Raw genomic sequence first — 56,557 nt, 5'->3', positions numbered from 1 at the left:
TCCGACCGACATGCCGCCGGCGCTGTGCTCCAGCTTCTTGTCCTCCGTCAACGCCGGCTCGGACTGCCGCGTTCCCGCTCCGCCCGCCTGCACCCAGGCGCTCTGCCATTGCTGGTCGCCGCCGCGCGGCTTGAAATCCGCGATAAGCTTATATCTCCCCGGCGACGGAAAAGCCACCGGCACTTCGAACACGCCCGGTTGATCTGTCTCCGCGGGATGCAGATGCATGAACGTCGAGAGTCCTTGGCTGACGAGAATGAGATGCAGCAGCTTCTCGTGATTGACCTGCAGCGCCGCTTCGGGTTCTCCGGCGGCATTCGTCACCGCGATGCGCAGCTTGCCGGTCTTGCCGGCTTCCGGCACGCCAGCCGGCCATGTCCATTCCACGCTGTCCTTATCCTTACTGCTGTCCATGCTCGCATTGCTGTCCATATCCATAGCACTGTCCATGTCCATATTACTGTCCATGTCCATATTACTTTCCATGTCCATATCATCGTCCACTGCACCGGGATCCATGGAACCATGTCCCTTGGACGCCGACCGATCGTTCGACTCGCCATTCGAGCCGGCAGCCGATTCCGCATGCTCATGCTCCACGGGCTTATCCGAAGCCACGGTACTTGCCGGCAAATCGATGTCCGCGTAGCCGCTCATCCAGTACCCCGTCGCGGCGCCTAAAGCCACCAGCACCGCTGCCGTGATCAAGATCCGGCGGTATTGCTGCTTTCGTTTCTTCATCAACCGAATATCCTCGCCTTCTGCCGACGAGGACGCGGTGATTTCATGCCGCCCTCATCGGCTTAATCCTGTTTTAAGCGCTCGATCATATATTGTCGTACGTCATCCGCCAGATCGCCGCGGCGAAGCGCAAGATCGATCGTCGCTTGAACGAATCCCAGCTTGTCCCCGACGTCGTAACGCTGGCCTTCGAACCGAAACGCGGTCATCGGGTTCGTCTGATGAAGCCGCTGCAGGCTGTCCGTCAGCTGGATCTCTCCGCCTTTGCCGGGCTTGGCATGCTCGAGCAGATCGAAAATGCCCGGCTCCAATACATAACGGCCGACAATGGCCATATTGGAAGGCGCTTCGCCGGGGGACGGCTTCTCCACGAATCCGCGCACGCTGCCGTCGCCGCTGTCGCGCAGGTCGACGATGCCGTACTTATGCGTCTGATCCCACGGCACCTCCATCACGGCCACGACCGACGACTGCCGCTCCTGGTACAGTTCGATCATCTGCGCGGTCGCAGGCCTCCCGCCTTGCAAAATATCGTCGCCGAGCAGCACCGCGAACGGCTCGTCGCCCACGAAACGGCGAGCGCACAGCACCGCATGGCCAAGCCCAAGCGGCGCGCCCTGCCGGGTATAGACGATCTCCGCCAAATGCGAGATGCTTCTCACCAGCTCCAGCATCTCCGCTTTGCCATGCGCCTCCAGCTCCGCTTCCAGTTCGTACGACTTGTCGAAATGGTCCTCGATCGCCCGCTTGTTGCGTCCCGTCACGATCATAATGCTCTCGATCCCGGAAGCGACCGCTTCCTCGACGATATATTGAATCGCCGGCTTGTCGATGATCGGCAGCATTTCCTTCGGCTGTGCTTTCGTAGCCGGCAGAAAACGCGTGCCGAGCCCGCCTGCCGGTATGATGGCCTTACGAACCCGCTTCTGTGTCCTATCCATAATAGATGTGCCCTCTCTTCTGTTTCGGCCAGTTTGCCTCGATTTATACGGCGGCGCTTGTTTATGCGCCAGCCTTGCTTCCGTCATGCGCGTTAATAGCTCAGTCCGATCGACTGATGGCTGTAGAGCGGATCCTTCAATGCCCGCAGCAGAAAATGCGCCGTATCCGCCCGCGAGATCCGGGACTTCCCGCTCGGAATGCCCTGCCGCGCCTCCAAATAATCGCCTCTTAGCCGCCACCCCGAGAATCGGATCGGCCGGGCGATCGTCCAATCAAGGCCGCTCGCCGCCAGCGCGTCCGCCGCGCGGCGATGGTCCGCAAGCACGCGGCGCTGCAGCAGCCGGGCCGCGATCCCGGAGAGACCGGGGATTTCGCCGTAGATACCGGCGCAAGCCAAGTAGCTGATTCGGGCCACGCCATGACGCTGCATGCCCGCGATGATATGCTCCGCCGACCGGGAGAGCTGCGCGACTCGTTCCCAGCGCCGCGCGCCAAGGCAGGAAATAACGGCATCCTGCCCGGCAATGGCGGCGGCGGCCGCTTCTCCGTCGCTTGCGTCTCCCCGGACGAGACGCAGGCCGGCATGAGCGAAATCCCAACGATGCGAAGCACGCAGGAACGCCGTTACGACATGTCCCTGCTCCAAAGCCTGCTGCACGACCAGACGTCCTGTTCTGCCTCCCGCACCGAACACAACCATCTTCATTCCCGCGCGCCTCCATCCTAATGATGCTACCGTAACATGACAAAAGAATACAAGCAATGCCGCTTGACATTGGAGCTTATTTATAATAATTTTAATTTAGTAGTTGTTATTAATTAGTTTCAAGTCCAATCAGCTTGTTTAATGAAAGGAAGGGAAACCGCCTATGGAAATGATACTCGTAGGTTGGGGTTCTTCGGGCTAACGGCCGTCTTTGCTTGTGCCGGGTACGGTCCGCCTGCTTGCCGGACGTCCGATTAGGCTGCCGGGAGCGCCAGCTTCAAATGCCGTGGTTATTTCGGCGCTCGCTTCGGCAAAATAGATGGGTATCCCTGGCGAACAAGCCAATATCGGCCGAGACGAAAGCAGACGCCGAAAGCGTAAGTAATCTATCTTATTAAAAGGGAGTTGTCGATCATGCCGACCAAAAAACTACAAACCGTTCTGAACAAACAAATCTCAACGTGGAGCGTACTTTACGTGAAGCTTCACAACTATCACTGGTATGTGAAAGGCAGCCAATTCTTCACGCTCCACGTGAAATTCCAAGAGCTCTACGAAGAAGCGACGCTGCATGTCGACGACATCGCCGAGCGTTTGCTGACGATCGGCGGCGCTCCTTATGCCACGATGGCCGAGCATTTGGAATATTCCAGCGTCAAAGAAGCAACGGGCAAGGAAACCGCTCCGCAAATGGTGGAAACCTTGATCGAGGACTTCACGAATGTCGCTGCCGAGCTAAAGGAAGGCATGGAAGCCGCGGAAGAAGCCGGAGACGAAACGACGGGCGACCTGCTGCTGGCCATTCATAAATCGATCGAGAAGCATACGTGGATGCTCAAAGCGTTCAACGGGAAATAAGGATCGCTTCTTGAGCGCTTGCGACGAACGGAATAAACTTATCGAAGACCTTGAGGAATCATCCTCAAGGTCTTCTGTTTGTCCCGGCTTTGCCATGACTTTCGCTCACGATCGGTATGTTCGCAGTGGATACCCTATCCCGCCGTCCCCGCGTTCTTCAGAACATTCGGAAGATAGAGCCAGGTGTACTCCAGCCATGGCGGCGCGACATCGGTAAAATGACCCCAGCTGCCCGGTAACGCCTCGGGATCATTGCCTTTGATTTCATCGATATAGGTTAGAATAAATCCTTCCCGTATCAATCCATTCATGATCCGGCTCAAGGTCTGCCTGTACTCGACCGGCTCTTGAATCTTGGCCCGGGACTGGTCATATACCCACTCTTGATCGGGATAGGACGTTATCGTTCCGTCTTCATAAGGGAGATTCAGCAGGTACCCTTCTCCATTCCAAGCCTGGTGCGTTAATCCGGCGAAGAACGGGTTCGCGCACATGAGGTGGTAGATCCCGCCCGTTTTGACGATCCGGGATACTTCCCGAAATACGTCGCGCGCATCCGGTACGAAAGTAAGGGAATAGGGATGCCAGACGATATCGAACGAATCGTTGTCGAAGCAGGATAAATCGCGCATGTCGCCTTGAACTAAGCTCGCTTCATATCCATAATGCTCCGCGGCAGCCCGATCTCGTTCCAATTGGGAAGCAGAAATATCGAACACGGTTACGACGGCCCCCAACAACCCGAATGCAGCGGACTGCTGCCCGCCGCCGCTTGCCAAACAAAGAACCTTTTTCCCCGTTAACTCTCCAGCTATTCCTAGCCGATCCAACGCCAAATAATCCCGAGCCGACTCGCGGTCCAGATCCAATCTCGGTCGCGTGAACAAGGCATTCGCCTGCGCCAGCGCTTCCCAACGCGCGTGATTATACAAATAGACGTCATCTTTCATATTCATCACCTGCCGAATTGATATGGTATGGACTGGCGCTCAACCGTACGAGAACCGCTGCCGGTATTTACGCGGGGAGATTCCTTCCGCCTTGGTGAAGCAGGAAGTGAAATAAGCCGCCTGATTGAAGCCCACCTCTTCCGCGATTCGGGCGATCGTATGATCCGTCTGAAGCAGCAGCAGCTTCGCCTGCTCGATCCGATGGTGCATCAGATACTCCATCGGCGCGCAGCCGTAATAGCGCTGCATGCAGCGGGCGATATAGACAGGATGAAAATTCAATCGCTCGCCCAGCTCCTGCGCGGTGATCGACTCCCGGTAATGCTTCCGCATATACGCGGCCGCCTGATCCGCGCAAGCCGCCGCCGGCGCAGATTCTGCCGGCGCCATCGAAGCCGACAGCTGGCGCAGCACCTCCTGGAAGAGCGCCTGCTGATTCCACTTGGCGCTGCCGGAATAGAAGCTGTGGTTCAGCTGTATGAGCTGGTCGATCAGCTCGTCGACCTTGCCCGGATGAAGCAGCCGGACGAATTGGGGAACCTGAATCTGAAACGTATGGGTCGCATAGGACCACAACGCTTGCATGCGCTTCTCGTCGTACGGCTCCGGCCCGGAGCGAGGCAGCTCGTCATCCGTCAGAGTCCAGCTTCCCGTCGTCTGAAAGTGCAGCCAGTAATAGGACGTATGGACGTCGCAGCCTTTGGTACCGTAGTGATGGCTGTCCGGCCGGAGAATAAGCGCGCAGCCCTCCCCGATCTCGTAGGTCTGCTCCTCCTCCCCCACATAGAGACAACCCTCCCGAACGACCAGCAGGTCGAACACCCCGACGTTCCGGCGGCTGACATGCCGCCCTCCGGGTCCGTACGACGACAGCCCGCAAAGCATGTAATGCGGCAGCGGGGGGACCGTGAATTGAAGTCTGTTCATCGAAAGACCTTCCTTTGCCGCGACTCCCGTTCCACCGAGGCACGGAGGTTTCAAATTTGAAAGTTTCGGTTGATACCCTCATACATTGCGTTCAGTATACCATCTATAATTTGAAAGTGAAACGAGGGCGCATGCCGCGTCCCGCGCGAACGCATGAAGCGTGCCGCGCGATTAGGCAGCTAGGAGGCAGACAGTCGAGATGGGCGCATCCGCGAACGATAAAACCGCATTTCAATCGTACTCACTATGGTCATTGTCATGGCCGATCTTCATCGAACTCTTTCTCGCCACGCTGCTCGGCACCGTGGATACGCTCATGGTGAGCCGCGTATCCGATGACGCCGTCGCGGTCGTGGGACTGTCCAATCAGCTCTTCAACGGGGTGAACACGCTGTTCGTGACGATCACGGGCGGCGCCGGCATCCTCGTCGCGCAGAAGCTGGGCTCGCGCAAGCCCGAGGAGGCCCGCACGATCAGCATCATCGCGGCGAAATTCGCCATCTGCATCGGGCTTGTTATCAGCGCCGTTCTCTTCCTGTTCCCGGACCAAATCGCACGAATCATCCAGATGCCGGAAGAACTTCTTCCTCTCGGACGGACGTATATGTCCATTGCGGGCTGCGGGATCGCGCCGTTTGCCTTGGCAGCCGCGTTCAGTACGGTCATCCGCAATACGGGCAACACGCGCGGACCGATGCTGACGGCGGTGGGCATCAATATGCTGCATGTGCTGCTGAACTACGGTTTCATATTCGGAGCCTTCGGCTTCCCGCAGTTGGGCTTGAAGGGCGTCGCGATCTCGACGTTCTCCTGCCGCGTAATCACGATGCTCGTTCTCGCCTACATGTTCATCCATGCTTTCGAGCGCAGAATCGGCTTCGCGGATCTCAAGCTGCGCAGCCGCAGGCTCTTCAAGGAGGTGCTTCGCATCGGCTGGCCGCTCGGCGTCAGCTCGTCCTGCTGGATGCTTTCGCAGATGGTCATCTTCATGTTCCTGGCTATTCTTGGCGCCAAAGAGCTTGCTGCCCGGACGTACATGAACACGCTGGAATCGTTCTGCTTCATGCTCGGCTATGCCATCGCCATGGGCGTTCAGATTCAGATTGCCCATCTCTTCGGCGCGAAGAAGTGGAAGGAAGCCTACGCCAGCGCATACAAGGCGCTGTTCATCGGGCTGGCCATCGTAACCGTCAATGCGGGACTGCTCGTCCTGCTGGGAAGAACCTTCCTCGGCTTCTTCACCGAGGATCCCGAGATCATCCGCATGGGCATCGCGCTGCTCGCCCTGAACATGCTCCTGCAGCCGGGAAAAATGCTGAACATGGCGTTCAACGCCGGCCTCAATGCAGTCGGCGACACGCGCTATCCGATGATCATCGCCCTGTTCTCCATGTGGGGCGTGGCGGCAGGCATGTCATATTGGTTCGGCCTCCATCTGGGCTGGGGACTCGTGGCGATCTACTGCTGCATGATAACCGACGAATACGTGCGCGGCATCCTCGTCTTCTTCCGCTGGCGGAAGCGCAAACTGCTGGATCGGGCCATCGCGCGGGATACGCAACCGGCGCATCTCGAGGATGTACAGCCGGCAGAGCTGCCCGGAGAGAGCACGACCGCGATACCCGTCGAGCCAGCGCGCCGGACACCGGCCGAATCGGCATGACCGATCCGGTAGGCGCCCCGGCCCCGCGACGCCCTGCATGACCCGACCTGCGGATTCTCTCCCGCGCCGACATGCGCTCTTGCTCGCCCGATTTTCGAGCTTGCGGAACGTCGGCGCGTACTGTTAAAATCAGTTATGTAAACGCTTACTTTGTAAAACGAAGGCGGTGACGCGACAACCCCGATTAACGAATTCTTTCTTGCCTTGCATTTCCTTGATTACAACCTATCTTAAAAGGAGGAAAACGTAATGAACATCTTCCGATTCATCGTTTGGCGGCGGCCGCTGATTCCGTCCTCGCTCATGCTCATGCTTGCGCTGTCCTTGATCGTCGGCCTGCTGCCGCAGGGCTTTCCGGGCGGGCCCACGCTTGCGGGAGCCACGCCTGTCGCGAACGGCAACCTGGCCGGCGCCGACGCGCTCGGCCGCGAACTGCCGCGCGACGGTCAAGTGCGCGCGGAGACGAGCGGCAAATACGTCGGCATCTTTTATTTCTTATGGATGGGCACGCACGGCACGAGCGGTCCCTTCGATATCACGAGCATTCTCGCGAATAATCCGAACGCCGCCGCCAGCGCCAGCATGCCGCCGTGGGGTCCGGAGCAGGGCTGGCATTTCTGGGGCAAACCGCTCTACGACTACTATTTGTCCGACGACGCCTGGGTGCTGCGCAAGCACGTGCAGCTGTTGACGGATGCCGGGATCGACTTCCTCGTATTCGATGCGACCAACGCGTTCACGTACAAGACGGTATACGATAAGCTGTTCCAGATTCTCGACGAGCAGCAGGCCAAAGGCTTCAAGGTACCGAAGATTGCTTTCTACACCAACTCCAGCTCCGGAACAACCATCACCTCGATCTACAACGACGTTTACGCGCCGAACCGTTACCCCAACCTGTGGTTCAATTGGAAAGGCAAGCCGCTCATCATCGGCGATCCGACGCAGGTTTCCTCCACGATCCAGAACTTTTTCACGTTCCGGTTGAACCAATGGCCCAACGAAGGCCAGAAGACCAACGGATTTCCTTGGATCGAATTCCAGCGGCCGCAGCGCGTCTTCTATAACAATCTCGGCGAGAAGGAAGTCATCAACGTCTCCGTCGCCCAGCATGCCTCGACGATCAGCATGAGCGACACGCCGATGTACGGCTACGGCAACAACTGGGGCCGCAGCTTCCATAACGGAGCGAACGACTTTACGCCGGGCGCGACCAATTACGGGTACAACATCGCGGAACAGTGGGACTTCGCGCTCGCACAGGATCCGCAGATCGTGTTCATCACCGGCTGGAACGAATGGGTCGCGCAGCGGCAGCCCGGCAACGCGAGCCGGCCGATCCAGTTCGTCGATCTGGCGACGCAGGAATTCAGCCGTGATATCGAGCCCATGAGCGGCGGGTACGGCGACGATTATTATTTGCAGATGATCGGCTATATCCGCAAATTCAAGGGCATGTCGGCCCAGCCGGCGCCAAGCGCGGGCAAGACGATTACGATCAACACGGACTTCAGCCAGTGGACGAACGTCACGCCGGAATACCGGGATTATACGGGCGATACCGTCGCGCGCAGCAACCCCGGCTGGGGCACGCTTACGCTGACGAACAACACCGGGCGCAACGACCTGGATACGATGAAGGTGGCGCGCGACAACAGCAACGTATACTTCTACGCCAAAACCAAGGATCCGCTCACCGCGTATACCGGCGCCAAATGGATGCGGCTGCTGATCGACGCGGACGGCAATCCCAAGAACGGCTGGAACGGTTTCGACTACATCGTAAACCGCACCGGCACGACGGCGACGACGGCGGCGCTGGAGCAGAGCACCGGCGGCTGGAGCTGGACGCCCGCTGGCACCGTCAGCTACAAGGCGAGCGGCAGCGAGCTGCACCTCGCGATTCCGCGCAGCGCGCTCGGCCTCTCGAGCCTGACGACGCCGATTACGCTTCGCTTCAAATGGTCGGACAACATGCAGACGGACGGCGACGCCATGGACTTCTACGTCAACGGCGACGCCGCGCCGGACGGACGCCTCGCCTACGTGTACACCGAAGCGCCCGGCCTGCCGGCCGCGCCGATGAACCTCGCGGCCTCGGGCGGCAGCGGGCAAGCAAGCTTGAGCTGGTCTCCGATCGGCGGCGCCGCGAGCTACAACGTCAAACGGGCGACCGCGCCGGGCGGCCCGTACGCGACCGTATCGACGGCGGGCAGCGTGACCTCCGCGTCGTATACCGACACCGCCGTTACGAACGGCACGGCATACTACTACGTCGTCACCGCCGTTAATGCGAGCGGGGAGAGCCAGCCTTCCGCGGAAGCGTCGGCGACGCCGATCGCCTACGTCAGCGTCAAGAATTGGAATTTCAATACCGGCGGGAACCTGGAAGGCTGGTCCATGGTCAACCAGGCCACGGGCAGCGTCGCCGGCGGCGACCTCACGGTCACCTCGAGCGGCGGGGATCCGTTCCTTCACTCGCCCGATAATTTAGCCATAACGAATCCGTCCGTCAATCGCTACGTTCGCGTTCGGATGAAGAACAACACGGGCGGCACGACGGCCCAGGTGTATTTCACGACGACGTCGGACACCAGTTGGAGCGAGCCCAAGTCCAAGGCGTTCACGATCACCCCGAACAGCGGGTACGTCGACTACGTCGTGGACATGAGCACGGTCGCGGGCTGGAGCGGCACGATCAAGCAGATCCGGCTCGACCCGCTCACGGTAAGCGGCACGGCGAACATCGACTATATACGAATAACGAACGGCGGCGGGGCTTCGTACGATTCCGTTGCGGGATTCGGCAGCACGCAGGGCGCGAACCAGTGGTCGTACAAATACACGGCCAACGGAACGACGTATTCCAACATGACATGGAGCGCCGCCAACAATTGGTGGAGCGGCAGCGACGCGATCGTCGCCGCGGGCTGGATGCATCCCAATAACGCAGCGATGGCCGCCCGCGCCTGGACGGCGCCTGCGAGCGGCACCGTCAACGTCAGCGGGTCGGCGGCCAAAGCGTCTACCGCCGCGAACGGCAACGGCGTCAACGTCAAAATCATGAAGAACGGCACGCAGGTCTGGCCGGCGTCGGGCTGGCAGTTCATCGCGGGCACGAACACGACGGGCTATGCGTTTAATTTCAATACGGCCGTGAATGCGGGCGACGTGCTTTACTTCCTCCTCGACGGCAACGGCGAGCACAGCTACGACACCACGAACTACAGCGCGACGATCGTCTATCCATAATCGCCTGCCGCGCGCGTATATGCCGCATCGACAAACGGAAAGGGCTGCCCGATGGCAGCCCTTTCCGTTTGTCATTCCGCTTGTATTTTCTTTTGTATTTCCGTTCAGTCGCGGCTTCTATTTCAGCTAATTTCAGCTATTAGGACTGCTATTACGACTGTCTTTACTTCTTCTTGTTGGCCGCGATCTGTTCCGCCAGCTCGTTCAGATACGCCCAGCGGTCCATCAGCTCCTCCAGCTTCGTCTCCAGCTGGGCCTGCTCCGCGAGCAGCTCCTGCAGCAGGCCGGAATCGCTGGCCGATGCCTCCATTCGCTCCTGCACCTTCTGCAGCGCCGTTTCCGCCCGCTCGATGTCGGCATCGATCGTATCGAATTCCTTCTGCTCGTTGTACGTCATCTTCGTCGGCTTGGCCGGCTCCTGCGAAGCCTCGGCCTTCGCCGTCGATGCCGGAGCCGCGGCTTTGCGATCAGCCGAGACGCCTTCTCCAGCCGCCGACGAACGCACGCCATGGGCCGCCGCATAGGCCTGATAGTCCGTGAAATTGCCGACATGCTGCTCGATGACGCCATTGCCTTCGAAGGCGAAGATCCGTTCCGCCGTCCGATCCAGGAAGTACCGATCATGGGATACCGTGAAGACGACGCCCGGGAAATCGTCCAAATAATCCTCCAGCACCGTCAACGTCAGAATATCGAGATCATTCGTCGGCTCATCGAGCAGCAGCACGTTGGGCGCCTCCATCAGGACGCGAAGCAGCTGCAGTCGGCGTTTCTCGCCGCCGGAGAGCTTCGCGATCGGCGTCCATTGCTGCGCGGGCGGGAACAGGAAACGTTCCAGCATCTGTCCCGCGGTAATCGTCGAGCCGTCGCCGGTCATGACCTGTTCCGCGATTTCGCGGATATAATCGATGGCCCGGAGCGTCTCGTCCATCTCCTCGCGCTCCTGCGAGAACACGCCGAGCTTGACCGTCGGTCCGAGATCGACGGTGCCCGCATCGGGCGCGAGCTTGCCGGCGATCAGCTTTAGCAGCGTCGACTTGCCGAGGCCGTTGCGTCCGACGATGCCGACGCGGTCCTCCGGCACCGCGATATAGCTGAAATTCGCGATCACGTCGCGGCCCTCGAACGATTTGCGCAGCCCCTCGATCTCGAGAATCTTCTTCCCGAGACGCGACGACGCGACGGACATCTCCAGCTTGCCGGCTGCTCTGTCCGGCCCTGCCGCGCTGAGCGACTCGAACCGCTGAATGCGCGCCTGCTGCTTCGTCGAGCGCGCCTGCGCGCCGCGGCGCATCCAGGCGAGCTCGTTGCGCAGCAGGTTTTGACGCTTGGATTCGGAAGCCGCTTCCCGCTCCTCGCGCTCCAGCTTCAGCTCCAGGAACCGGCTGTAGTTGGCCGAGTAGAAGTAAGCCCGTCCCTTGTCGAGCTCGAGCGTCCGGTTGGTGACGCGGTCCAGGAAATACCGGTCATGCGTAATCATGAGCAGCGCGCCCTTGCGCTTCTGCAGCATGCCCTCCAGCCATGCGACGGACTCGTTGTCGATATGGTTCGTCGGTTCGTCCAGCAGCAGCACGTCGGCCGGCTGGATCAGCGCCGCCGCCATCGCTGCGCGCTTGCGCTGTCCGCCGGACAGCACGCCGAGCTTCGCGTCGAAATTCAGAATGCCGAGCTTCGTCAGCGCGATCTTGGCATCGCTCTCGATGCTCCAGGCATCCAGCTCGTCCATCCGCTGGTTGGCGCGGACGAGACGTTCCTGCAGCGCCGCATCCCCCGGGTTCAGCTCTAACTGCCGGAGTGCGTCCGTATAAGCGCGCACCGCCTGCATCTGGGCGGAGTCGCCGCCGAGCACATGCTCCAACACCGTCTCCTCGGGGTCGAAGCGCGGATCCTGGGACAGCATCCGCACCGTCGTGCCCCCCGCCACGAGGATAGACCCCGCATCCGGGGGCTCTATGCCGGCTACTACTTGAAGAAACGTCGACTTCCCCGTGCCGTTGACGCCGATGATGCCGATCTTGTCGCCGGTCTCCACGCCGAACGACACATCCTGAAACAATACCTTTTCGCCGTAACTCTTGGCAATATGATCAACCGTCAATACGTGCATCCTAGCTCCCGCCTAACGTTAGTAAATCGCAAAACGCCTCACGCCGCCGCGTTTTGTCCATATTCAAGCACAGGTCGAGCTTCATCTCGCTCGCTTCGTCCCGCATGCTGAATTTCTCCGGAATGAAACGAAAGACGCCGCCACAAGGGCGACGTCAACCGTTTCACCTTATCTATTCACTTTAAACGAAGGCTACGCTCCGATCAAATCTTTCTTTGCGACTGCGCCTTCGCCCATCGCCTGCTCCGCTCGAATCGCGAGCGCCGCCATCGTGCGCACGGCTTCGAGCGGATATTTGCCGGCAGCCGTCTCGCCCGAAAGCATGACGGCGTCGGAGCCGTCCCATACCGCATTCGCGACGTCGCATGCTTCGGCGCGCGTCGGACGCGGATTGCTTTGCATGGATTCGAGCATTTGCGTCGCCGTGACGACGAATTTGCCCGCACGGTTGCATGCGCTGATCATTTGCTTCTGCGCCAGCGGCACGTCCTCGATCGGAATCTCGACGCCGAGATCGCCCCGGGCAACCATGATGCCGTCCGATGCTTCCACGATCGCTTGCAGCTCGTCCATGCCTTCTTGGTTCTCGATCTTCGACATCACTTCGATATGGCTGGCGCCCTTGTCGGCCAGCATCGCTTTGACTTCGAGCACGTCTTCGGCGCGGCGAACGAACGACATCGCGATAATCTCGACGTTGTTCTCGATGCCGAAAGCGATATGCAGCTTATCCTTCTCCGTCACGCCCGGCAGGCTCGTGCGGATACCCGGCAGGTTAACACCTTTGCGGGATTTGATGATACCGCCGTTTTGGATGACGCATACGACGTCGGATCCTTCGATGCGGACGACCTGCAGTTCGATCAAACCGTCATCGATCATGATGCGCGAGCCGATGGAGACGTCGCGGCCGAGATCGTACGAGACCGAGATGCGTTTCTCCGTGCCCATGAGCTGCTCCGTCGTCAGCGTCAGGAACTCGCCGGCCTTCAGCATATACGAAGGCTCCTCGAGCAATCCCGTGCGGATTTCCGGTCCTTTGATATCCAGCATGATGGAGACGGGCAGGTCCAGCTTCTTCGCCGCCGCGCGAACGAGCTCGATGCGTTCCTTATGATCTTGCAGTTCTCCGTGCGCCAAGTTCAGTCTTGCTATATTCATGCCGGCAAGCAGCATATTTTCCAACATGTCGGGCGACATGCAAGCAGGTCCCATCGTACAAACGATCGCTGTCTTTTTCATAACGTTCACTCCTAGGTTCCTATTTTCATCGCTTCTTTCATTGTAAATGAACAATTGCGCCAGTGCGATGTACTATAGTACAGTGATTGTATCATAGTACGATGAACGAGATAGGAGGCGATGGTCCATGTTCGACATCTTCGACATCCGCCAGGAGCGCGGCATCCTGAAGAACGAACAATCGCCGCTCGGGAGCGACAGCTTCACGCTCGTCTGGATCCGCTTCGGCCAGACGACCTACCGCCTCGCCGGGCAGGCGTCGCAGCTGCACAAGAACGACCTGCTGCTCATTCCCGCAGGCGTGCCCGCCGCCGAAATGCGGGATGCCGGCAGCATACGCGAGAGCGTCGTCGTGCGTTTCAGTCCCGCGGATTCCGCGGCGGCCAGGCTGCTTCCGCTCCTCGCCCGGCGAGCGCCACTTCGCTGGGTCACGCATATGCCGGAGCTGCTGCTGGAGAAGCTGCTCTACATCGTCGAGCAATGGACGGCTCGCGACCGTTATTTCTCCGTCATGTGCGGCGCTCTGCTGACGGAGCTGATCGTGACCATCAGCAGAGAATACGACGAAGGCGAGAAGGCGCCGTCTTCCATTCACCACATCGAAGTCATGAAGCGCTACATCGAGGACCATTACCGCGGCAAAATCACCAAAAACGAGCTCGGCGGCTGCATCGGCGTCAGCCCCAACTATGCCGCTTCCCTGTTTCGCAGCGTGACGGGCATGACGATCAGCGAATACGTGCACCGCCGGCGGATGAAGACCGCCGTCTACATGCTGCGCCACTCGCAGCTCACCGCGCGGGACATCTCGGAGCATCTCGGCTACAGCGACCCGTCGTTTTTCAACCGAACTTTCAAGCGAATCATCGAGCAGCTGCCCTCCGATCTGATTGCCGAACGGTCGGATCGGGAATAAACGTTTTCGCGGCGTACTTCTCCGCCTTCAAAAGCTGCAATGCTGCACAATTACGGCCCGGAGGCAGCGCATCCAGCCTCAAAAGCTGCCATACAGCACAATTTCGGCCCGGAGGCGACGCATCGAACCCCAAAAGCTGCAGTACGGCACAATTTCGGCCCGCGCTCGGCTCCTGCAAGAAAATCCATGCGCACGAAAAAGCCTCCAACCCGCAGAGCGGCTTAGAGGCTTTTGGCGGTCTACTCGACGAGACGATAAGCGTGACCCTTCCAGTCGGGAGCGATTATGGTTAGTCTGACAGACTCCCTAGACGTACTCCGTCCGAGGCGATTCGAACTCCACGTCCGCTTCGCCGGAGGGCGTCACCGGAATGGCGATCATGCGAACCGATTCCATCATGCGCAGCATGTTCTTCAGTTCGAACGGCGTACGGGCCCCGCGCGTCAGCCAATCGGAGATGTCCTCCTGCTCCAGGATGGCCGGCATCTGGGGCTGGTACTGCGCGATCAGGCCGTTCGCCTTGGTCATAAGCATCGTGCAGGTGCGCATTTCCTCGCCGGAAGCGGCGCGGAACACGTCGTAGAGACCGGCCACGGCGAACGTGCCGCTCCGCATGGTGATTTTGAACTTCTTCTCTTCTTTGCCTTCGGTGCGCGAGACATAGAAGCCATTGCAAGGGATGATGCAGCGCTGTTTGTTCGCGATCCGCTCGTAGATCGGCTTCTCGAACAGCTTCATGCTGTCCATTTGCACGGAATCCTTGGCCCAATAGGGCACCATTCCCCAGCGGAATTCGTCCAGAACGCGCTCGTCCTTGCGGTGAATGATGGCGGAAATCGATTCCGTCGGTTGAATCTCGTACCGGCCCGACGTATGGAACAGGACATTGTCGAGCTCGAAACGTTCCGTCAGCTCGGATGAAGCGGCCGTAATAGAAATCGCTTGGCACATTGGTAAAAACCTCCTCTTGTTTTGGTTATTATGACCACTTCGGCCATAATCATGTGCCCGTCAGCCGAATTCGCTATAATAACCTACAAAGAGAGGAGATCTGGCCGCATGAGAGAATCAACGAACGAGCCGATGGATTCGGCGACGCCGTCCAACGCCCTGAATCCCGAGCCTTCCTTCCGGGGAGAACGGCTGCTGCCTTACGCCTCGCTGATCGATAATCCGGTGCCGGTCTTCGTCAATCGCGCCCGCGAATCGTTCGAGCTGCGCATGCACGCGCATGATTTCATTGAAATTTGCCTCGTTGCCGAAGGCTCCGGCTATCATTATCTCGACACGGACCAGATGGCCGTCGCGCGCGGCGATCTGTTCTTCATTCCGATCGGCATCTCCCATGTCTTCCGCCCGTCGGCCAAAGGACAGCCGCTCGCCCTGTACAACTGCATCATTACGGCCGAGCAGCTGGACAAGCTTCTGCTGGCCGTTCAAGCCGAGCCCGAGCTCGCCGCCTTCTTCCAGGAACGGCGCACGGGCAAAGCGTGGTTCCGAATTCACGACCGCGGCGAGGAAGCCCAGCGCCTCTTCCACCGGCTTCACGGCGAATTCTCCTCGCGACGGCCGGGATTCATCGCAGCGCTGTGCGCCTTGACCGCGGAACTGCTCGTCCTGCTCTACCGCCGCTGCAGCGAGGAGGTCGAGCAGCCGATCGAAGCGGACGCCGACGGGTTTGCCGCTTCCTCCATGCAAGAGCTGCTGGCTTATATCGACACCAACTGCGCCGAGGAGCTGCGGGCAGCGGACATGGCGGCGAAGCTCGGCATCGGCGAGCGCCAGTTCCAGCGCAGCTTCAAGAAAGCGGCCGGCGTCACCTTCCTGGACTACGTGCAGAGCGCCCGCATCGATCTCAGCTGCCGGCTGCTGCTCGGGACCGCGGACCGCATCAGCGATATCGCCGCACGGTCCGGCTACTTGAACGCGAAGTTCTTCAACCGCCTGTTCAAGAAGAAGACCGGCGTCACTCCCCGCCAGTACCGAACCTCCGCCGCGCTATCCCGCCGCTCCGCTCCTTGACCAAGAATCGAACGCCGCCGCGCCCTCCGCGCGGCTCTTTGCTATCGGCAAATAACTGGAATTCCGTATAAATCACGCGCCTTGGGAAAGGATGGAAGCATACTAACTTCCGAAGACATAGGGTGTGCTTATGGAACAAGGGCAGCAACTGACCCATATCCTTCAACAATTCGACGACTGCGCGGATTTCAAGCATATTGCTTATCCCGAGCTGAACGTCGATCTGCTCTATTTCGACCATATGATCGATGCCGGCAAGCTCTCCCGCGAAGTGCTGTCACCGCTTCTGTCCGTCACCGAGAACGAAATGGCGTCCGCGCTGGCGCGGCTGACCTTCACGATAAAGAGCGAGAACAAGGAGATCGTCGTCGCGATCCTATCCGGCAGCGCGGCGCTGTTCCATGGCGGCCAAGCCTATATCATCGATATGTACGACCCGAAGGGCAGAGCCATCAGCCAATCGGAGACGGAAACGACGATTACAGGTCCGCACGAGGCGTTCTCCGAGCCGGCGAATTCGACGCTCTCCCTCATCCGCCGGAGAATAAGAAGCTCCCACCTCAAGTGTATCAGGCTGCAGGTCGGCGAAGTTTCCAAAACGGACGTTTACGTGCTCTATGTCGCGGACATCGTCAATATGGACTACGTCCAAGAGCTGATTCGCCGGATTCGGGAGATTGAAATCGATGCCGTACACGATACGAACATGCTTGTCCAATTGGTAGACGATAAGCCGGCTTCCATTTTCCCGCAGTTCTACACGACGGAGCGACCGGATGCCATTGCCTCCAAGCTTGCCGGCGGGCGGGTGGTCGGCGTCATGGACGGAAGTCCATTCGCCTTCAGCGCGCCGACTTCGCTGTTCGAATTCTTCATTTCTTCCGACGACTATTACCAGCGCTGGTCGCTCGGAACGGCGACCAGGATCCTGCGTTTCATCGCGTTTATCATCACCATTCTGTTTACGGGCATCTATGTTTCCGTCACTACCTTCCACTACGAGATGATTCCGCAAAAACTGCTGCTGACGCTGTCGGAATCGAGAAGCCGGGTTCCGTTCCCGCCCGTGTACGAGGCGCTGCTCATGGAGACGGTCATCGAGCTGCTGCGCGAAGCCGGCGCCCGCCTGCCCACGAAGATCGGACAGACCATCGGCATCGTCGGCGGCATCGTCATCGGCCAAGCGGCCGTGCAAGCCGGCTTTACGAGCAATATTCTCATCATCGTGGTTGCCTCCTCGGCGATCGCTTCCTTCGTCATGCCAAGCTTCATCATGAGCGCCTCCATCCGCCTGATCCGCTTCGGCCTTATTGTTTTGGCGGGCATCTGGGGCAATCTCGGCATTACGGTCGGCATCGCCTTCCTGGTTATCCATCTCAGCCATCTAACCAGTCTCGGCTCTTCCTATTTGACGCCGGTGGCTCCCCATAAACCCGGCGATTGGATGGATATTTTCATTCGCGCTCCGTTCAAGCTGCTGGGCAAACGCCCGTCGCAGGCCAAGAGCCCGAACCCGGTCCGCATGAAACCGAAAGAATAGGAGGCGAGCGGCATTGCCCACGGTCAAAGAAAAACTTTCTTCCTTCCACGTGTTGATCCTGATCTACATGACGCAGACAGGCGTTGTCATTATTTCGCTCGGCCAGATGCTGGCGCAAACGTTCGGGCTGAACGGCTGGCTGGCGCTGCCTGCCTATTGCATCGCCGTAACGGTGAATTTGCTGCTCATCGGCCTTATTTATCGCATGGGACAAGGAAAGTCCATCTTCGAGATCATGGAGCAGCGGCTGCCCAAGGCGCTGCTTGCCCCGCTGTACCTTGCGCTGACGGCGGTTTGGAGCATGCTCGCCTGCCTCGTGGCGATCGAATATGTATTTATCTTTCAAATGATCGCCTTTCCGACGACCAATCCGGTCTGGTTCAAGCTCGTCATCGATTTGCTCGCCATGCTCCTGTGCGTCAAGGGCGTCTATACGATGTCCAAAGCGAGCACGGTGTTTTTCTATCTGACGGTATGGATGTATCCGTTCTCGTGCTTGCTCTTTCATGAATTCAGCTGGAAACGGATGACACCTTTCTTCTTTCACGAAGGAGACTTCAGTCCGATGGGCATGACGGGCATCTACACGGCCTTTCTGGGCTTCGAGCTTGTCATGCTTCTGTTCGGTTACGTCGAGCGCTCTGCCAAGCTGATGAAAATGGCCATTTGGGCGAATCTGCTCGTATTCGCCAGCTACATGTATATCTGCCTCCTGGTCTTCGGGTTCTTCGGATTCGGCGAGCTGCAGCATATGCAGTTTCCGCTGATCGACATGTTTGCCTTTGTCAAGTTCCCGTTCATCGAACGCATCGAAAACATGCTGTACGGCCTGCTGCTTTTCACGATGCTATCGACCATGTCCATGTATTATTGGTCCGCGAGCGAAGCAAGCGGCCGGTTATTTACGCGGGTCAAGCCCGAGTACCGGGGACTCGCGCTCGTCGCCGGCACGTTCTTCGTCGGACTGATACCGGACACGCTGGCGGATGTCAATGTATGGCTGACATGGCTCGGCATCGCCGAAATCTGCATTTCGTTCGGTCTGCCCTTGTTTCTGCTCGCGCTGCTGATGATCCGCAAAGAGAAGGGAAAGACAGCCCATGCGTAACTTCTCTTCCCGGTACATGCGGCTGCCGCTCCTCTTGATCTTTGCCGGGTCGCTCCTGCTTGGCGGCTGCGGCGATCAGCGCATCCTGGAACAGGTCGGCCTCATCCAAACGACGAGTTACGATCTGCTGCCAAACGGGGAGTTGAAAATAGCCGTCGCCATTCCGAGAGTGGAGGCGGAATCGAACCAGGAGCGGGAAGTGCTTCGCACGTCGGCGCCTACGAGCAAGCAGGCGCGCATTCAAATGTCCAGGCAAACGAGCCTGCAGCTGGTCAGCGGCCAGCTTCGCGTCACGCTGCTCGGCAAATCCTTCGTTCAGGCCGGCATCGGCGATCATTTGGATACCCAAACCCGCGATCCGGCCATATCGCCGCTCATGAAAATCGCGGTCGTGAACGGCGATGCGGAACAGCTGCTGAACCAGCGCTACAGCCAGCATCCGCGGACGGACTTGTATATCGAGCGGCTGCTCGGGAAAGAGTCCGACTCGCATTCCATTCCGAAGGCCACGCTGTATGAATTCGTGCGCGACTATTATGACGACGGCATCGATCCCGTCGCGCCGATGATCCGGCGAGCCGGAGAGAATATCGTGATCGACGGCATCGCCTTGTTCAAGGACGACCGTTACGTCGGCCGCATACCGGAGAAGGACGCGATGATCTTCGCCTGCCTGCATGGCGGATTCAAGCAGGGCGAGCTCGGCATCCGCCTGCGGAAGAAGGAAAAATCAACGGAGGCGGTCGTGCTGACGTCGCTCGTCAGCAGCCGCAGCATCAAAGTGACAGGTGCCGGCGACAAAATGAAAGTCGCCATTGACATGCATTTGAACGCGACCGTATCGGAATATATCGGCGGCGATCTCAAGCTGGGCAAGCCGCGGGACCTGAAGAAGCTGGAGCAAAAAATATCGGCATACATGGCCGCGCAGGCCGAGCTGCTGGTGAAGAAACTACAGCAGGCAGGAGCAGATAGCATCGGCATCGGCAGCTACGTGCGCAACCATATGGGCTATCCGGCGTGGAAGAAAACGAACTGGGGAGAACGGTATCCGCGAATCGAAGTGCACTGCAAGGTCAAGACGAGAATCAACAATGTCGGCAAAATGAAGTAAAAGCACCGCAGTGCTCAGGTCAAAATAATCGGCCCGCCGCTCGTCACCGCAACGGTATGCTCGAATTGGGCGCCCCAGGAGCCGTCGAGCGTGCGGGCCGTCCAGCCGTCCGCGTCAATCGAGATATGGGGCCTGCCCGTCACGAAGATCGGCTCGATCGTGATGACCATGCCCTCTCTCAACTTCCTGCCGGTACCCGCCTTGCCCGTATGATGGACCTGGGGATCCTCGTGAATCCGGCGTCCGATGCCATGACCGATGAAAGCCTCTACGATGCCGTATTGCTCGCGCTTGGCGACGGCCTGCACGGCATGGCCGATATCCCCAAGCCGATTGCCCGCCGCTGCCTGCGCGATGCCTTGGTACAGCGCGGTCTTCGCCGCGTTCATTAACCGAACCATCTCGCGATCCACCCGCCCGACCGCGTACGTCCAGGCGGAATCCGCCATCCAGCCGTCAAGCTCGACGACCATGTCGATGGTCACGATCTCGCCTTCCCGAAGCGGCACGTCACGCGGAAATCCGTGGCAGACGACGTCGCAGGCAGAGGCGCAGGTCGCATACGGATAACCTTTATAGCCTTTCTGCGCGGGCTTGGCACCGCAGTTGACCATGTAGGCTTCCGCGAAACGATCGATCTCCAGCGTCGTCGCGCCCGGCTTCAGCCTTTTGCCGATTTCGCGGTGACAGGCAGCGACGATGCGTCCTGCCTTTCGCATCCGTTCGATCTCTTCCCGCGTCTTGTATTGAATCATGCGCATCCCTCCACATGCATTCGGCATGGCCGGCGTAGATTGACCGGAGAGCAACAAAAAAGCCTTGTCCCTATCGTACCGGGCAAGGCTTGTATACGTTCGATTAACTTACGGAGGAACGAAGTCTCCCCATCTCATGCTCGACCAGAAGCGTCAGCTCTTCTTCATATCCGCCCATGATCCTGTACTTGCGGATATAATCTCTGACAAACTTGCGCGAGTCCTTCGGTTGAAAAATACGCGTGAGCTCCACGAGGCTTTCTTTGACTTCATTATGGCTGCGTTTCGCCATGAAATCCCCTCCCTAGCATCGGTTGGTGGTTCTAACAATTTACGATTACAGCATGTTGAACGATCCACGTGAATGAAGGTGAGTCTGAAAGTGTGAAGGAGACTCCGTATTGAATTTTCTAACTTATCAATCAATTATAACATTTTCAACCCAGATAGAAAAGCGAACACGAATGTTTATTTATAAAAGCATCAAATTTTGTCATTTTCTGCCGAATCCGCACCGGGCAAATCCATCTCCTGCGGACGCGTCGTCGCAGCCGACCATGCGCTCTTCTTGTACATGCGCAAGTACGCAATGACGCCTGCAATCGCAACGATAATCCCGAACAGGATGACCGCAGTCGTTATCCAAGGGCTAACCACTGATGCGCCCCCCCTTCGCTCCGGATAATTTCCATATATAGGCTAATTATAGAGGAAAGGAATAGCGCTTTCAATGCGACGGACAGCCCGCTACAGAAATGTAACATGTTACAATCAAGTTACCCTGCGAAACGTTCCGCTTCCCCATACAAGAAGCTCTCCTTTATTATCGGCAACTCGTGCCTCTAATGTAAGTGTTCTTCTCGTGCGGTGGATCAGCTCCGCTTCGCAGGTCAGCCTCCCCTCCGAGGAGGACTGCAAATAATGCACGTTCAGCCCGGTCGTGACCGTTCGTTCTCCCGGACATGCGAGAATGGCGACAAGCCCCATGGCATTGTCGAGCAGCGAGGCCAGCACGCCGCCGTGCACGATGCCCGCCAAATTCAGATGCTCCGGCCGGACCTGCAGCGCGATAACCGCCTTGTCCCCGTCCGCGGACGCCAGCTCGCAGCCAAGAAAGCCCCAAAAGGTCGGCCGAGCCGCCGCTTCCAGCGCTTCCAGCTTCTTGCGGGCATCCCGCGGCCGTTCATTCCCGCTGTCGTTCATGCCTCACCGCCCTCATCGCCGCCGGCCGCGGCTTGTTCCTCTTCCTCCTGCAGCTTGCGTCGCAGCACTTTGCCGATCATCGTCATCGGAAGATCCGCGCGGAATTCATATTGATGCGGCACCTTGAACACCGCCAGCCGTTCCCTGCACCAGCGGTCAAGCTGCACGGCCGAGACGTTCACGTCCTTGCGCAGCACGATAAACGCCTTGACCGTCTCCCCGCGGTACGCATCCTTCACGCCGATAACGGCCGCATCCCTGACGCCGGGATGCTCATACAGCACTTCTTCCACCTCGCGGGGGTAGATGTTGAAGCCGCCGGCGATGATAATGTCCTTGATTCGGTCCACGATCGTGAAAAATCCGTCCGCATCGATCTGCGCCAGGTCGCCGGTCCGCAGCCAGCCGTCCTGCAGCGACGCAGCCGTCGCCTCCGGCTTGTTCCAGTAGCCCTGCATCACCTGCGGACCTTGAACGAGCAGCTCTCCGATCTCGCCGGGCGGCAGCTCCTCGCCGGTGTCCAAAGCAACGACCTTGGCCTGCGTGCCGGGCAGCGGCAGTCCGATCGTGCCGATCTTGCGCCGCGTCCACAGCGGATTGGCATGCGTCACGGGCGCCGCTTCCGTCAGGCCGTAGCCTTCGATCAGCCGGCCGCCCGTCAGGGCTTCGAACTGCGTCTGCACCTCGATCGGCAGCGGAGCGGAGCCGCTGATGCATACGTTGATCGACGACAGATCGTATTTCTTCACGTCGGGGTGATTGAGCAGCGCGACGTACATCGTCGGCGCTCCGGGGAAGACGCTCGGCTTCTCGTCGCGGATCGCTTTCAGCACCGCCTCGATCTCGAAACGGGGGAGCAGCACGATAGTGCCCGCTATGAGGACAGATAAGTTCATGATAACCGTCAAACCGAACACATGAAACAAAGGCAGCGCCGCGAGAAACCGCTCCTTGCCTTCCTGCAGCCGATAGAACCACGCCGTGCATTGCGCCGCGTTCGCAATCAGGCTGCGATGCGTCAGCATGACGCCTTTGGCGATGCCGGTCGTGCCCCCCGTATATTGGAGCAGCGCGATATCCTTCTCCGGATCGATTTGGACTTCGGCCGGCAGCCTGGCGGCCTTTGCCATGAACGAGGCATACCGCGTCACGCCGTTTGCGCCGTACGGAATGTCCGGAAGCGGTCCTGCGCGGCGCTGCTTGATCGGGTAGAGCAGATTTTTGGGAAAAGGCAGTCCGTCCGGAATGGCGGTCACGATGACCTTACGCAGCTGCGGGACGGGTCCGGACTCCGGCGCTTCGCCGCGCACACGCGCGAGACGGGGATACAGCAGATCCAGCGTCACGATGGCGACGGCGCCGCTGTCCTTCAGCTGGTGCTCCAGCTCGCGCTCCACGTAGAGCGGGTTCGTCATGACGACGACGGCGCCCGCAAGCAGGACGCCGAAGTACGCGATGACCGTCTGCGGGCAGTTCGGCAGCATGATCGCGACGCGGTCCCCTCTGCCGATGCCAGCGGCCTGAAGCCCCGCCGCCATGCGCTGGGCCGACGCGAGCAGCTCCTTGTAAGCAATCCGTTTGCCGAAGAAGAACAAGGCCTCGTGAGAAGGATATCTGGCGGCGGTCTGGAGCAGCAAATCGCCGATGGCGAGGTCCGGAATCTCCACCGAGGGCGAGACCTCGGACGGATAAGAGCGAAGCCAGGGGGAAGATGGTTGGGTCATTTTCCCTGCCTCCTAAGAGTTTTTGGGAAGCATCTTCGTGTAGCTTCTTAGCGAGCAAAAACTCACTTCGGAAGCATAAGCTTTTTTGCGTTGCTTCTTCGGTATGGCTTCCTCGCAGCAAAAATTACTTCGGAAGCATAGGCTGAGTTATTGCGAAGCATCTTCGAGTTAGCTTCCTTGCGATCAAAATTCACATCGGAAGCGTAGGCTTTTTTGCGAAACTTCTTGCGAAACTTGTTCGGTTCGACATCCTCGCAAGCAAACTCAATTCAAGAGCGGCTCAAAGCAGGCATCAGTGCTTGCAATAGTTCCGCCAATTCCGGCGGATCTTATGATCGGCCTGGCACCGCGCCAATCCCTAAGCCTGCTCCCCGCGCCGGGCACGCAGCACGAATTGCACCAAAGTCTAACGGTTGCCAGCGTCGCTAATCCGCGAAAAAGAAGGCGCTGGAAACTCTAACGCTTGTGAGCGGCGTTATGGGCCGCATATGGCCCGATTTCACGAAAAAAACGCCCATTAAGCTCTATGGCAACCGTTACATTTAAAAAATGGGCAATTGGAGCCAATTAGCGACTCGTACAAGCGTTAGCTTTTTTGGCGCTGAGGTTTCTTCCGGCTTCAGGACGATATTTGCTTTGTATCAGCAAGCGATCAACGATCAGCAATCAGCGATCAGCGATCAGCGATCAGCGATAGCGATCAGCGATAGCGATCAGCGATAGCGATAGAGATCAGCGATAGCGATCAGCGATAGCGATCAGCGATAGCGATCAGCGATAGCGATCAGCGATAGCGATCAGCGATAAGCAATCAGCGATAAGCGACCAGCGATAAGCGACCAGCGATAAGCGACCAGCGATAAGCGACCAGCGATAAGCGATAAGAGCAATCAGCGACAAGCACTTTGTATCTGAAATAGGAATCAGCAATAAGCAATAAACGATCTCCACTCCGCGAAGTAAGCCTCTCCGATTACGCGTCTAAGCGCAGCACCTACAACGTATACTGCTGGCTGCGAATCACACGGGCCGCGATGCTCCGTTTCAGCATGATGGTATCGTCGAGCGGCGCCCGCATCAGCTTCTTGAGCACGGCGAGCTGCGTCTGCAGCGCGTCGCCCGTTTCCACGGCGGCCAGCGCCGTTTTCGCATACCGTTCAACGCGTTCCATCGCCTCCTGCACGAAGACGACCGTCATCTCGACGGCATTGCGGGCACGGGTCGCCGCGGCAGGGTCGGCTCCGGCTTTGCGCAGCATTTTGCGCGTGCGGAGAGAGGCGCTTTCCATCGCGAACGTTTGGATCATCATGTCCGCCAGCAGGACGAGCACCTCCTGCTGCTGCTCGAGCGCCAGCCCGTACTTTTGCACAGCCAGGCCGCCGACGGCCAGGAAGGTCCGTTTGGCCTGCGCGATCCGGTACGTTTCCTTGCTTAGCGGTTCGTCGAACGAGGGCAGGGGCATCGGCTGCAGCAGCTCCGCCTGCAGGGCGCGCGCTTTGCGCAGCAGGGGCAGCTCGCCTTTGAGCGCCTTTTTCATCAGCGTGCCGGGAATGAGCATCCGGTTGATTTCGTTCGTGCCCTCGAAGATCCGGTTGATGCGGGAATCGCGGTAGATCCGCTCGACTTTATACTCCTTGATGTAGCCGTAGCCGCCATGGATCTGCACCGCTTCGTCCGCCGCGTAATCCAACGCTTCCGTCGCGAACACCTTGTTGATGGAACATTCCAAGGCATATTCGGAAATCGCCTTCGCCGCCCTGGCTCCGGCTTCGCTCGCGGCGCCTCCCCCTTCGGCTTCGGCGTTCTTCAGCGTCTCGTCGATCCAGCCGGCCGTGCGGTACACCATGCTCTCCGTCACGAAGGCCGCGATATTCATATCCGCCAGCTTCGCCCCGATAAGCGGAAACGACGCGATGGGACGGCCGAACTGCTTCCGTCCGTTGGCATACTTGGCAGCCAGCCCGACCGTCTCCTTCGCCCCGCCGACGCAGGCCGCGGCGAGCTTGAAGCGTCCGATATTCAGGATGTTGAACGCGATAAGATGGCCTTTGCCCACTTCGCCGAGCACGTTTTCGACCGGCACGGGCGTGTCGTCGAAGAAGATCGGACAGGTCGAGGAGCCTTTGATGCCCATCTTGTGCTCCTCCGGCCCGATGCTGAAGCCCGGCAAGCCCCGTTCCACGATGAAGGCGGTAAAATGATCCCCGTTCACTTTCGCGTACACGATGAACACGTCGGCAAAGCCGGAATTCGTAATATAGAGCTTGGAGCCGTTCAGCACGTAATGCGTGCCCTCGGCGTTCAGCCGCGCTTTCGTCTTGGCGCCCAGCGCGTCGGATCCAGACGACGGCTCCGTTAGGCAATAAGCCGCGATCTTCGTGCCGGCGGCCAGATCGGGCAGGTACTTCGCCTTCTGCTCCGGCGTCCCGAAGAAGACGATCGGCAGCGTGCCGATGCCGACATGGGCGCCGACGGACAGCGCGAAGGACGACGCCTCGGCCAGCGTCTCGGCCAGCAGCGTCGAGCTGACCTTGTCGAGCCCGAGCCCGCCGTACGCTTCCGGCACGTCGGCGCCAAGCAGGCCGAGCTCGCCGGCCTTGCGCATGAGCTCCACCGTCAGCTTGTAATCCAGCGCTTCGATCTCGGCATCGCGGGGGCGAATCTCGCCTTCGAGAAAAGCGCGCGCCGCCGCGCCGATCATCACCTGTTCGTCGGTGAAGTCCTCCGGCGTGACGATGTCCTCCGGCGCCATGTCCTCGACGACGAAACGGCCGCCCCAACCATTGTTTTGAGCCATACCATTGCCTCCTTTCTCATTCAAGCAGGCGATGCAACAGGGAAACACTGCAATGACCTAGGGATGCGTATATGGAATGCCGGCGGCGCTAGGTGGTGGCACAGGACCGACGGCTCGCTCGCGGCAATCAGCGCTGGATGGGCCAGCTGCCGGTTCCGGCTGGACCAGTTGCGCCGGACGAGCAGCTCGCTGCGCAAACGCCGCATGCCGCCTTTACGCTTCGGCCGTGAACACGCCCGCAGCCCCCATGCCGCCGCCGACGCACATGGAGACGATGCCCGTGCCTCCGCCTCGGCGCCGCAGCTCGTGAATCAGCGACACCGAAAGCTTGGTGCCCGTGCAGCCGAGCGGATGACCCAGCGCGATCGCGCCGCCGTTGACGTTGACGATGGCCGGATCGATGCCGAGCTCGCGGATAATCGGCAGACACTGAGCCGCGAACGCCTCGTTCAGTTCAAAAACGTCCACCTGCTCCAGCGCCAATCCCGCACGGCCGAGCGCCTTGGGAATCGCCTCGATCGGGCCGATGCCCATCACCTCCGGCGCCACGCCCGCCACGCTGTAAGCGCGGAAATGCGCCAGCGGCTTGATGCCAAGCCGCTCCGCCCGCTCCCGGCTCATGACGATGACCGCCGCGGCGCCGTCGCTCATCTGCGATGCATTGCCTGCCGTCACGGTACCTTCCCGGGCAAAGGAAGGCTTCAGCTTCGCCAGCACCTCCGCCGTCGTGTCCGCGCGCACGCCCTCGTCCTGGTCGAACGTAAACGGCTTCGCCCACGGCCTTCCGTCGTCGCCGACGCCCTCCCGCTGGACATGAAGCGGGACGATCTCGTCGCGGAAACGGCCCGCGCCGATCGCCTGCGCCGCTTTGCGATGGCTCTCGGCGGCAAACGCATCCTGCGCTTCGCGGCCGATGCCATAGCGCCGGGCCACCTCCTCGGCCGTGTGGCCCATGCCCATGTAAACCTCCGGCATGCGGTCCGCAATGCCGGGATGCGGCGAAAGCTTGAAGCCGGTCATCGGGACATGGCTCATGCTTTCGACGCCGCCGGCGAGCACGATATCCGCCTCGCCGAGCCGAATGCGCTCCGCGGCGTAGGCGATCGCCTGCAGCCCCGACGCGCAGAACCGGTTAACGGTGACGGCCGGGGTCGTCACCGGAAAGCCCGCATACAGCGTCATGATGCGGGCGAAATTCAACCCCTGCTCGCCCTCGGGCATCGCGCAGCCGATGACGACGTCCTCGACATCGGCATAGTCCAGCCCGGGCACGCGGTCGACGGCCGCGCGCAGCACGGCGCGGCCCAGATCCTCCGCGCGCGTGTCCGCGAGGCTGCCCTTCTTCGCTTTGCCCACGGCGGTGCGCACGGCCGATACGATCACGGCATCCCGCGGGTTTTTGGTCGCGGTCATGGTGGGTTCCCTCCTTTAGCGGATGAAATGGTAGTTCTCTCTCCGCTGGCGAGGCATTTTCTTGCGCCAAGCCGAGCCAGCGGCAATTGCTTCAAACCGCCTCAGTTGCGCAGCGGCTTGCCGGTCGACAGCATATGCCGCATGCGCGCCTGCGTCAGCGGTTCGCCGCAGAGGCTGAGGAACGCCTCGCGTTCCAGATCGAGCAAATACTGCTCGCTCACTTCCGCTCCCGGCGCCGCGTCTCCGCCAGCGAGCACATGCGCCAGCTTGCGCCCGATTAGCGCATCGTGCGGACTTGCCAAGCCGCCGAGACGCATGTTTTCGACCGCCAGCTGCAGGACGGCGCGGCCCTCGCGGCCCGCAACGCGGATCCGCCGCGCAGACGACGGCGGGGTATAGCCTTCGCGGTCCATGGCCAGAACGGTCCGCTTCGCCTCCGCCGTGCGCGCCTCGCCGCGGATAACGACGCGGTCATGCGGCCGCATGAACCCGATGCGGGCGACATCGTACCCGCTCGTGGACGTTTTGCCCATCGCGATCGTCTCGAACAGCGCGTTGACCTGCGGCTGCAGGTCGCCCGACGAGCCGGTCCGGTCATCGGCAAGCGCGGCCGCTTCCTTGCAGCCGCCTCCGGCCGGAATCAAGCCGACGCCCGTTTCGACGAGACCGAAATACGTCTCCGCGGAGAAGACGATCCGGTCCGCCGGCAGGCAGGCTTCGACGCCTCCGCCCAAGGTCATCCGATGCGGCGCCGCCACGACGGGACGGTCCAGCCGCTTCAGCGTTAGCATGCTGTTTTGAAAGAGGGAGATAATGTCGTCGATCTCGTCGAAATCGCCGTTCTGGGCTTCGAGCAGGAGCATCAGCAGATTCGCGCCCACGCAGAAATGGCGGCCTTCGTTGGCAATGACGAGCCCGCGCCAGTTGCGGCTGACCTCCTCCGCGCTCTGCCGGATGGCGGTCAGAATGTCCCCGCCGATCGCGTTGTTCGGCGAATGAAAAACCAGTCCGGCCACCTCGTCGCCCAAGTCGAGCAGCGAAGCGCCGTTGTTGCCGAGCACGACGCGGCCGCCATCCTTGAGCGCTTTCAGCGAAATGACGTCCGGTTCTTCCTCCTGCCGCCGATAAGCGCCATCGCTGACGTAGAAGCGCTGCAAGCCTTCCTGTTTATAAAAGCTCCGGCTGCCGACGGCGAGCCAGTCTTCCACCCATGCCGGGATATCGTCGCCTTCCGAACGCATCCGCTGCACGGATCGCTCCAGCCCGATCGCGTCCCACAGCTCGAACGGACCCAGCTCCCAGTTGAAGCCCCATACCATCGCGCGGTCGATGTCCGAGACGGTATCCGCGACGACGCCCAGCTGCCGGGCCGAATAGAGCAGCACCGTCTTGATCGTCTGCCAGGCGAACTGCGCGTATCGATCATTCGCGTCCGTGAACAGCAGCGCTTTGACCTTGGCGACGGCGCCTTTGGCCTGTTTGGCCGCTTCGATGACCGGCGAGTTGACGCTGCGCCTCGGCGCGTAGGTCATCGTGTCCAGCTGGAGCGTCTCGATGTCGCTGCCGCCGCCGGGACGTTTGATTTTGCGATAGAAGCCGCCGCCCGCCTTCTCGCCGATCCAGCCCTTGGCCACGAGCGCTTCCAGCTCCGGCGGTCTTGCGAAAGCCGCGCGCTCGGCGGCGTCCCCGCTTCGTTCCCTCACGTTGTCCACGACGTGCAGCAGCGTATCCAGTCCGACCAGGTCCAGCATGCGGAAGGTCGCGGTCTTCGGCCGGCCCATGGCGGGACCCGTCAGCGCGTCCACCTCGTCGATGCCGAGCCCGAAGCTGCGCATCGCCTCGATCGTCGTCAGCATGCCGTACGTGCCGATCCGATTGGCGATGAAGTTCGGCGTATCCTTCGCGAGGACGACGCCTTTGCCGAGCTGCTTCTCGCATGCCGCGGTCAGCCGCGCCGCCGTCTCGGGGGACGTATCCGCGCCGGGCACGATCTCGACCAGCTTCATGTGACGAGGCGGATTGAAAAAATGCGTCACCGCAAACTGTTCCCGGAACCGCTGTCCGCGTCCCTCTGTCATCGCCGCCACGGACAGGCCCGACGTGTTGGACGAGACGAGCGTGCCCGCCCTCAGCACGGATTCGATGCGCTCGAACACGCTGCGTTTGATGTCCAGCCGCTCGACGACGGCTTCGATGATCCAATCCGCCTCGCCAAGCTTGCCGAGGTCATCCTCTAAGTTTCCAGGCGTGATGCGCTGGGCAAAGGAAGCCGCGTACAGCGCCGGCGGTTCCTGCTTCGCCAGCCTGGCGATGCTCGCCGCGGCCAGCCGGTTGCGGATCGCCCGGTCCTGCAGCGAGGCCCCCGCCCGCTCTTCTTGTTCCGTCAGCGCGGCCGGCGGCACATCCAGCAGCAGCACCTGCATGCCCGCGTTGGCGAGATGGGCGGCAATTCCTGCCCCCATCACCCCCGATCCTATGACAGCCGCACGGCGTATCGTCGTCGGCGTCGATCGATCTCCCACACCGCTCCCTCCTTTGCTGTGGTTTTTTGCCGCCTAGGCGGCGAGTATCGGCTAGCCGTCCGGTGAGGAGACGCGTCAGCCGGTGGTGATAAAGTGCATTGTTAGATCGCAGAAGTGCACGGGGCGCACCTCTTGCTCCGAATTTACCGTCACATCGGTTGATATTTCCGCCTGCGCGCCACGCCGGACCGCCGGCTACCGACCGCCGAATACGCTTTCGGCCAGCAGCTCCGCGACGTCGCGGGCACGGACCCCGCCCTCGGCATCGTGCAGCTTGATGCCGTCTTCCATCATCGTCAGACAGTACGGGCAGGCGGAGCCGATGACCGTCGGGGACGTACCGAGCGCCTGCGCGGCGCGGACTTCGTTTACCCGAGCGCCCCCGCGCTCTTCCATCCACATGAGTCCGCCCCCGGCGCCGCAGCACAGGCCGTTCGAACGGTTCCGCTCCATCTCCAGCAGCTCCACGCCGGGGATGGCGCGCAGCAGCGCGCGCGGCGCGTCGTAGATGCCGTTATAGCGGCCCAAGTAGCATGAATCGTGATACACGACACGCTCGTTGACCGGATGCGCGGGCACCAGCGAGCCGTTCGCGAGCAGCCGGGCAAGCAGCGTCGTATGATGCTCGACCGCCACGGATGGCTCAAGGCCGAAGTCGACATACTCGTTCTTCAGCGCATTGAACGTATGCGGACAGATGGTGACGACGCGGCGAATGCCGTAGCGCTGCAGCGTCGCGACGTTTTCGGCGCACAACGTTTGAAAGAGCAGCTCGTTGCCCAAGCGGCGCGCGGTATCCCCGGAATTCCGCTCCTCGCCGCCGAGCACCGCGAACGGGATGCCCGCCTGCTGCAGCAGCCGCACCACCGCGAACAGCACCTTGCGGCTGCGCTGATCGTACGCGCCCATCGTGCCGGCCCAGAGCAGCAGCTCGGGCTGCTCGCCGTTACCTGCGGCTTCCCGCATCGTGCGCACGGGAGGCGCATCCGGCACCGCCGCTTCATAAGCCGCGAGCCATGCCGCCCGTTCGGCGCGGGGCAGACCCCACGGGTTTCCCTGCCGCTCGATATTTTGCATGGCGCGCTGGGCTTCGGCCGGCACGCGGCCCTCCGTCAGGACGAGGTACCGGCGCATGTCGATGATTTTATCCACATGCTCGTTGCCGACCGGACATTGATCCTCGCAGTTCCGGCAGGTCGTGCACGACCACAGCTCCGCCTCCGTCATGACGTCTCCGACCAGCGCCACGTCCGCCACGGACGTATCCGCTTGCACGTGCCAAGCCTGCTTTTGCGCCGTCATCGTCGGCTCGATATCCGTCCGCGCCGCCGCGGAGCCTCCGGTCCACAAAGGCATCACGCCGGACATCACGTGCGCGCTCGACTGGACGTTGCCGCCCCAAGCCGGCACCCAAGGGGATTTCGAGGTAATCGCGGCGCCTTTCTCGGTCAGATGATCGCGCAGCTTGACGATCAGATGCATCGGCGACAGCAGCTTGCCCGTGCTCGAGGCCGGACAAACGTTCGTGCAGCGGCCGCATTCGACGCAGGCATAGAGGTCAAGGAGTTGTTTGGGCGTAAAATGCTCCACCGTTCCGACCCCGAACGATTCCGCCTCTTCATCCTCGAGATCGAGCGGTGCCAGCCTGCCCGGCGGAGAACGGCGGCGAAGCCACAAGTTCACCGGCGCCGTGAAGATATGAAAATGTTTGGATTGCGGCACATACACGAGAAAACCGAGCAGCACCGCCAGATGCAGCCACCAAAACACTTCGTAGAGCACGTTGCCGGCACCCGCGGAAAGCCCGATAGCTTTGAAACCCTCCGCCAGTGCCGAGGAGACCGGGGCGTGGCTGTCATAGAGCGATGCCGAGGAGCCGGACGCCGCCCTTTCATGCAGCCGGTCGAAGGCCTGCGTCAGAAGAACCGTCACCATCAGGCCGCCGATCAACCACAGCACGACCGACGGCTTCCAGCCGCGTTTCAGCCGCCTCAATTGCTCGACGTAGCGCCGAAAGGCCCCGTAGAGAATCGCCAGGAGCACGAGCGAAACCGTAATTTCCTGGGTCAGCACGAACCTGCGATAAGCCGGATAGGGCAGCGCGGAGCCGGTAAGCCCTTTCCACACGATATCCGCCGCGCCGAATTGCAGCACGATGAAGCCGTAGAACAGGACGACATGCATAAGACCGCTGCGAAGATCCTTCAACAGCTTGCGGTGGCCGAATACCTGCAGGCTCCAGGCGGCCAGCCTTTCAAACCATGGCGAAGCGCGCGCGGCGAGCTCGGTCGCCGTGAACGAAGTAATCTGGAGCATCTCGTCGCGGTGGTCGTTCTCGGGATCTCCCGAATCGAACGGAGGCGGCGGTTTTCGCTGCTCCGTCCTGCCCAGCAGCACGTAACCCACCCGTCTGCGGACCACGGCGTAGAAGCAGGCCAATGCCGTCAGCGTCAAAAGCGCAAAAAAGAACCATCGCAGCGACAAAACCAGCGTATGCGCACTCAATCCCTCCACTATGCTCCCTCCTTCCCACGGAAACGCGGAGTGTTTTTCAGTATATGTCCCGGCGGTCGGCAACATGTCGCGCGAGCATCGTTCCGGCTTTCCGCCGGGGTCTATTTCGAAGGCCAAGTTCATAAGGTAACAGGGGCGGCGGCGGCTAGCGGATGGCTTCTTTTATCGTATTCGGCGGCCGTGGGACGGTATGACTGCCGCAAGCAGGAACAGAACGATCGGGAGGTGCAGAGGACCCCATGCAGCTGGTGGTATTGATCAAACAAACCTTCGATACGGAAGAAAAAATCGAGCTCGCGAACGGCGCCGTCGCCGAGGACGGCGTCAAGTTCATTATGAATCCGTACGACGAATACGCGCTGGAGGAAGCGCTGCGATTGCGCGAGGCGCACGGCGGAAGCGTCACGGTCGTCTCCTGCGGAACGGACCGCGCGACGGAGACGCTGCGCACCGCGCTTGCCATGGGCGCCGACGAAGCCGTGCTGATCGCGCAGGATGGGCTTCCGGACGACGGCAGCGCCGTCGCGGCCGTACTCGCAACCGCGGTGCGGGAGCTGAAGCCGGACCTGGTGCTGGCGGGGCTGTTTGCCGTGGACCGGGGCGCGGGCAGCATCGCGCTGCAGGTCGCGGAGCGGCTCGGACTGCCAAGCGCGTCGGCGGTGTTGAAGCTGTCGGTGGAGGATGGCGGAGGCGCGGCTGGCGGCCAGGCCGCGAGCCGAGCCTCTTGGGGCGGCGGCGACGGCAGGATCGCCGTCGCCGAGCGGGACACGGAATGGGGCGTGGAGACGGTCGCGATTCCCCTCCCCGCCCTGATCACGGCGCAGCAAGGGCTGAACGAGCCGCGCTACCCGTCGCTGCCGGGCATCATGAAAGCGAAGCGCAAGCCGCTCCGCCAGCTCGGCGCCGCGGAGCTCGGCCTCGACGCGGCAGCGCTCGCGCCGCGGACGGAGCGCGCGTCGCTTCTGCCGCCGCCGGCTCGCGCGGCCGGCCGCAAGCTGAGCGGCGCGCCTGCGGAGCAGGCCGAGCAGCTCGCGGAGCTGCTGCAGCGCGAAGCGAAGCTGTTTTGAGAGAGGAGGTCAAGGAACCATGACCGATACAACCGTGAAGGCACTCGTGTATGCCGAGTGCCTGGATGGCAAGCTGCGCCGCGTGGCGCTGGAGGCGCTCGGCGCCGCGCGGCTGCTGGCCGGGGACGGCGGCAGCGTGCACGCCGTCCTCGTCGGCGGCGGGCCCGGGGCGGCGCTGCAGGAAGCCGCCGCCGAGCTCGCCGCCCGGGGGGCGGGGGTCGTCCACGTCGTCGACGACCCCGCCCTGGCCGGCTTTGCGCCGGAGGCGTACGCCGCCGCCATCGGCGCCGCCGTTGCCGCGGCGCAGCCGAGCATCATCGTGCTCGGCCACACCGCGGCGGGGCGCGAGCTCGCGCCCCGCGTGGCCGCCGGCATCGGCGGCGGCCACGTCGCGGACGTGACCGCCATCGAGCCCGGCGGCGATGGCGGCGCGGCCGCGCTGTTAACCCGCCCGCTCTACGCCGGCAAGGCGTTCGAGCAGAGGCGGTTCCTTCCCGGGGCGCCGCAGGTCATCACCGTGCGCCCCAATAACCTGCCCGTCGCGGAGCCGGTCGCTCCCGGCGGCGAAGGCTGGATCGCGGCGCTACCTTACCAAGCGCCGCCGCTATGGACCGTCGTCCGCGGCATCGCGCGCAAAGCCGGCGGCACGGTCGACCTGGCCGAGGCGGACGTCATCGTCGCCGGCGGCAGGGGCGTGCGCAGCCCGGAAGGCTTCGCGCCGCTGGCCGCGCTGGCCGAGGTGCTCGGCGGCGCGGTCGGCGCCTCGCGCGGCGCATGCGACGCCGGCTACTGCGATTATGCGCTCCAAATCGGCCAGACCGGCAAAACCGTCACGCCGAAGCTCTACATCGCCTGCGGCATCAGCGGCGCCATCCAGCATCTTGCCGGCATGAGCCAATCCCGCGTTATCGTCGCGATCAACAAGGACCCCGAAGCGCCCATATTCGGCGTGGCCGATTACGGAATCGTCGGGGACTTGTTCGAGGTCGTGCCGCTGCTGACCCAGCGGTTCCGGACTTTGTTCAATAAGACCGGCTGATGCATAGCGGAGATGGTCAAAACGCTTAGGAACCCCAATAATTAAAAAGAAGCGGTCCAGGAGGAAGATGAACTCCCGGACCGCTTCTCGGATTGCAGAGAAACCCGCGTTTGTTTAAACGGCGGGTTTCTCTCTTTCGTTTCAGTTTTAATTTAGGGCAACGTATACGACGGCGACAGGTACGTCAGCAATCGGCTAAGGCTGCCGGTCGTTCAACATGAGTTTCGGCCGATTCCTAACTTCTAACGCTTGTCAGCGCTGCTAATCCCCCAAAAACACGGCTAAATAAATCCTAACGATTGTGACAGACGTTAATTATCGTGCAGAGGCCGATTTGCACGCACAAATCGCGCAATAAGCCTCCTGACAACCATTAGCGATATAAAATGGGCTTTTTGAGCCGATTAGGCCTCCGTACAACCGTTAGACGGTGAATGCTTAACAGCGGTCCCGCCCTTTGGATTTGGTTTGAAATCAGCTCACGTTCTTCGCTAGTTCCCGATCCTCGTTCGGCTTGCCGGCCGCTTTCTTTACCAGGAAGAAATAAGATAGCATCGCCGCAACGCTCGTGCCTAACAAGATGATGCCCATCGGAACGGCGGTGTCTTCGCCCGCGATCCCGACCAGCGGAGAGACGATCGCTCCGAGCAGGAAGGGAATGACCCCAAGCAGGGCCGCGGCGCTGCCCGCCATATGGCCTTGGGTCTCCATCGCAAGCGGAAATGCCGCCGTCGACGTAACGCCGAGCGACGCCACGAAGAAAAACAACGGAATGACCAAAGCAAAAAGCGGTCCATGGATGATCGCCACGAACAAGACGACGGCTCCCGCCAAACAAGCCATTAACAGGCCGATCAACAAAAACGTGTGCTCGGATACGCGATGCGCCATCTTGCCGACCAGCGTCGAACCGATGATCAAGCTCACGCCGTTCGACGCGAATAAAATCGAGAATACCGCAGGCGATACGCCGTAAATATTTTGATAGATAAAGGGCGTGCCCGACACGTAAGCGAACACTCCCGCGATCATAATGCCCTGAGCCAGCATGTAGCCCACAAACTGGCGGTCCCGCAAGAGCGAGCCATAGTTGCCCAGCTGCTCCATGAAATTGCTCGGTTTGCGGCGTTCGGCCGGCAGCGTCTCCCGCAGCTTCCATTTGGTCATCGCCCATAAGTAGAGGCCAAGCAGCGACAGCGCGATAAACACGCCGGTCCAGGTCGTGACGGCCAGCACCCCGCTGCCGCTGATCGGCGCGACGAGCGGCCCCAAATTCCCGACGAGCAGCAGCATCGAGAAAAATTTCGTCAGCTCGTGACCGCTGTACAGGTCGCGTGCGATCGCCCGCGAAATCACGATGCCCGCGGAAGCGGCGAAGCCTTGCACGAATCGGAATGCAATCAGCAGCCCGATATGGGGCGACAGCGCGCAGGCTAACGATGCGACGACGTACATGGCCATCGAAATCAGCAGCGGATTGCGCCTGCCGTAGACGTCGCTCAGCGAACCCATGACGAGCTGGCCGATGCCGAGCCCGAGCAAGCAGGCGGTCAAGCTAAGCTGCACCAGCGAAGCCGTCGTATCGAACTGCTTGACGATTTCCGGGAACGCCGGCAAATACATATCGATGGTGAAGGGACCCATCGTCGAAAATAAACCGAGCAGCAGCGCAAGTCCAAGTACTTTTTGTTCTTTCTTGATCGTCATGATTAAGCTAATCTCCTATTCTTCAAATCCAATCCTTTATTCATGCTTTGAGCTTAAAGGATAGTCTACCGCTTCGAGTACGGTCGAAGTCAATTTTTTTGTTTTGGTAAACGTCAAAAGCCCCGCGACCTCTACGGCAAAGCCGATCAAGGACGCCGGGGCTTGTTACGGCCGGCCACGGTAATTGTTCTGCTATCTGCTATCTGTTACCTGCTACCTGCGATCTGCTATTTGCTATCTGCGGTCTGCTATCCTTGCACTTATTTCTTTGTATTTATTCCTTGCATGTATAACCTTTGAATTTGTTTCCTTGCCTTGCTTTCCTCGCATTTGTTCCCTTTCAGCTGTCGCCTTGCCTTTGTTTCCTTGCCTCTGTTTCCTCGCAGCTGTCGCCCTGCCTCGCTGCCCCATCCGGCCTTCCTCATCCCCCAAGCCTGCGAAACGCTTCGCCGACCACGGCATGCGCCAGCGCAAAGCTCGAACCGATTATCAGCGCGATGACGGCCAATAGGGCCAGGATGAGACCTAGGGAAGGTTTCTTCGGCCCCTTTGGCTCCGTCAAGCTCCGACGCTCGTCCTCCGTATGGCGCATGGCCGCCGCTCCCTTCTACGCATGAAGCTTACTCCTCATAGAAGATCATATGCGGCTTCTCGGCCTTATAGTAGGACAACCTGTCTTCCAGCGAACCGGTGTGGAATTCGAACTTATGCCCGTCGGGATCCGCGAAATAGACGGACCGCCTGTCCCGTTCATCCCGCTCGCGGCCCGGGAGGATCGAGGCGCCGATTGCCTTCAGACGGCCAACGGCATCGTCGAAGTCCTCGTCCTCTACCGTAAACGCCGTATGGGTATACGACTGCCGGATCTCGTTCCGCGGGATGTCGTTCTCCTCGTTCAGCGCCAGCCACAGCCCATGCAGGTCGAAATACGCGAGGCCGCGGCCCCGGACCAGCAGCTTCGCCCCGAACGCCTCCCGGTAGAAAACGATAGAGCGCTCCAAGTCCGACACGGAAAAGAGCAGATGATTGATGCTTCCGACTTTCATTTTCGCTTCACTCGCTTTACGTTGAGACTGATGTCGGCTTGCTTATTGCGGTTTCGCAGCCGGTCCTGCCGCTTTTCCAACCGTTTTCCGCTCCTTGAACGCGGCGTCCCTCTCCCCGGCTGCAGTCCCCGCCGCTCAACTCGAACGCTTGTGGCTGAGCAGCCACCGGAACAGCTCCGAAGCCCCGTTGCCGCCCATGCTGAAGCCCGTCAAATAAACGGCGGCGGGGTCGACATTGTATTCGCTCATCGTGCCGTCGAGCAGGGCCAGTACTTCATGCCGCACCGCGGGCCAATACGAATGCGCCGGGCATTGCGGAGCCAGGACGAGAAACGGAAATTCTCTCGTGCCCGCCGCGGACTTGAGCAGGCCGTAATTGTCCAGCAGGCCGATGTCCGAGCCGCGTTTCTTGATCCCGTGCAGGAAGACGATGATCGGCCACGGCCGGCTTCCGTCGTAATGATCCGGTACGAACAGCTTGTATCCGATCTCGGCTCGGATCGCCACGGAAGCTTCAAACGAACGCGATAACAAAGTCATCGGCAGTCTCCTCTCCGGTCCACGGAATTAGGCGGCTGACAACTCCGCCGGCTTAAGCGCCGTAATTTTCAAAATCGATTTCCAAAAAGCGCGATACCTCGACTTCCCAACGGGTTTGCACGAAATCCACGTGCACCGGATGCGCATTGTAAGCCTCGTATTCCGCCTGGTCGGCGAATTGCATCGAGAAGCCGTAATCATAGTCGTTCTTCGGGCTCACTTGCTTGAATACGCTGAAGTTCTTCACGACCGGAATCGAGGTCAGCAGACGCTCGCCGTCGCGCAGGAAGGCAGCCGCCGCTTCCGAACCTGCCTCGTGCTTCAAGTTAAAAATCACCATATGTTGAATTTGTCCCATCTGAATCATCCTCCCGGTTATGGTTTATTACCCTCTAATCGCAGTACATGCGTCGCGTCTTCGCGATCTTTTGCTTTCCGAAAGCCGAACGATGCATAAAGCGCGTCCGCCGCCGGATTATCCGTGCGAAGGACAAGCTCCTCGTAATGCAAACTCGCCAATGCCACGACTTCGCGCATCAGCGCGCTTCCGACGCCGAATCTCCGGAACCGGGGCATGACGTAAACGCGCCGGACCCGTCCGATCGCAGGAAGGCCCGCCCGTTCGATTCGGCTGAGACCGCCCGCGCCTGCCAGCTCGCCGTCGATTTCGGCCGCGAACAGCGCCTCTCCGGCACGGTCAAACCGATTCGCGCCCGCCTCGTAATCCAAGGCGAGCCGCCCGACATGCCGGTAGCCTTCGCTCATGCTCTCCGCGATCATGTCCGTCCAGTCATACGCTTCCCAATCCGTGAGCCGTCTGATCATGATCGTCATCCCGCGTCTTCCCTCCACTGGGCCTATTTCCGGCCCGGACGTCCCTGCCCGATTCCTACGTATCCCGCGAGAACAGCAAGATGCCGTCCCGCTCCTCCCAGCCCGACCTTGCCCAGAAGCCTCTGCCGACGTCGTTGCTCGCGAGAACGAACAGATGGCACTTCTCGATCCCCGCCTCGCGCAGCTTGGCCAGCCCGAGCCTCACGAGGCTGCCGCCGATCCCGCGACCGCGCTGGTTCGGCGCGACGGCCACATGGTACAGGAAGCCGCGCCTGCCGTCATGCCCGGCGAGCAGCGTGCCGAGCAGGCGGTCTCCCTCGCCGCAGACGAAGCTGCAGCCCGGATTGCGCGCCAGAAAGCGCGCGATCTCTTCCCTGGAGTCCGAGCTGCTCAGCACCATGCCCTCCGTAGCCGCCCACAGCGCATAGCTGGCCTCGTAATCGTCGATCGTCATTTCACGGTACGTCAATTCCATTGTCGCTCCACTCCCATAAGCTTGTCTTCGCCGAAGGTCAGCCGGTATACGTCAGGCATCGACAACCGCTGCCAGAACGCGTAATCATACCGCGCGTCGAATGCCCGCAGCAGCATGACCATCAAGTTACCATGCGTGCCGACGGCAATCGTACCTCCGCGATATTCCCGCAGCAGCTCCCGCAAGGCCAGCAAGCCCCTTGCCTGCGCCTCGCGCAACGATTCTCCGCCTGGCAGCGCCTCGTCCGGGTCGGCGAACGACCGCCCGATCGCAGCCAGGAACGCTTCCTTCGGCAATGAAACGTCTTCGCCGTGCAGCCGCCTCTCCCGCCATTCCTCTACGGCCAGCACCGGCAAGCCGCGATCATCGGCGATCCCCTGCACGGTCAAGACCGCACGCGCATACGGGCTGGAAATCACGGCATCGATATGCGTTTGCCGAAGCCCGGCAGTCAGCCGGCGCACGTCCTCCAGCCCCTGCGCCGTCAGTCCTCGCGTACGTTCTTCGCCGAGATGGACGGACGATTCGGCATGACGAACGAGCAGCACGGTCGTTTCCAATGCAATTCCCCTTTCGGCTAAGCGCGGCAAAATGATTTCTAGTATAATTCATAGTAACACATCAGTTGCGGCAGATGACGCCGTATTTTTCATCGCGCTCCGCAGGAACGAGCCGTGAATAATCCGCGTTTCGGAAGCCATGCTAACCGGTTAGTGATTCCTATTCCAAGAGCGCATGCGTCATAAGGAGGCTTCATCATGCTGGATAAGTATCGGCTGAACGAGAAACGAAGTATGTCTCTGGCGGATTTCGATCCGGAGGATACGGCGGGCATCAAGGGCAAAGAAGAGATCGCCGAAGCGTTCGACGAGCTGAAGGACAAGCTGAAGGAGCATCAGGAGAAACTCTATGCGGGCAAAACGAACGGTCTGCTTATTTTGTTCCAAGGCATGGACTGCAGCGGCAAGGACGGCGTGATCAAAAAGGTGCTCGCCGGCCTCAACCCCCAGGGATTCCGGGCGGAAAGCTTCAAGAAGCCGACGACGGACGAATCGGCGCATGATTTTCTATGGCGGACGCATCGGGTCGCCCCGGCCAAGGGCGCCATCGTCGCGTTCAACCGGTCGTATTACGAGGACGTGCTCATTACGCGGGTCCATGATCTGATCGACGGCAAGGAAGCGTCCAAGCGGCTGAAGCATATTAGCCATTTCGAGAAAATGCTGAGCGACAGCGGCATTACGATCGTCAAGATTTTCCTGCACATCTCGCCGGAATTCCAGCTCGGCAAAATCAAAGAGCGGATGGAAAACCCCGAGAAGCTGTGGAAATTCGACCCGAACGACCTCGAGGAGCGGCGGTACTGGAAGGACTACGCGAAGGCGTACGAGCAGGCGTTCAAAGCAACCTCGACCAAGCGCAGCCCATGGTATATCGTACCCGCGAACAACCGGTGGTTCCGGGACTATCTGGTGCTGCGCATCGTGGAATCCGCGCTTGACGGCCTCGACCTGTCCTACCCCGAGGTGGACATGGCGCCTTTCAAGGCAGCGGCTAACATGGATGACGCACAGGAGAGTTGATCGGCAGCACGCGGACAACGAAGCGTTGACATTCCAGGTGCGCAGGAGTATAACAAAGATAATAGTCAACCGAACATTCAACCTCGTTGATGGGAACACGCGCGTTATGCATCAGGCAATCCCCAGAGAGTCGGCGCCCGCTGAAAGCCGACGTTTGCCCGCGAACGACGCATCCTCCCTGAGAAGCCACGCCGAACCGTCGGAGCTTACGTTTCCGATCGCGCAGTAAGCATGGACGGTATCCGCCGTTACACGGAGCGCGTATGTTGGTACGCGGCAGAGAGTCGTTCTTGGCGAGGCAGCTTGGCAGCCCGCGGAGCGGAACTAGGGTGGTATCGCGAGAGTCGTCTCGTCCCTTACAGGGACGGGACTTTTTTGCATATCGCGATAGTTGAACTTATCGGAGAACAGGAGCTGGAACGCGATGGGGAACGAGAAAAATTATGAAGCGCTGACGGTGGGCTTGACGGAAATCGCGCAGGCTCAAATGCATGTGAAGGAAGTATCGGCGCGCACGCCCCTGCAGCAGAACCGCGTGCTGTCGGAACGTTACGGCTGCAATGTCCTGCTGAAGCGCGAGGACCTGCAGGTCGTCCGCTCCTTCAAGCTGCGCGGCGCGTACCATCTGATCAAATCGCTGCCGGAGGAGCGTCTGATGCGCGGCGTCGTCTGCGCGAGTGCGGGCAACCACGCGCAGGGCGTCGCATACTCCTGCCAGACGCTCGGGATTCCGGGCAAAATCTTCATGCCGAGCACGACGCCGCGCCAGAAGGTGAACCAAGTGGCCTTCTTCGGCGGCCCTAACGTGGAAGTCGTCCTGACCGGCGATACGTTCGACGATGCTTTCCGGGAGGCGGTCGAAGCGAGCCGCAAGGAGGACCTGGCGTTCATCCATCCGTTCGACGATCCGAAGATCATCGCCGGCAACGGCACGATCGGCAAAGAGATCATGGAGGCGATCGAGACGGCGCCGGATTTCGTGTTCGTCACGATCGGCGGCGGCGGGCTTGCGGCAGGCGTTGCCGCTTACGTCAAAGCGGTGTCTCCGTCGACGAGATTGATCGGCGTGGAGCCCGAGGGCGCGCCATCGATGCGGGTATCGCTCGATGCCGGCGAAGTGATCGCGCTCGAGACGATCGACAAGTTCGTCGACGGCGCGGCGGTGAAGCGCGTCGGCGACTTGACGTTCCGCATGTGCCGCGAGCTGCTGGACGATATCGTGCTTGTCCCGGAAGGCAAAGCGTGCACGACGATGCTCGACCTCTACAACGAGAACGCCATCGTGGCGGAGCCGGCCGGCGCGCTGCCGATCGCCGCGCTTGATCTGTACCGCGAGCAGATCGCGGGCAAGACGGTCGTCTGCATCGTGAGCGGCGGCAATAATGACGTCGACCGGATGCAGGAAATCAAGGAACGGTCGCTGGTGTTCGAGGGGCTGAAGCATTATTTCATGGTCAGCTTCCCGCAGCGCGCAGGCGCGCTGCGCGAGTTTCTCGACGAGGTGCTGGGACCGGACGACGATATTACCCGTTTCGAGTATACGAAGAAGCACAACAAGGACAACGGTCCGGCCCTGGTCGGCATCGAGCTGAAAAATCCGCAGGATTACGAACCGCTGGTGGAGCGCATGAACCTGAAGGGACTTAGCTTCGTGGAGCTGAACAAGCACCCGGTGCTGTTTAACATATTGATCTAGCAAGCTGGCGGGCTGGGCCTTCTGGAAGTCTTAGGGCAAGGTTTGAGCCGAGGTTTAAGACGGTGAACGACATTGTCGTATATTCTTGAATAGGAGCATGAGGTGCACCTGGTGCACTGCATGCTCGCCATTTTATGATATTCGGAGCATGGGGTGCATCTTGTGCACAACAGTCTCGCTTTTCTGCGATATTCGAAGCAGGAGGTGCACCTTGTGCACTGCATGCTCGCCATTCCGCGGAGCGTGAAGTACAACCCGCGCACCACATCTCCTTTTCTAGGCAATCCATTCTGCCTCATCTCGAGGCAACTCCTCGTCCCCTTACAATCACTTCACAACTTGCTGACGGCCCTGTGACATTCCCGCGCTATGCTTCCGTGAGGAGGTGTTTTTCGCGATGAAAATCATGATTTTGTATGCCTCTTACGGCGACGGGCATTTGCAGGCCGCGCGCGCCATAAGCGAAGCCATCGTAGACCGCGGGCTGGGAGAACCGCTGCTCGTGGACCTGCTTGCCGAAGCTCATCCCTGGATTAACGCGGTGACCAGACGGGTATATATGAGAAGCTATTCCTTGATTCCCGGCCTGTACGGCTGGCTGTACGATCGGACCAAGCCGATGAAGCACGACTCCGTCTTCGCGATATGGCTTCATTCCTTCGGCCGCGGCCGGCTTCGCCGGATTCTGGAGCGGGAACGTCCGGACGCCGTCATCCATACCTTTCCCCTCCTCGCCATGCCCGCTCTTAAGAAACGCACCGGCCTCCGCATTCCGACCTGTACCGTCGTGACGGACTTCGATCTTCACCGCCGCTGGGTGCATCCCGATATCGATCGCTATTACGTACCCACCGAAGACATGAAGAAGGAACTCCACGCGCTCGGCATTTCGGGCAGGCGCATTTGCGTCAGCGGCATTCCGATCCGCCGCGGTTTTCGCAGCGCTTCCGTCGATCCGGAACAATGCGCACGGTTCGGCTTTCGCATCGGCAGCCCGGTCGTGCTGGTAATGGCGGGAGCGCAAGCAACCGTTTCCGGCGTCTCGGCTATGATTTCCCCATTATTTGGGTATCCTGATCTTACCGTCGCCGTCGTCTGCGGACGCAATGCAGCGCTGGCTTCCTCCCTGCCGGAGCAGTTCGGCGAAGCGGGTGCCGAAGGAAGGCTGCGCGTCTTCGGCTACGTCGAAGCCATGCACGAGCTGATGGCCCAGGCCGCCTGCATCGTCACCAAATCAGGCGGCGTCACGCTCGCCGAATCGCTCTCGCTTGATCTGCCGATCTTCGTCTATCGGCCGGTTCCCGGCCAGGAACGCAACAATGCGCGCTTCCTTGAGGGCAAGGGCGCGGCCCGAATCACCGAGACGCCGGAGCAGCTTACGCAGGAGATCGTCCAACTCCTTCATGATCCCGTCCTGCGCATGCAGCATGCGATCCGGGCACGGAAATTCCGTTTTCGGGATTCCGCCGTCACGGTTGCCTTGGACTTCTGCACAGGCCTGCCTATAACGAGAAGGACCTCCGTTCGCCAATCTTGAGCGCCGGCTTGGCTTGCGAACCGTACATTCATAGATATTTAGCCAACGCCTCCGTCTTCAGGAGGTTAAAATGCTTTACGTTATCGCCGACATAATCCGCCGCCGCGAATTGAGCCTCCGTCATCTTGCCCGGCTGTTCTTGCCGCTGCGGTTCCGTGATGTTCAGATCGAACTTCCCTTGATCCAGTCCCACGATCGCTTCGATGCCTTTATTGGAAGTGTGGGTAAACAATAGATATCGGCCTCCGGCATCCATCGCCTTGTACCCTTCATGGGTCGTGTAACGGTCGCCCTGCCTATAGCCCGGTTCTGCTACTTCGACGATATCGCCCGCTTTGAATTTTCCTTTATAAACTTTTGCGACCTGAACCTTGGAAACCGCGTAACTATCCAATACCGTTCCGTCCGCACCTGTCACGTAACGCTTGGCCGGTTTCTCGCCGATTAACTTCGCTTCGATAATGGTCGTTGCGTCGGCTTCGACCTGTTCGATGCTGCCGTAGATCTTCATGTCCGCTTCTCCGTCATGCACGATCGCAATCGTTCTCGGCGGCGGGGCAGCCCGATGGCTCGTGGAGGCTTCTCCCGTGTAGCCTGCGAGCAAGACAAGGACAGCGGCGCCCATAGCGGCCGTATGCCATTTCATCACATGATCACCTCTGACTGAAGGGTATTCTTATTACCTTATTAGACTGTAAACAAGTGGAAAATGTTGCTTGCCATCATCAGCTGGACCCGGCCCGCGCCATCGCCTTGGATTTATGTTCCAGCTTTGCATATAATGAGAAGGACATCCTTCCGCCTATGCCCGCCGCGGCGGCGGGCCGCGTTTCGGCTTGGCCGGTTCGCCAGCCTATGGCATGCCGTATTTCCGCAAAGAGAAGTTCAGCCGTAGCTGCAGCTCCGTGCATAGGACGATCAAATGCCCGGTTACCGGTCTTGAACAAGAAGGACGTGTGAGAGTTGAATCTAATCGAAACCTGGCTCCGACAGATCAAGGGCATGGATTTGGAGCATTTACAGAAGACGCTGGAGAGCTATTCCGCGTTCGGCCCGCTGCCGGGCATTCTGCTTCCGTTCGCGGAATCGTTCATCCCCGTGCTGCCGCTGCTCGTCTTCGTGGCGGCCAATGCCAATATATACGGGCTGTTCCTGGGATCGCTCTACTCCTGGATCGGCGTCTGCAGCGGATCCCTGCTGCTGTTCTGGCTCTCCCGCAAGCTCGGCGGCCACTTCGGCGGCTGGCTGCGGCGCAGATTTCCGAAGGCGGCGAAGCTGCTCGGCTACATCGAGCGGAAAGGCTTTACGCCGATTTTCCTATTTGCCTGCTTCCCTTTCTCCCCATCAGCGCTCATTAATGTCATTTCCGGCTTAAGCGGCATTTCGCTTCGCTCGTTCGTGCTCGCGATCCTGATGGGCAAGGCCGTCATGATCTTCACCGTCTCGCTGCTCAGCTTCAACATCGGCGATTTGACGGAGCAGCCTTGGCGGATCTTGTTGGCGCTCGTTCTGCTGGCCGTCATGTGGTTCGGAGGCAAAAAAATGGAGAGCCGGTATCAAACCTGATCCCTGCGCACGGAGGAGGATGTTCGCCGCCATGATGAATGCGATTGCAACGACGATCGTCCTGGCCGGAGCCGGCATGCTCGTCGGCGCCATGATCTATATTCTTAAGCTCGCCTCCGACGATTCCGCCAATGCTTCCCAGCTGCGGCAGTTCGTGGAGGTCTTGTTCAACGGCAGCTCTAACCGGCAGGAGGCCGCTGCAGCCGAGGAAGAAGAAGCCGCTCATCGCAAACGGCTCGCAGAGCAGCATGGCGAATCCTTCGCCGAGCCTTGTCCGGCCTGCGGCGATACCGTGACGCACGAGAATGCCTACTGTCCAAGCTGCGGGCTGCGGCTCGTTTAATCAGGGTTGGGGAGCGTATCGTACATAAGCAAGAAAATCATGCGGAACAGGAAACAGAACGTCCGGCCGCGCACATAGTTTGGACGGCCTGGTGGCACACTGATGGAGGATTCTCATGACTTATCGCAGGTTAGGAGGACGATCATCATGTCAGGCGAACACCCTTCCCATTTGCAGCGAGACGCAAGCCGGGCGCAATCCAAAGCGGATCGTGCCGGCAAAGGAAAGGCAGCGGCGAGCCAAGCTCAGTCCGAGGCCGACCGCGCCGCAGTGCCGAAGCATGGCCAATAGCCGGCAGCGCTTCGAACCCATCAGGAGGAGAACGTTATGAGCGAAAAACAAGAGCATTTCGAAATGGAGCCCCTCTCCGGCGAACCTGTCGAGGTGGATGGCGTTTACAAGAACGAATGGGGACGCGAGGAGAAGCTGAACCGCGGCGACGTTTTCCCCGCAGATCCGCAGCTGGGCACGACGGAATGGGATCTCGTGCAGCTTGATTTCGATAACCATCACGAGGGCAAGACCGACTCCCGGCTCGTGCCGAAGAAGGATACGACCGCGCTTGAAGCGCATCTGCAGCATCCGCGCCGTCATCCGGACGACACGAAGGAAGACAACTGACCGACGGCAGTTCAGGACCCGTTTGGCCGACGCTTCGCATGGAGCGGCGGTCGAGCGGGTTTTTGCGTTTTTTCGCGCCTGCGTGCGTTGGACTGGAAAGCTGCTCCTCTGCAGCTTTTCCAACCCATTCAGCCCTGCTGAGGCCTAATAGCTGCGCTGCTGCGGCTTTTGCGGCCGAATTAGCCCTGCCGTACGCAAAAAGCTGCTCCTCTGCAGCTTTTCCAACCCATTCAGCCCTGTTGAGCGCCTAAAAGCTGCGCTGCTGCAGCTTTTCCGGCCGAATTAGCCCTGCCGTACGCAAAAAGCTGCTCCTCTGCAGCTTTTCCAACCCATTCAGCTCTGCTGAGCACCTAAAAGCTGAGCTGCTGCAGCTTTTCCACCCGATTTTTACCCTGCTGTACACTATAAGCTGCGCCGCTGCAGCTTTTCCAACCGATTCAACCCTGCTGTACACTAAAAGCCGGCTCCTCCGCAGCTTGTGTCTAAAACGCAAAAAAGCGCCCCTTGCCGGCTAGGCAAAAGGACGCTCCTTCGTTCAGTTCACGTTCGCCGCTTCCGTCTCCCGCCGCTGCTGCACCTGATCGGTTACGCGGTCCAGCCGGCGAAGATGGAAGGCGTACTCCAGCATCGTCGACGCGACGAAGACGAGACGTTTGTATTCATCGGGATTTTGATGCAAGTACTCGCTGAGCTGGTTGATAAGCCTGCCCTCGCGCTCTTCCTCGGGTTCGATGGCAGCGTTGGCCTTCATCTTGCCCGCCAGCTTGAGCAAAATATGCTCATGGTATTTGGCAAGCTCCTCGATCTGCTGATCGAAACGCTTCGCCCACGCTTCGGCACCGGTCACGGCAAAGTAGTGTTCCTCGACCGCCTCCAGCAGATCCACGCCTTGATGCAGCGCCTTGATGAGATGGCGCGAGAGGATGAGCTGGCGCGCCCCGGCCTGCTTGCGGCCGCGCAGCAGCGGCCTCTCTTCCTCGAACAGCCGATGGGCTTCGTCCAGCTTGCGCAGCGTGCCCTGCAGCTTCTCCTTCTCGTCGCGGTGGACGTTCTCCTTCATTTCGTTGGAGATGGCCATGCGCAGCAGCAGGGACAGCTGGGCATGCGCTTCGTGAATCTGATCCATGAACAGCTTGCGCGGCCGCGGCGGGAAGATGAGGATATTGACCGCGAAGGCCGCGCCCATGCCCGTCAACACCATGAGCAGCCGGTCGAGCGCGAACAGCCAGCCCTGCTGATTGTTCGCTTCCATGATGGCGACGACCGTGACGAGCGTCAGCCCGACGTTGCTCTCCATCCGCAGCCGGATACAGATAAGAATGACGATGATGCAGACCATGCCAAGCGCGATCGGCGTCTGGCCGAACAAGCGAACCGCGGCCAGCGCCAGCAAGGCGCCGAGCACGTTCGTCTGAACCTGGTCCACCACCTGCTGCCAGGAGCGGGAGATGGACGGCTGAATGGTGAATATCGAGGCCACGGCCGCGATAATCGGCGACGGAAATGCAAAAAGCGTGCTTATGTATACGGCCAGCGCCACGGCAAGGCCAGTCTTAATGACCCGTGCGCCAATCGTCATGCACCATCGCTCCCTGCGCCGGCCTCGGCTTCGACGATCTCCGCCTGGGCTCCCGTTTCCTGCGAACCGCCCGCTGCGCTCGCGTTCACCTGAACGGAAGTTTCCGCGACGGCAGCGCCGTTGACCAGCAGCGTCAGCCGATGCAAGCCTTCGTAATGCTTGCGGGTCGACAGGTCCTTCCAATCGAGCTTCTTCGCCCCTTGGACGCCGGCTCCGGGCAAGACGCGCTTATCGCCGAGCAGGAAGCGCTTCTGCGACGTTTTGCCGCTGGACTTCACGTAATCGACGCCCAGCTCCAGCCTTAACCGGATCGCCTCTCCGGCACCGTCCTTCAACCGCAGCCGGTAGCTCAGCTCGCTGATGCCGCCGATGAACGCTTCGGGATGAAGCGCGTCGATCTCCGCAGCGGCGACGAAATCCGCAGCTGCCTCGCCTTCGTATCCGAACAGCGCCAGCGCCTCGGGGTCGGCAGCGCCGACCAGCGAGCGGCAGCCGCGCCGGACGATCCAGTCCGTGTAGGCATGCTGGCCGATCCACCGGCCGGCGATCGTTTTGACGACCTCCGGGTTATCTTTGGCGATGTCGTTCAAGTTATTGGCCACGCTTTTGCGTACATACAGCGACGGGTCCGCCTTCAGCTGCTCCAGAATCGGCAGGATCGGCGACGGATCGCGCTTGAACATCGGCAGCGCTGGCGCCCACGGAAGCCGCGGCCGGCAGCCTTCGCTCGACAGCCGCCGCACATGCTCGTTCCCATGTTGCGACCATTCCGTCATGCGTGCCATCGTCCGCTCGGGATCTTGCAGGATGAACGGCCGGATGGCGAACTCCGCAGAGGACTGTACCGTGAATGCCTCCAGCGCGTCCATCGACCGCTCCCAATCCGCGAGACCATACACCTCGACGAAATCCGGGAAAAACAAATAAGGAAATCCGCTGCATTGGCCGCTGACGGCCAGCAGGACCTCAAGCGCCTCGGGATAGCTCGGGGGCAGCGCGTCCCCCAGCGAGGTCGTAATGCGCCTCATGCGGCCCTTCAGCTCCAGCGCTTCCCAGCCGTCGCCGGTCGTCAGCGTGACGAACCGCTCCTCGGGGAAGGCGGGCCATACGGATGCGACGCGCGCCGCAAACTGCCGGAGGAACGGCAGGTCGTACATCGCTTTTAATGGTTCAGGCATCTTCTTCTCTCGCCTCCTTCCGCTATTATAGACCATCCCCCCGCGCAAAAAGAAGTTTTCACGCCTTCCGTTCCCCATTATAATGAGACCCATAGAGAAAAGAGGGGTCCGAGATGTGGTTATTCGCAATTAACGGGAAGTCCGGCGGCGGCCGAGGGTTAAAGGCATGGCGTAAGGTCGAAGCAGAGCTGAAACGGCTGGACGTCGATTATGCCGCCGTGCTGAGCGAGACGCCGGAAACCGCCCGTAGAGCTATTACCCGCCTGCTTCGGGAGCATAACGGAATCGTGCAGGACGAAGCGCCAAGGCAAAGATTGAAAGCGATTACAATAATTGGCGGGGACGGTACCATTCACGGCATTCTGCCTGCGGTATGCGACAGCGGCGTACCGCTCGGCATTATCCCGGCCGGATCAGGCAATGATACGGCCAGAGCGTTCGGCATTCCGAAGCGTCCGCTGGACGCGCTTCGGATCGTGCTGCAGGGACGGGCCTATCCCGCGGATATCATCGCCATGCGCGATCCGAAATCCGATATCGGCTATCGCCCCGTGCTGACCGCGCTCGCAGCAGGCTTCGATTCCGCTATCGCCGCGGCCGTCAATCGGTCGGTCTACAAGAAGCTGTGCAATCTGATCGGCGCCGGGTCGTTCGCCTACGTCATCGGGCTGATCCAGGTGCTGCTGACCTTCCGCCCGCGGCCGATCGCCGTGACCGTGGATGGGGAGACCCATTGTTTCCGGCAAGGCTGGATGGCCGCCGTGTGCAACGCTTCCGCCTACGGCGGCGGACTTCGCATCTGTCCGGACGCCAAGCCGGACGACGGCATGCTGAACGTCTGCGTCGTCCATTCGTGCACGCCGCTGCAGCTCCTCCGTTTGTTCCCGTTGATTTTGTCGGGCAAGCACACCCGTCTGCCTTACGTGGCGCTGTTCAGCGGGCAAGCTGTCGCCGTCGAAGACATGGCCGGAGATCCGGCGAAGCCCGCAATCGCGGTCTACGGGGACGGCGAGCCCGCGGGCGAGCTGCCGCTGTACGCGGAAGCGGCCGGCAACCGCATCGAAGTGCTGCGGTAACCGGCCGGCTGTGCTTGCCTTGGCTTTAGGCTTTAGGAGGCGCTCTCGTTATCCTCGCGGTAGCGGTGAATCGGAACAACCTTGCCGCGCTCCGATTCTTCCGCGCCCTTCGGCGCGTCGTACGGCAGCACGATATCGAACGTCGTGCCTTCCCCGAGGCAGCTGCTCACCTCGACGCTGCCCTGGTGGTTATCGACGATTTTATACGTCACCATCAGCCCGAGTCCCGTCCCTTTCTCCTTCGTGGTATAGAAAGGCTGGCCGATCTTGGACAGCTGCTCCTGCGAGATGCCCGGCCCGCGGTCCGCGATGCGCACGACGTTGCGGCCTTTCTCGTCCCGCAGGCAAGCGACCTTGATCACGCCGCCGTCCATCATCACCTCGATGGCATTCTTGATGACGTTGATGAACACCTGCTTCAGCTGATTCTCCACGCCGAACACCCATAACGGCTCCTCGCCCAGATTCGTCTCGATGGCGATATTGTGCAGGATCGCCTGCGCATCCAGCAGCGTGACGGTATCCGACATGATGAGCCGGATGTCTTGGTGCGTAAGATCATAAATCTGCGGCTTGGACAGCATGAGCAGCTCGCTCACGATTGACTCGATGCGGGTTAGCTCCGATTTCATGATATCGTAGTAATTTTTACTGCTCCTGCCCGAGACGATCAGCTGCAGAAAACCTTTCAGCGACGTCAGCGGGTTGCGGATTTCGTGCGCGATGCCGGCGGCCAGCTGCCCGGCGACATAGAGCTTCTCGGAGTTGATGAGCAGTTCCTCGTTCTTCTTCCGCTCCGAGATATCGCGGATGATGATCTGAATGACCGGCTTGCCCGACAGCTTCGTGCTCGTCTCGATTACTTCCGTATGAAGGATTCCTCCCTGCAGCGTGAACCATTCCATCTCGACGGGCGTATGGCGCTCCTTCTTCCGAGAGCCCTGCAGCAGCTGCTGCATCGCCGCGTGGTCCTTCGGCCGCAAATGCTGGTAGATGCTTCGGCCGACCAAGTCCCGCTCGCTCGCGGCCTCGAACATCCGCAGACCCGAACGGTTAATATAGTCCCAGCGTCCGTCTTGAATGACCGCGATCATGTCGATGGAGTTCTCCACCAGCAGCTTGTACCGCTCGTTCATCGAGGCGTACCTGCGGTCCACGTACCGGGCGACGAGACTGAAGGCGAAGATCGCGATCGTGGCCAGCCCCAGCACGATGGACAGCAGCTGCATATAGTCGTTCAGCCGATCGGCGGTCAGTACGACGCCGCTGTCGATATCCGTAATCGTCCCTAGCCCGAACAGCTGCATAATAATGCCGGATACGCCGAGCAGCAGGCCGGGGAGAAGGACCGAGCCTCTCCTGCGTTCGAACAAATAGAAGGAACCGGCGTTCCCGATCATGCTGAAGAGGAATGCAATGCAGGCAAAGCCGGGATCGAAGCGGAACGACTCCATCTCGCTGCTCAGCAGGAACAGGTAGACGACGAGGTTCGCCCCGAATGCCATGAGCGTACTGCTTCCGAGGAGACGAACGGCATACGGCGTGCGCGATCCCAGCAGGCGGAACGAGCCGTACGTGCTGGCCATGATGCCGAACAGCTTGACGAGAATCGTCCAATCGATCACCATCATGTAGTTGGATGACAATACGATGATGAGATGGCTTACCCAAAGGCCGAGGGCGTAAACGAGCGCCCCGCTCAGCAGCCAAAAATGCTGCTTGGCGCGCTTCAGCTTGAGATGTCCGATCATGCTGTAGATGGTAATGGACGCGAACAACTGGATGGCCAGCGCGAGCACGAGCATGATCCATTGATCGCCAAACAAAGGTTCAATCATCGCGATTCTCCGTTTTCCCCGCTTAGGGTCGATTGATAGTCCCCATCCATTTCGACATTTTTCCAAAAAATCCTTTTTTTCGCGACAAAGCCTTCCAATCCTCGACGGCTGCCGCACTTCATAGTTGAAGTAGCCTTCTCGTCGGATATAATATAGTACGGGAAGGAGAGGAATCATAACATGGTTAAAATTTTAAAAGAGTTCAAAGAATTCGCCGTCCGCGGCAACGTGCTCGACCTCGCGGTCGGGGTTATCATCGGCGGCGCCTTCGGCAAAATCGTCACCTCGCTCGTCAACGACATCATCATGCCGCCGATCAGCATCCTGCTCGGCAGAGTTAATTTAGTTGATCGGTTCATCAATTTATCCAGCGACAAAAATCCGGACACCTTGACTCACGCGAAGGAGCAATCCGCGGCCGTCATTGCATACGGTAACTTTCTGAACGTTCTGCTTGATTTCACGATCGTCGCCTTCTGTATCTTCATGATCGTCAAAGGGGCAAACGCGCTGCGCCGCCTCGGCCAGCCGGATCCGGCCGCCCCGTCGGAGCCGACGGACAAGAACTGCCCCTATTGTTTGTCCAAAATTCCGGTCAAGGCGACGCGCTGCTCCCACTGCACCTCCCATCTCGAGACGGATGCGGAGTCGGAGCTTGAGGGAGGCTTGTCCTAGCCTATGAGCGACGAGACGGGGAACGGTTCAAACGGCGGACCGCAAGAGGCCGAGGAGCGCTTCGACTACTATGACGAGAACGGCGCCTGGCTCGGCACGGCGCCTCGGAGCGAGGTGCATGCCCGGGGGCTGTGGCACCGGTCCATCCACTGCTGGCTGGCGCGCCGCGAGGACGGGCGCAAGCTTGTCCTGTTCCAGCAGCGGTCCCCGGATAAGGACACGTTCCCGGGACACTTCGACATTACCGCCGCCGGCCATCTAACCGCCGGCGAATCGATGCGGGACGCGGCGAGAGAGATCGAGGAAGAACTCGGCGCCGCGATCCCGTTCGAGTCGCTTCTGTACCTCGGCGAAGCCAGCAAGGAAATAGCCGGCATCGCGCAAGGGACGGCGTTCCTAGACAGGGAGATCAGCGATATATACGGCTTCGTCTATCCCGGGCCGCTTACCTCGCTGACCCTCCAGCGGGAGGAAGTGTCCGGCGTCTACGAGGCCGAGCTTGAAGCGATGATCGCGCTGTTCGAGGGCCGGCTGGAGCAGGTGCGCTGCACGGGCTTTCGTCTCGGCGAGGACGGCGTGCCTGCCGGCGCCGAGGCGCTGGTTACGGCTTCCGGTTTCGTCCCCCGCCCGGCTTCTTATTATTCGGAGACGTTCCGTGCCTTGCTGCTTCATGTATAAGCGGCAGACCCGGCATGTTTTGAGGGCCGCTGCGCAGCGGCCCTCTTTGCGCTGCCCCGCTTATCGACGGTTTATGCGGCTGCGGAACCGAGGCACTCCGCTTCGCTTTCGTGCCTGCTTTCACGCCTGCTCTCGCGGCGCCTCGCGTCCGCGACGCACCGGCGCTTCTCCCCCGCGATCCGCCGGCGGACGACTTGTTCGCGGTTCCTCTCGCGATGCCCGCAGCCCGCTCCCAATTCTTGTACCATTCGTCGATCATGCCGTGAATGTTGTAAAACATCGTGGTACGCGGCGCTTCGTCGAAGTCGTTGAGCGCGGACTCTCCGTAGATTCTGGCCGCTTCTTGATGGATGCAGCCATGGAGGTTCGAGCCCTCGATGAACAGCCCCAGCTGGTCCGCCGTCGCGAACGACCGCGGATTATTCAACACGCGCGCCTCGGCTGCGCGGTTATAGCATGACGTATTCCGGATAGGTTCCGGTACGCCCTGCCACCCGGCAATCTGCCGCGGATCATAACCTTGCTCGCTGTACCATTGATATACCTTGTTGATGAATTGGCGGTGAAAATTCAAGAAGTTCTGTCCGTAGCCCGGCGGCAGCTGCGAAGGATCGTCATAGTGGTTTGCATGATGCCAGTGCATATGCTCTTCGAGCAGCTGCTGCGGGAAATTCGGAATGATCGGCATACCTGTCCCTCCCTTTCCAAGCTATATGATCAGCTTATGCCGCGCGCCCGCCAACGGTTCGGATACCCGGCAGCCGCCCGCCGCCCGAAGTCCGGACAACTGCAGCTCCATGACGGAGTACCGCTGCGCGGCGGTTTCGGTTTCGTCCCCGGGCGTGTAAGTAAGGAAACAGTCATGCAACTTCATTCTCGGAAGGAGTTCTGCGTATGCAAAGCAAAACATCAACGAGCAAAGTCGTGCTGGAGCAAGAAGCGCAGCAGTTCGTAGAGAAGACGTCCAAGCCGCCGTTCCTGTATGAGCTTGGGCCCGAGAAGGGCCGCGAGCAAGTGAACAAGGTGCAGTCCGGACCGGTGACGAAGCCGGCCGCCAGGCTCGCGATACGAAGCGTGCCCGGCGGTCCCAAAGGCGAAGTGCCGGTCACGATCGTCACGCCGAAGGAGATCACCGGGACGCCGGGCTTAATCGTCTATATCCACGGGGCCGGCTGGGTGTTCGGCAACGCGCACACACATGACCGGCTGGTCCGCGAGCTTGCCGTCGGTTCCGGCTCCATCGTCGTCTTCCCCGAGTACAGCCTGTCGCCGGAAAATAAATATCCGACCGCGATCGAGGAAATCTACGCGGTCGTCAAATGGGCCGCCGAGAACGGCGAGGAGCTTGGCGCCGATGTTTCCCGGCTGACCGTGGCCGGCGACAGCGTCGGCGGCAACATGACCGCCGCCGTGACGCTGATGGCCAAGGAGCGGGGCGGTCCGCGAATCGCCAAGCAGCTGCTGTTCTATCCGGTGACGGATGCGGCCTTCGACACGGAGTCGTACGAGCAGTTCGCGGAGGGCTATTTCCTGAGCCGGGAGGGCATGCAGTGGTTCTGGGATCAATACGCCGCCGACCCGAAAGAGCGTGCCGAGGTAACCGCATCGCCGCTGCGGGCGTCGAAGGAGCAGCTGAAAGACCTGCCGCCGGCACTGATCATCACGGGCGAAGCCGACGTGCTGCGCGACGAGGGCGAAGCCTACGCCGCGAAGCTTCGGGAAGCCGGCGTCCGCGTCACGGCAGCGCGCTTTCAAGGCATCATCCACGACTTCGTCATGCTGAACGATCTGTCGGATACGGCGGCCGCCCGGGGCGCGCTGCTGCTGGCCAATGCCTGGCTGCGCGAGGATCAAACCAGGGGCAATCGATAGTCCTTGCCTTATCAGCATATTAACGGCAGCAAAAAAGAACCCGAACGGGTAGGCGGCACGCCTGCTCCGTCCGGGTTCTTGCCGGTTACCTGCCCATACATACAACAAGCCGCCCTCACTAAGAAGCGAGGACGGCCGACAAGCGTTTAAAACAATTCGCGAAGAGTCATCAGACGTTGTGGCAATTGCCCATGGAGACGCAAATGTCGAAGCTGATACGGACGTCGCAGCAGTTGCCGAATACGCACGCGATACGAACGCAGGCGAAACGGCCTTGATGGAAGAAACAGACAACGTTGCAGTTGGCGCCAATCAATTCCTCGATGACTTTGCGGTTTCTGCAGCGGATCGCGCGAACAAGCTTCGCGGCGACCATAGGGTTTTTCAATTGACCGAACAGATCGCTCAGATCTGCGCCTGCCTCTTGAATGCCTTCGACGGCACCGTCGCGGCGATTGTTGCAGCAGCCGCCGGAACGGGCACCTCCTAAGCTTTCATGTGATACGCGTGCTTTGCGGGATTTGCCAGTACGAACGGCTTTGACATTCTTCACCTGAACTTTAGCGGACACCTGAATTCCTCCTTCTTAGA

The 56,557-nt window shown here is 60.3% G+C and carries 54 protein-coding genes and 1 pseudogene (1 of these 55 running past the window's edge); 23 read left to right on the top strand and 32 right to left on the bottom strand.

Annotated features, from left to right (window positions below; translation table 11 throughout):
- The 3 genes from GT003_RS27310 to GT003_RS27300 form a co-directional block, all read right to left on the bottom strand.
- Positions 1 to 741, bottom strand: the 5' portion of a protein-coding gene (locus GT003_RS27310; RefSeq protein WP_161703973.1) for a hypothetical protein. It extends 303 nt beyond the left edge of the window; the window shows 741 of its 1,044 coding nt (coding positions 1–741); the start codon lies at positions 739 to 741; its stop codon lies off the left edge, out of view.
- A 62-nt stretch (positions 742 to 803) separates the two neighbouring features.
- Positions 804 to 1,682 (bottom strand): UTP--glucose-1-phosphate uridylyltransferase GalU, encoded by an 879-nt coding sequence (gene galU / locus GT003_RS27305; protein ID WP_161703971.1) that lies wholly within the window; start codon positions 1,680 to 1,682, stop codon positions 804 to 806.
- Positions 1,683 to 1,774: 92 nt separating this feature from the next.
- A complete protein-coding gene (locus GT003_RS27300; protein WP_161703969.1) occupies positions 1,775 to 2,389 on the bottom strand; it encodes an NAD(P)-dependent oxidoreductase in 615 nt (204 codons plus the stop codon).
- 414 nt (positions 2,390 to 2,803) lie between these two features.
- Between GT003_RS27300 and GT003_RS27295 the strand changes: the two genes are divergently transcribed.
- Positions 2,804 to 3,247 (top strand): Dps family protein, encoded by a 444-nt coding sequence (locus GT003_RS27295; RefSeq protein WP_161703967.1) that lies wholly within the window; start codon positions 2,804 to 2,806, stop codon positions 3,245 to 3,247.
- 134 nt (positions 3,248 to 3,381) lie between these two features.
- Here GT003_RS27295 and GT003_RS27290 read toward each other — a convergent pair whose 3' ends face one another.
- Entirely contained in the window at positions 3,382 to 4,197 is an 816-nt protein-coding gene (locus GT003_RS27290; RefSeq protein WP_161703965.1) for a class I SAM-dependent methyltransferase, read from the bottom strand.
- A gap of 39 nt (positions 4,198 to 4,236) precedes the next feature.
- Entirely contained in the window at positions 4,237 to 5,124 is an 888-nt protein-coding gene (locus GT003_RS27285) for an AraC family transcriptional regulator (RefSeq protein ID WP_161703963.1), read from the bottom strand.
- A 199-nt stretch (positions 5,125 to 5,323) separates the two neighbouring features.
- Between GT003_RS27285 and GT003_RS27280 the strand changes: the two genes are divergently transcribed.
- Positions 5,324 to 6,787 carry an MATE family efflux transporter gene (locus tag GT003_RS27280; protein ID WP_161703961.1) on the top strand — a complete coding sequence of 488 codons (1,464 nt, stop codon included), beginning with the start codon at positions 5,324 to 5,326 and terminating at the stop codon, positions 6,785 to 6,787.
- Positions 6,788 to 7,036: 249 nt separating this feature from the next.
- A complete protein-coding gene (locus GT003_RS27275; RefSeq protein ID WP_161703959.1) occupies positions 7,037 to 10,039 on the top strand; it encodes a hypothetical protein in 3,003 nt (1,000 codons plus the stop codon).
- A gap of 163 nt (positions 10,040 to 10,202) precedes the next feature.
- Here GT003_RS27275 and GT003_RS27270 read toward each other — a convergent pair whose 3' ends face one another.
- Positions 10,203 to 12,146, bottom strand: a complete 1,944-nt coding sequence (locus GT003_RS27270; RefSeq protein ID WP_161703957.1) for an ABC-F family ATP-binding cassette domain-containing protein — start codon at positions 12,144 to 12,146, stop codon at positions 10,203 to 10,205.
- Positions 12,147 to 12,344: 198 nt separating this feature from the next.
- Positions 12,345 to 13,388: pseudogene (pyk, locus tag GT003_RS27265) on the bottom strand (pyruvate kinase); the annotation flags it as partial.
- Between the two features lie 127 nt (positions 13,389 to 13,515).
- On the opposite strand from pyk, the gene GT003_RS27260 reads away from it, so the two are divergent.
- The gene (locus GT003_RS27260) at positions 13,516 to 14,304 is read left to right on the top strand and encodes a helix-turn-helix transcriptional regulator (RefSeq protein WP_161703952.1); all 789 of its coding nucleotides are present in this window, start codon (positions 13,516 to 13,518) and stop codon (positions 14,302 to 14,304) included.
- 306 nt (positions 14,305 to 14,610) lie between these two features.
- Here GT003_RS27260 and GT003_RS27255 read toward each other — a convergent pair whose 3' ends face one another.
- On the bottom strand, positions 14,611 to 15,255 hold the full coding sequence (locus GT003_RS27255; protein ID WP_161703950.1) for an SOS response-associated peptidase: 645 nt from the start codon (positions 15,253 to 15,255) through the stop codon (positions 14,611 to 14,613).
- 108 nt (positions 15,256 to 15,363) lie between these two features.
- Here GT003_RS27255 and GT003_RS27250 point away from each other — a divergent pair, with 108 nt between their 5' ends.
- The 4 genes from GT003_RS27250 (at position 15,364) to GT003_RS27235 (ending at position 20,088) form a co-directional block, all read left to right on the top strand.
- Positions 15,364 to 16,326, top strand: coding sequence for an AraC family transcriptional regulator (locus GT003_RS27250; RefSeq protein WP_161703948.1), 963 nt, complete (start codon positions 15,364 to 15,366; stop codon positions 16,324 to 16,326).
- A 130-nt stretch (positions 16,327 to 16,456) separates the two neighbouring features.
- Entirely contained in the window at positions 16,457 to 17,866 is a 1,410-nt protein-coding gene (locus GT003_RS27245) for a spore germination protein (RefSeq protein ID WP_161703945.1), read from the top strand.
- 13 nt (positions 17,867 to 17,879) lie between these two features.
- Positions 17,880 to 18,974: a GerAB/ArcD/ProY family transporter gene (locus tag GT003_RS27240; protein WP_161703943.1), complete on the top strand. Its 1,095-nt coding sequence runs from the start codon at positions 17,880 to 17,882 to the stop codon at positions 18,972 to 18,974.
- Positions 18,967 to 20,088 (top strand): Ger(x)C family spore germination protein, encoded by a 1,122-nt coding sequence (locus GT003_RS27235; RefSeq protein ID WP_239566133.1) that lies wholly within the window; start codon positions 18,967 to 18,969, stop codon positions 20,086 to 20,088. Before GT003_RS27240 ends, GT003_RS27235 begins: the two co-directional genes overlap by 8 nt.
- 14 nt (positions 20,089 to 20,102) lie before the next feature.
- Here the strand turns inward: GT003_RS27235 and map are convergent, their stop codons facing one another.
- The 7 genes from map to GT003_RS27200 form a co-directional block, all read right to left on the bottom strand.
- Positions 20,103 to 20,843, bottom strand: a complete 741-nt coding sequence (gene map / locus GT003_RS27230; RefSeq protein WP_161703941.1) for a type I methionyl aminopeptidase — start codon at positions 20,841 to 20,843, stop codon at positions 20,103 to 20,105.
- A gap of 103 nt (positions 20,844 to 20,946) precedes the next feature.
- Entirely contained in the window at positions 20,947 to 21,135 is a 189-nt protein-coding gene (locus GT003_RS27225; protein WP_161703939.1) for a hypothetical protein, read from the bottom strand.
- Positions 21,136 to 21,326: 191 nt separating this feature from the next.
- Positions 21,327 to 21,500 carry a hypothetical protein gene (locus GT003_RS27220; protein ID WP_161703937.1) on the bottom strand — a complete coding sequence of 58 codons (174 nt, stop codon included), beginning with the start codon at positions 21,498 to 21,500 and terminating at the stop codon, positions 21,327 to 21,329.
- A 114-nt stretch (positions 21,501 to 21,614) separates the two neighbouring features.
- Positions 21,615 to 22,046 (bottom strand): PaaI family thioesterase, encoded by a 432-nt coding sequence (locus GT003_RS27215; protein ID WP_161703935.1) that lies wholly within the window; start codon positions 22,044 to 22,046, stop codon positions 21,615 to 21,617.
- Positions 22,043 to 23,770 carry a long-chain-fatty-acid--CoA ligase gene (locus tag GT003_RS27210; protein WP_161703933.1) on the bottom strand — a complete coding sequence of 576 codons (1,728 nt, stop codon included), beginning with the start codon at positions 23,768 to 23,770 and terminating at the stop codon, positions 22,043 to 22,045. The genes GT003_RS27215 and GT003_RS27210 overlap by 4 nt, the downstream gene beginning before the upstream one ends.
- A 771-nt stretch (positions 23,771 to 24,541) precedes the next feature.
- Positions 24,542 to 24,721 carry a hypothetical protein gene (locus GT003_RS27205; protein WP_161703931.1) on the bottom strand — a complete coding sequence of 60 codons (180 nt, stop codon included), beginning with the start codon at positions 24,719 to 24,721 and terminating at the stop codon, positions 24,542 to 24,544.
- 43 nt (positions 24,722 to 24,764) lie between these two features.
- Entirely contained in the window at positions 24,765 to 26,567 is a 1,803-nt protein-coding gene (locus GT003_RS27200) for an acyl-CoA dehydrogenase family protein (RefSeq protein ID WP_161703929.1), read from the bottom strand.
- A 95-nt stretch (positions 26,568 to 26,662) separates the two neighbouring features.
- On the opposite strand from GT003_RS27200, the gene GT003_RS32935 reads away from it, so the two are divergent.
- Positions 26,663 to 26,797, top strand: a complete 135-nt coding sequence (locus GT003_RS32935) for a hypothetical protein (protein ID WP_275589207.1) — start codon at positions 26,663 to 26,665, stop codon at positions 26,795 to 26,797.
- Here the strand turns inward: GT003_RS32935 and GT003_RS27195 are convergent.
- The 3 genes from GT003_RS27195 to GT003_RS27185 form a co-directional block, all read right to left on the bottom strand.
- The gene (locus GT003_RS27195; RefSeq protein ID WP_161703927.1) at positions 26,781 to 27,980 is read right to left on the bottom strand and encodes an acetyl-CoA C-acyltransferase; all 1,200 of its coding nucleotides are present in this window, start codon (positions 27,978 to 27,980) and stop codon (positions 26,781 to 26,783) included. The genes GT003_RS32935 and GT003_RS27195 overlap by 17 nt on opposite strands.
- A 101-nt stretch (positions 27,981 to 28,081) precedes the next feature.
- The gene (locus GT003_RS27190) at positions 28,082 to 30,502 is read right to left on the bottom strand and encodes a 3-hydroxyacyl-CoA dehydrogenase/enoyl-CoA hydratase family protein (RefSeq protein WP_338046029.1); all 2,421 of its coding nucleotides are present in this window, start codon (positions 30,500 to 30,502) and stop codon (positions 28,082 to 28,084) included.
- Between the two features lie 195 nt (positions 30,503 to 30,697).
- Positions 30,698 to 33,007 (bottom strand): (Fe-S)-binding protein, encoded by a 2,310-nt coding sequence (locus tag GT003_RS27185; RefSeq protein ID WP_239566135.1) that lies wholly within the window; start codon positions 33,005 to 33,007, stop codon positions 30,698 to 30,700.
- A 248-nt stretch (positions 33,008 to 33,255) separates the two neighbouring features.
- Between GT003_RS27185 and GT003_RS27180 the strand changes: the two genes are divergently transcribed.
- Both GT003_RS27180 and GT003_RS27175 read left to right on the top strand, forming a co-directional pair.
- Positions 33,256 to 34,083: an electron transfer flavoprotein subunit beta/FixA family protein gene (locus GT003_RS27180; protein ID WP_161703923.1), complete on the top strand. Its 828-nt coding sequence runs from the start codon at positions 33,256 to 33,258 to the stop codon at positions 34,081 to 34,083.
- 19 nt (positions 34,084 to 34,102) lie between these two features.
- Entirely contained in the window at positions 34,103 to 35,122 is a 1,020-nt protein-coding gene (locus tag GT003_RS27175; protein WP_161703921.1) for an electron transfer flavoprotein subunit alpha/FixB family protein, read from the top strand.
- Positions 35,123 to 35,596: 474 nt separating this feature from the next.
- Here the strand turns inward: GT003_RS27175 and GT003_RS27170 are convergent, their stop codons facing one another.
- The 8 genes from GT003_RS27170 to GT003_RS27135 all read right to left on the bottom strand — a co-directional run bounded on the left by GT003_RS27170 (position 35,597) and on the right by GT003_RS27135 (position 40,284).
- Positions 35,597 to 36,829: a multidrug effflux MFS transporter gene (locus GT003_RS27170; protein ID WP_161703919.1), complete on the bottom strand. Its 1,233-nt coding sequence runs from the start codon at positions 36,827 to 36,829 to the stop codon at positions 35,597 to 35,599.
- 421 nt (positions 36,830 to 37,250) lie between these two features.
- Positions 37,251 to 37,421 carry a hypothetical protein gene (locus tag GT003_RS27165; RefSeq protein ID WP_161703917.1) on the bottom strand — a complete coding sequence of 57 codons (171 nt, stop codon included), beginning with the start codon at positions 37,419 to 37,421 and terminating at the stop codon, positions 37,251 to 37,253.
- 28 nt (positions 37,422 to 37,449) lie between these two features.
- Complete coding sequence (fosB, locus tag GT003_RS27160) at positions 37,450 to 37,875, bottom strand: metallothiol transferase FosB (protein ID WP_161703915.1); 426 nt, start codon at positions 37,873 to 37,875, stop codon at positions 37,450 to 37,452.
- Positions 37,876 to 38,010: 135 nt separating this feature from the next.
- Complete coding sequence (locus GT003_RS27155; protein ID WP_161703913.1) at positions 38,011 to 38,415, bottom strand: carboxylesterase family protein; 405 nt, start codon at positions 38,413 to 38,415, stop codon at positions 38,011 to 38,013.
- Positions 38,416 to 38,467: 52 nt separating this feature from the next.
- Positions 38,468 to 38,773 carry a Dabb family protein gene (locus tag GT003_RS27150; RefSeq protein ID WP_161703911.1) on the bottom strand — a complete coding sequence of 102 codons (306 nt, stop codon included), beginning with the start codon at positions 38,771 to 38,773 and terminating at the stop codon, positions 38,468 to 38,470.
- 17 nt (positions 38,774 to 38,790) lie between these two features.
- Complete coding sequence (locus GT003_RS27145) at positions 38,791 to 39,249, bottom strand: GNAT family N-acetyltransferase (protein WP_161703908.1); 459 nt, start codon at positions 39,247 to 39,249, stop codon at positions 38,791 to 38,793.
- Between the two features lie 55 nt (positions 39,250 to 39,304).
- Positions 39,305 to 39,724: a GNAT family N-acetyltransferase gene (locus tag GT003_RS27140; RefSeq protein WP_161703906.1), complete on the bottom strand. Its 420-nt coding sequence runs from the start codon at positions 39,722 to 39,724 to the stop codon at positions 39,305 to 39,307.
- Positions 39,715 to 40,284 (bottom strand): histidine phosphatase family protein, encoded by a 570-nt coding sequence (locus GT003_RS27135; RefSeq protein ID WP_161703904.1) that lies wholly within the window; start codon positions 40,282 to 40,284, stop codon positions 39,715 to 39,717. The genes GT003_RS27140 and GT003_RS27135 overlap by 10 nt, the downstream gene beginning before the upstream one ends.
- Positions 40,285 to 40,482: 198 nt before the next feature.
- On the opposite strand from GT003_RS27135, the gene GT003_RS27130 reads away from it, so the two are divergent.
- From GT003_RS27130 to GT003_RS27120, 3 genes are all read left to right on the top strand, one after another.
- Positions 40,483 to 41,307 (top strand): PPK2 family polyphosphate kinase, encoded by an 825-nt coding sequence (locus tag GT003_RS27130; protein ID WP_161703902.1) that lies wholly within the window; start codon positions 40,483 to 40,485, stop codon positions 41,305 to 41,307.
- A 424-nt stretch (positions 41,308 to 41,731) separates the two neighbouring features.
- Positions 41,732 to 43,003, top strand: a complete 1,272-nt coding sequence (gene ilvA / locus GT003_RS27125; RefSeq protein WP_161703900.1) for a threonine ammonia-lyase IlvA — start codon at positions 41,732 to 41,734, stop codon at positions 43,001 to 43,003.
- Positions 43,004 to 43,400: 397 nt separating this feature from the next.
- Positions 43,401 to 44,540 (top strand): MGDG synthase family glycosyltransferase, encoded by a 1,140-nt coding sequence (locus GT003_RS27120; protein ID WP_161703898.1) that lies wholly within the window; start codon positions 43,401 to 43,403, stop codon positions 44,538 to 44,540.
- Between the two features lie 28 nt (positions 44,541 to 44,568).
- Here the strand turns inward: GT003_RS27120 and GT003_RS27115 are convergent, their stop codons facing one another.
- Positions 44,569 to 45,186 (bottom strand): hypothetical protein, encoded by a 618-nt coding sequence (locus tag GT003_RS27115; RefSeq protein WP_161703896.1) that lies wholly within the window; start codon positions 45,184 to 45,186, stop codon positions 44,569 to 44,571.
- 317 nt (positions 45,187 to 45,503) lie between these two features.
- On the opposite strand from GT003_RS27115, the gene GT003_RS27110 reads away from it, so the two are divergent.
- From GT003_RS27110 to GT003_RS27100, 4 genes are all read left to right on the top strand, one after another.
- Positions 45,504 to 46,106: a TVP38/TMEM64 family protein gene (locus GT003_RS27110; protein WP_161703894.1), complete on the top strand. Its 603-nt coding sequence runs from the start codon at positions 45,504 to 45,506 to the stop codon at positions 46,104 to 46,106.
- A gap of 31 nt (positions 46,107 to 46,137) precedes the next feature.
- Entirely contained in the window at positions 46,138 to 46,449 is a 312-nt protein-coding gene (locus GT003_RS27105) for a zinc ribbon domain-containing protein (protein WP_161703892.1), read from the top strand.
- 147 nt (positions 46,450 to 46,596) lie between these two features.
- A complete protein-coding gene (locus GT003_RS32185; protein WP_170312354.1) occupies positions 46,597 to 46,740 on the top strand; it encodes a hypothetical protein in 144 nt (47 codons plus the stop codon).
- 36 nt (positions 46,741 to 46,776) lie between these two features.
- Complete coding sequence (locus GT003_RS27100) at positions 46,777 to 47,070, top strand: transposase (RefSeq protein WP_161703890.1); 294 nt, start codon at positions 46,777 to 46,779, stop codon at positions 47,068 to 47,070.
- 535 nt (positions 47,071 to 47,605) lie between these two features.
- Here the strand turns inward: GT003_RS27100 and GT003_RS27095 are convergent.
- Positions 47,606 to 48,649 carry an FUSC family protein gene (locus GT003_RS27095; RefSeq protein ID WP_161703888.1) on the bottom strand — a complete coding sequence of 348 codons (1,044 nt, stop codon included), beginning with the start codon at positions 48,647 to 48,649 and terminating at the stop codon, positions 47,606 to 47,608.
- Positions 48,646 to 49,827, bottom strand: coding sequence for a DNA alkylation repair protein (locus tag GT003_RS27090; protein WP_161703886.1), 1,182 nt, complete (start codon positions 49,825 to 49,827; stop codon positions 48,646 to 48,648). Before GT003_RS27090 ends, GT003_RS27095 begins: the two co-directional genes overlap by 4 nt.
- A 113-nt stretch (positions 49,828 to 49,940) precedes the next feature.
- Here GT003_RS27090 and GT003_RS27085 point away from each other — a divergent pair, with 113 nt between their 5' ends.
- Positions 49,941 to 50,903 (top strand): diacylglycerol/lipid kinase family protein, encoded by a 963-nt coding sequence (locus tag GT003_RS27085; protein ID WP_161703884.1) that lies wholly within the window; start codon positions 49,941 to 49,943, stop codon positions 50,901 to 50,903.
- A 32-nt stretch (positions 50,904 to 50,935) separates the two neighbouring features.
- Here the strand turns inward: GT003_RS27085 and GT003_RS27080 are convergent, their stop codons facing one another.
- The gene (locus GT003_RS27080) at positions 50,936 to 52,741 is read right to left on the bottom strand and encodes an ATP-binding protein (RefSeq protein ID WP_161703882.1); all 1,806 of its coding nucleotides are present in this window, start codon (positions 52,739 to 52,741) and stop codon (positions 50,936 to 50,938) included.
- A gap of 180 nt (positions 52,742 to 52,921) precedes the next feature.
- Here GT003_RS27080 and mscL point away from each other — a divergent pair, with 180 nt between their 5' ends.
- The gene (gene mscL / locus GT003_RS27075) at positions 52,922 to 53,416 is read left to right on the top strand and encodes a large-conductance mechanosensitive channel protein MscL (RefSeq protein ID WP_161703880.1); all 495 of its coding nucleotides are present in this window, start codon (positions 52,922 to 52,924) and stop codon (positions 53,414 to 53,416) included.
- 3 nt (positions 53,417 to 53,419) lie between these two features.
- Positions 53,420 to 54,094 (top strand): NUDIX hydrolase, encoded by a 675-nt coding sequence (locus GT003_RS27070; protein ID WP_161703879.1) that lies wholly within the window; start codon positions 53,420 to 53,422, stop codon positions 54,092 to 54,094.
- Here GT003_RS27070 and GT003_RS27065 read toward each other — a convergent pair.
- Both GT003_RS27065 and GT003_RS27060 read right to left on the bottom strand, forming a co-directional pair.
- The gene (locus tag GT003_RS27065; protein ID WP_161703877.1) at positions 54,018 to 54,782 is read right to left on the bottom strand and encodes a hypothetical protein; all 765 of its coding nucleotides are present in this window, start codon (positions 54,780 to 54,782) and stop codon (positions 54,018 to 54,020) included. The genes GT003_RS27070 and GT003_RS27065 overlap by 77 nt on opposite strands.
- A gap of 21 nt (positions 54,783 to 54,803) precedes the next feature.
- Positions 54,804 to 54,968 carry a hypothetical protein gene (locus GT003_RS27060; protein ID WP_161703875.1) on the bottom strand — a complete coding sequence of 55 codons (165 nt, stop codon included), beginning with the start codon at positions 54,966 to 54,968 and terminating at the stop codon, positions 54,804 to 54,806.
- 20 nt (positions 54,969 to 54,988) lie between these two features.
- Here GT003_RS27060 and GT003_RS27055 point away from each other — a divergent pair, with 20 nt between their 5' ends.
- Complete coding sequence (locus GT003_RS27055; protein WP_161703873.1) at positions 54,989 to 55,966, top strand: alpha/beta hydrolase; 978 nt, start codon at positions 54,989 to 54,991, stop codon at positions 55,964 to 55,966.
- Between the two features lie 178 nt (positions 55,967 to 56,144).
- Positions 56,145 to 56,456, top strand: coding sequence for a hypothetical protein (locus GT003_RS27050; RefSeq protein WP_161703871.1), 312 nt, complete (start codon positions 56,145 to 56,147; stop codon positions 56,454 to 56,456).
- The last annotated feature ends 101 nt before the right edge of the window (positions 56,457 to 56,557 follow it).

The organism is Paenibacillus sacheonensis (genome assembly GCF_009909195.1).
Classification (GTDB): Bacteria; Bacillota; Bacilli; order Paenibacillales; family Paenibacillaceae; genus Paenibacillus_Z; species Paenibacillus_Z sacheonensis.
This window is presented reverse-complemented; position numbering and strand designations above follow the sequence as displayed.

What these genes read in the sequence shown, in the direction of transcription:
- GT003_RS27085 (WP_161703884.1), top strand. Translation starts at nt 49,941, where the DNA reads ATGTGGTTATTCGCAATTAACGGGAAGTCCGGCGGCGGCCGAGGGTTA.
- GT003_RS27275 (WP_161703959.1), top strand. Translation starts at nt 7,037, where the DNA reads ATGAACATCTTCCGATTCATCGTTTGGCGGCGGCCGCTGATTCCGTCC.
- GT003_RS27175 (WP_161703921.1), top strand. Translation starts at nt 34,103, where the DNA reads ATGACCGATACAACCGTGAAGGCACTCGTGTATGCCGAGTGCCTGGAT.
- GT003_RS27235 (WP_239566133.1), top strand. Translation starts at nt 18,967, where the DNA reads ATGCGTAACTTCTCTTCCCGGTACATGCGGCTGCCGCTCCTCTTGATC.
- GT003_RS27260 (WP_161703952.1), top strand. Translation starts at nt 13,516, where the DNA reads ATGTTCGACATCTTCGACATCCGCCAGGAGCGCGGCATCCTGAAGAAC.
- GT003_RS27140 (WP_161703906.1), bottom strand. Translation starts at nt 39,724, where the DNA reads ATGGAATTGACGTACCGTGAAATGACGATCGACGATTACGAGGCCAGC.
- GT003_RS27200 (WP_161703929.1), bottom strand. Translation starts at nt 26,567, where the DNA reads ATGGCTCAAAACAATGGTTGGGGCGGCCGTTTCGTCGTCGAGGACATG.
- GT003_RS27060 (WP_161703875.1), bottom strand. Translation starts at nt 54,968, where the DNA reads ATGAAGTTGCATGACTGTTTCCTTACTTACACGCCCGGGGACGAAACC.
- GT003_RS27285 (WP_161703963.1), bottom strand. Translation starts at nt 5,124, where the DNA reads ATGAACAGACTTCAATTCACGGTCCCCCCGCTGCCGCATTACATGCTT.
- GT003_RS27105 (WP_161703892.1), top strand. Translation starts at nt 46,138, where the DNA reads ATGATGAATGCGATTGCAACGACGATCGTCCTGGCCGGAGCCGGCATG.
- GT003_RS27115 (WP_161703896.1), bottom strand. Translation starts at nt 45,186, where the DNA reads ATGAAATGGCATACGGCCGCTATGGGCGCCGCTGTCCTTGTCTTGCTC.
- GT003_RS27090 (WP_161703886.1), bottom strand. Translation starts at nt 49,827, where the DNA reads ATGCCTGAACCATTAAAAGCGATGTACGACCTGCCGTTCCTCCGGCAG.
- GT003_RS27290 (WP_161703965.1), bottom strand. Translation starts at nt 4,197, where the DNA reads ATGAAAGATGACGTCTATTTGTATAATCACGCGCGTTGGGAAGCGCTG.
- GT003_RS27100 (WP_161703890.1), top strand. Translation starts at nt 46,777, where the DNA reads ATGAGCGAAAAACAAGAGCATTTCGAAATGGAGCCCCTCTCCGGCGAA.
- GT003_RS27120 (WP_161703898.1), top strand. Translation starts at nt 43,401, where the DNA reads ATGAAAATCATGATTTTGTATGCCTCTTACGGCGACGGGCATTTGCAG.
- GT003_RS27270 (WP_161703957.1), bottom strand. Translation starts at nt 12,146, where the DNA reads ATGCACGTATTGACGGTTGATCATATTGCCAAGAGTTACGGCGAAAAG.
- GT003_RS27300 (WP_161703969.1), bottom strand. Translation starts at nt 2,389, where the DNA reads ATGAAGATGGTTGTGTTCGGTGCGGGAGGCAGAACAGGACGTCTGGTC.
- GT003_RS27215 (WP_161703935.1), bottom strand. Translation starts at nt 22,046, where the DNA reads ATGAACGACAGCGGGAATGAACGGCCGCGGGATGCCCGCAAGAAGCTG.
- GT003_RS27295 (WP_161703967.1), top strand. Translation starts at nt 2,804, where the DNA reads ATGCCGACCAAAAAACTACAAACCGTTCTGAACAAACAAATCTCAACG.
- GT003_RS32185 (WP_170312354.1), top strand. Translation starts at nt 46,597, where the DNA reads ATGTCAGGCGAACACCCTTCCCATTTGCAGCGAGACGCAAGCCGGGCG.
- mscL (WP_161703880.1), top strand. Translation starts at nt 52,922, where the DNA reads ATGGTTAAAATTTTAAAAGAGTTCAAAGAATTCGCCGTCCGCGGCAAC.
- GT003_RS27155 (WP_161703913.1), bottom strand. Translation starts at nt 38,415, where the DNA reads ATGACTTTGTTATCGCGTTCGTTTGAAGCTTCCGTGGCGATCCGAGCC.
- GT003_RS27195 (WP_161703927.1), bottom strand. Translation starts at nt 27,980, where the DNA reads ATGACCGCGACCAAAAACCCGCGGGATGCCGTGATCGTATCGGCCGTG.
- GT003_RS27225 (WP_161703939.1), bottom strand. Translation starts at nt 21,135, where the DNA reads ATGGCGAAACGCAGCCATAATGAAGTCAAAGAAAGCCTCGTGGAGCTC.
- GT003_RS27210 (WP_161703933.1), bottom strand. Translation starts at nt 23,770, where the DNA reads ATGACCCAACCATCTTCCCCCTGGCTTCGCTCTTATCCGTCCGAGGTC.
- GT003_RS27250 (WP_161703948.1), top strand. Translation starts at nt 15,364, where the DNA reads ATGAGAGAATCAACGAACGAGCCGATGGATTCGGCGACGCCGTCCAAC.
- GT003_RS27055 (WP_161703873.1), top strand. Translation starts at nt 54,989, where the DNA reads ATGCAAAGCAAAACATCAACGAGCAAAGTCGTGCTGGAGCAAGAAGCG.
- GT003_RS27150 (WP_161703911.1), bottom strand. Translation starts at nt 38,773, where the DNA reads ATGGGACAAATTCAACATATGGTGATTTTTAACTTGAAGCACGAGGCA.
- GT003_RS27280 (WP_161703961.1), top strand. Translation starts at nt 5,324, where the DNA reads ATGGGCGCATCCGCGAACGATAAAACCGCATTTCAATCGTACTCACTA.
- map (WP_161703941.1), bottom strand. Translation starts at nt 20,843, where the DNA reads ATGATTCAATACAAGACGCGGGAAGAGATCGAACGGATGCGAAAGGCA.
- GT003_RS27255 (WP_161703950.1), bottom strand. Translation starts at nt 15,255, where the DNA reads ATGTGCCAAGCGATTTCTATTACGGCCGCTTCATCCGAGCTGACGGAA.
- GT003_RS27080 (WP_161703882.1), bottom strand. Translation starts at nt 52,741, where the DNA reads ATGATTGAACCTTTGTTTGGCGATCAATGGATCATGCTCGTGCTCGCG.
- fosB (WP_161703915.1), bottom strand. Translation starts at nt 37,875, where the DNA reads ATGAAAGTCGGAAGCATCAATCATCTGCTCTTTTCCGTGTCGGACTTG.
- GT003_RS27070 (WP_161703879.1), top strand. Translation starts at nt 53,420, where the DNA reads ATGAGCGACGAGACGGGGAACGGTTCAAACGGCGGACCGCAAGAGGCC.
- GT003_RS27130 (WP_161703902.1), top strand. Translation starts at nt 40,483, where the DNA reads ATGCTGGATAAGTATCGGCTGAACGAGAAACGAAGTATGTCTCTGGCG.
- GT003_RS27245 (WP_161703945.1), top strand. Translation starts at nt 16,457, where the DNA reads ATGGAACAAGGGCAGCAACTGACCCATATCCTTCAACAATTCGACGAC.
- GT003_RS27065 (WP_161703877.1), bottom strand. Translation starts at nt 54,782, where the DNA reads ATGCCGATCATTCCGAATTTCCCGCAGCAGCTGCTCGAAGAGCATATG.
- galU (WP_161703971.1), bottom strand. Translation starts at nt 1,682, where the DNA reads ATGGATAGGACACAGAAGCGGGTTCGTAAGGCCATCATACCGGCAGGC.
- GT003_RS27145 (WP_161703908.1), bottom strand. Translation starts at nt 39,249, where the DNA reads ATGACGATCATGATCAGACGGCTCACGGATTGGGAAGCGTATGACTGG.
- GT003_RS27170 (WP_161703919.1), bottom strand. Translation starts at nt 36,829, where the DNA reads ATGACGATCAAGAAAGAACAAAAAGTACTTGGACTTGCGCTGCTGCTC.
- ilvA (WP_161703900.1), top strand. Translation starts at nt 41,732, where the DNA reads ATGGGGAACGAGAAAAATTATGAAGCGCTGACGGTGGGCTTGACGGAA.
- GT003_RS27165 (WP_161703917.1), bottom strand. Translation starts at nt 37,421, where the DNA reads ATGCGCCATACGGAGGACGAGCGTCGGAGCTTGACGGAGCCAAAGGGG.
- GT003_RS27095 (WP_161703888.1), bottom strand. Translation starts at nt 48,649, where the DNA reads ATGACGATTGGCGCACGGGTCATTAAGACTGGCCTTGCCGTGGCGCTG.
- GT003_RS27180 (WP_161703923.1), top strand. Translation starts at nt 33,256, where the DNA reads ATGCAGCTGGTGGTATTGATCAAACAAACCTTCGATACGGAAGAAAAA.